Here is a 53832-nt window from a genome sequence, read left to right as displayed (position 1 = left end):
CGCCGTCGCCGGTCGCATAAAGGCCCGACAGACGGAACCGCATCCAGTCGTGATCATAGCTGAGTTCGACCGCGCCGAACCCCGCACGGATCTCGGCGGGTTTGCTGGTAAAAAAGCTGTTCCGATCCTCGCCCAGCGCGGCGTAGAAACTGGCGGTGACGTTGATCCGGCCGATCCGGCCGTCGGCGCTATACCCCAGATAGACGACGTCATATTCGCGCCCGCGCAAATCGCCGAGCAGCGCCGGCCGCACCGGGAAGCCGTTGTGGTCGATCTGCACGTCATTCTTTTCGCGGTTCATATTATAGGTCACGCTGACCTGGCTGGTCAGCCCGACGAACGGGAAATCCTGTCGATAGAGGTTGCCGGTGAAGACGAAGTCGTCGCGCGGAGTCTGGGTGATGTCGTTCAGACCCGAGTTGGTGTCCTTTTCGAGTCGCCAGAAAGCCGCGAGATTATATTGGAAGCGGTTGTTGTCGCGGTTGCCGAACAGGCGGATGCCGAGCTGGCTGTCGTTAAACAGGAAACCGCGAAAATCGCTCTGGAACGGCTGGATGCCGAGGCGGATCGAATAGAAGTCGAAGCGGTCGGACGTGTTGCCGAGATGCTTGTCGACGAACAGCTCCTGCACTCCGAGGAAACTGTCATAGCGATGGCTCGCCTTCGACGGCCGCACGTCGAGCACGCGCCGTTCGGGCACGTCGACATAATTGGCCTGATAGGCGAGCGTGACGCGATATTCGATGTCGGGCGGCTTGAACGCGGTCGAACCCTTGATCAGTGCGGCGCCGGCGATGAAGGTCTGCGCAAAGACAAAGCTGCGATCTTTGCCGAACACATCGAGGCTGCCCGGCCGCTCGGTCGTCTGGACACCGACAGGGATCGGGAAGGTGCGCGGTTCGAACACCGTGTCGGACACCGCGCTGCCGACGAAGAACCAGTCGTCGCCCTTGATCGGCAGCCATCTGACCTTGCTGCGGTCGATCGCCCGGTCCCCCTTGTACGTGTTCTGGTGATAGGGATCGAACCAGCGTTCCTTGACCACGCCCAGCGTCTCGATCAGGCGCCAGCGGTCGGGGACCGGCAATTGGTCCTCCATCCCCGGAAACGCCTGCGGCGGTGGCGGGCGGAGCGCGCCGACATTGTCCTGGGTCAGCTGGTCAGGCAGGTCGGGCGTGTAACCTGGACGACGGCGGCCCTCGATCATCTCGGTGACCAGATCGTCCTTGACCATCTGCTGCCAGTCGACCGGCGGCGGGGGCGGAACAAGCTCTTCGGCGGGCTGCTGCGCAGGCGCCGCGTCGCCCGCAATCGGCGGCCCCTCGGGCGCGGGAGGCGGCGGCGTGACATCGGCCCCCGGCGCGCCTTGCGCCGCGAGCGTCGCGATGATCGGCCAAAGGCTGCCCCCCGTCATCATCGGCTATAGCCCGTCACAGACATTCTGGTTCGCCGTGTCGAGGAACGGCGCAAAGGGGCAGCTGATGTAGCGCAGGCGAACCCCCGCGCCGACGTTCACGACAATATTGTCCGCGCGAATGGCCTTGGGTGCGTTGCCGATGCCGCCGATGCGCGCACCGCCATTATGGAGGCCGAGGAAGCTGATCATGTCATCCTGGTCGATGCCGTCACCCGACACGCCAATCGCTCCAACGAGCTGGTTACCGCGATAGATAGGGACCGACCCGGGGAAAATCTGGATGCCGTTCTGCAGCCGATTCTGTCCCGCCGCGACGTCGGGCAGCGTCGTGCAACGCGCGGGCGTATCGGGGTTCGCACTCTGCAAGAAGCCGATGTGCTGGCCGAGATTGCCGATGATCAGCGCCGATTGCAGCCCGGTCGAGAAGGGATTGAACTGCGCAATCGGGCGCGACAGCGGCCCTTGCGGCCGCCCGACTTCGCCATCAGGGAAATAGGGGCGCGACAGATTGCCGCCAGACCGGTCGGCAAAGGCGACCGTGCCAGTCAGCGCGGCGGGATCGTTCAGGAAGGTTCGCGTTGCCGTCACGAACTGCCGGACGTCGGCGCTGGTGTTGGCGCTGAGCTCGGTTCCCGCCTGCGCGCCCGAGAAGAAGGCCGCGGTGCGCGCCTTTTGCAGACTCACATCGGTGCCGAAGATCGGCGCGTCGGGCGAGCGCACGATGCCGAGCACCGATCCGTGCGTGTCGACGATGCTGATCGTCACCTGCGCGCGGCTGTCGAGCGGGCGGCGAATCTGTGCGCGGGCGCGGCTCATCACCGTAAAGGCTTCCTCGAGCACGGCGCGCGCCTCGGCCTGTGTCAGGGGTGCGCTGTTCGTTGCGCCGTCCGTCCCGGCGCGCAGCGGGTAGCGGTTGGTCCCGCTGCCATCGGTGAGCACAAAGGCGTCGCGGTTCGAGAATTCGGCGGCGGTGGAGGCACGGATGCCCGAGGCTTCGCTGCCATAGGCGATCCCGGCCGTCACCGCGGCATTGGCATAACCGATCACCGCGACGAGATTGCCCGCGGTGCCGTTGAGGCTCGCGAAGCTCGCGCCGCCGCTGCTCATCACCCCGGCAAAGGTCGCGTCGGAGAAGCGCAGCGATGTCCCGTCAACGGTAATCTTGTCGGCGGTGATCGTTGTCGGTGCTTCGAACCCGCGCGTGCCGGCGAGGGCGATGAACTCCTCGGGGTCGTTATCGATATCGAGGATGTTCGCGTCGCTGCCATAGACGCCGTCGCCCATCACCCCGATGCCGCCGACGAGCACGCCATTCTTGTAAAGCGGTAGCCCGCCCGGATCGGCGGCGAGGCCGAGCGGCGAGCGTTTGGGGCCGATCAGCGCCGCGCTGCCCGGGGCGCCGAAGCGCGCCGACAGATCGCTGCACGGCAATTGGCTGAACTGCACCCCGAACAAAGGCCCGCTTTCGAGACCGACGGTGGTCGGCGCGGGCGGAAAATGTTCCTGAACGATCTGGCTCGCGGTGCGGGTCGAGAAGGCGTTTCCGCCGCTCGACAGATACGCGCCGGTCACCGCCTTCGCGATCGCGCCGCCCTCCGCGGGGAAGGTGACGTTCTGCGCGTCGATATTGACGCCATTGGGAGCGGGCGCGGTCGTCGCGTTCGCACGCGCGCCGTTCATGCGGAACACGCCGAGCACATTGCCGACGCGATCGGTCACCGCGATCACCGACGGCAGGCCGCGCGCCTGCGCCTCGGCGATGGATTGTGCGAGCACGCGCTCGACGTCGGTGGTGGTCAGCGCCTCGGCGGCGGGCGGCGTGTAGACCGTCGTCGGCGTCGGAGTGGGCGTTGGGGTCGGCGTGGGCGTTGGGGTGCTGCCGCCTCCCCCGCCACCGCCGCATGATGTCAGCAGCAGCGCGCTCATTGCGGCAAAGGCGGCCGAACGGAAAAGATGCGTTTTGTTTTGCATGTTCTTACCGCAGCGCCCCGATTGCGCGCACTGCGCTGCCGAACGACGCCTGGAATTCGGAGGGTTTGTACGCGTTGGGGTCTTTCACCGCCGCATAGGCCCGGTCGATGTCGCCGCGGATGCCAGCGGCCGCACCCACGGTGACGCGGCCTGACGACACCATCGCGTTGAGCAGGGTGTCGACCCCCATCACCGCCTGCTGCGACCCCGAATAGTCGGTGTAGCGGTCGCTGATCGCCTTCGCCGAAATTGCATCGACCATCGCAAAGGCGTCAGCACCCGAGAAACTGCGCGACGCGAAGGCGCTTTTGAGCGCCGCGACCGTCTGCGACAGCTGCGCCGCCGCCGCGACCGCACTGGGCCGGTCAGTCGCCATCGCTTTGTGGAACGCCGCGGTACGCGCCGCGAGCTGGTCGGCGAGCGCGGGCGCGGCAAGCCGCGCGGCGGCGGCGAGCATGATCAGATTCTCGTCATTATAGGGCGGCATGCCCTCCGGAATATTTCGCCCCGCATTGTCGAGGCCCGTGCGCACCGGCTTCGCCTGATCGAAGATACGGCGATGACAGCTATGGCAGTCGAGGAAATAAAATTCGGGGAACATGCCCTCGGTCCCGCGCCGCGTCTGGAACAACGCGAGGCTGCGTTCGATCGCGGTCGCCTGTCCGACCGCCCACATCTGGACATGGTCGGTGCGCCGGCCTGCCGCGCCGAACTTGCGCCAGCCATAGTCGGCATCCTCCTGATGATGCGCCTGCAGCGAGGAGAAGAGGTCGAGTTCGAAGGCGATGCGTGGATGGCCTGCGGCCATGATGCGATGGGTGACAAACTGTCCGTCAGCCGCCGAGCCGAAGTGGCAATCGACGCATACGCCGGCGCGGACCACCGGATCCTCAAGCTTCTTGAGCCCCGCCGACAGGTTCGCGAGATGCTTGTCGCGCATTTCGCGGTCGGGATCGGCGTTGGTCCCGACCCCGGCATAATGGCTGGCGAGCCAGCCGCCTGCGGGGCCGTGGCATGATTCGCAGCCCACGCCATCCTCGGCCGGCACCGCGCGCGCTGTCCCCGCGGTGCTGTGGCAACCAAGGCACATCTGCGCCTTGGCGGGGTCGCCGATGCCGAGGTTGCGCGCGATGAACTGGCTGCGGTTGTTGCTGAGCACCGCCCACGCCCGGCTGTGTGCCCCGCCGGGCGTCGAAGGCTCCTGCCACTTCATCAACTCGTCCTGCCGGACGACGGTGCCGTCGGCCTCCATCCGGCCGTGGCAGGTCGACCCCGCGCATGATGCGACGCCGGTGTAGCGCGCACCGCTTTCGCCTTGCGAGCGGGCAGGGGGTGCGAAGACGAACGCCGCGATGGCGAGCGCGAGCAGCATCAGCGCCAGGACAGCAAATGCCGCACGCATGCGAACGAGGGCGGCAAATGCCGCCCATGGCCGATCGCCGCGCCCCTTTCCAGCGTGCGTTGTCATCCGCAGAACCCCTTTTCCCCAGCCCGGCGCTTTTACGCCTTGGGCCGATTTACACCACCCCGAATGCCAGCATCGCGTCAGCCACTTTCTTGAAGCCGCCGATGTTCGCACCCTTCACATAATCGATATAGCCGCCGCCTTGATCGCCATAGGTGATGCAGCTTTTGTGGATGCCGTCCATGATGTCCTTGAGCATCTGCTGCAGTTCGGGCTCGCTCCAGCTGCGGCGGCCGCTGTTCTGACTCATTTCGAGGCCCGACACCGCGACGCCGCCGGCATTCGCGGCCTTGCCCGGCGCGAACATGATCTTCGCATCCTTGAAGACATGCACGCCCTCAAGGTTGGTCGGCATATTGGCGCCCTCGCTCACCGCGATGCAACCGTTGGCGACAAGCGTCCTGGCGTCCTCGCCGAGCAATTCGTTCTGCGTCGCACACGGCAGCGCGACGTCGCATTTGACGCCCCACGGCGTCTTGCCCGCGGTGAAGCTCGCGGTCTTGAATTCGTCGCAATATTCCTCGATCCGGCCACGGCGGTGCGTCTTGTGTGCCTTCACCCAGTCGATCTTTTCCTGCGTGATGCCGTCGGGGTCGTGGATGAAGCCGCCCGAATCGGACAAGGTCAGCACCTTGCCGCCGAGCTGGACGATCTTTTCCGCCGCGTGGGTCGCGACATTGCCCGAGCCCGAGATGACCGCGGTCTTGCCCACCAGATCCTGCCCCTTGGCGGCCAGCATGTTGGCAAGGAAGTAAACCGCGCCATAGCCCGTCGCCTCGGTGCGGATCAGCGAGCCACCCCATTCGAGCCCCTTGCCGGTGAGCACCCCGGTGAACTCGTTGGTGATCCGCTTATATTGCCCGAACATGAAGCCGATTTCGCGGCCGCCGACGCCGATGTCGCCCGCGGGCACGTCGATGTCGGCGCCGATGTGGCGATAAAGTTCGGTCATGAAGCTTTGGCAGAAGCGCATGATCTCGCGCACGCTCTTGCCCTTGGGATTGAAGTTCGACCCGCCCTTGCCGCCGCCCATCGGCAGCCCGGTCAACGCGTTTTTGAACGTCTGTTCGAACGCGAGGAATTTGAGCACCGATTCGGTGACGCTCGGGTGGAAACGAATGCCGCCCTTGTACGGCCCGATGGCATTGTTGTTCTGGACACGCCAGCCCCGCTGGACGCGGATGTTGCCGTTATCGTCTTCCCAGCAGACGCGGAAAGACACCACCCGGTCGGGTTCGGCGATCCGCCGCAAGATCTGCTGCGCGTGATATTCTTCCTTGTCGGCGATGAAATCGAAGATGTCTTCCGACACCTCCTGCACCGCCTGGACGAACTCGGGTTGCCCCGGGTTGCGCTTTTTCACGCCTTCCATGAACGTCGAAAAATCGACGTGATCCGAAACTGCCATTGCACCCCTCCCCTGTATGACTGGGAAAGCCGGTGCGACCCCTGACGATTTTATCGTTGACCGACCTTGTGTGCCAAAGGCTACACCATCGCCAAGCAAAGGCAATATGACAGCGCGCACAGGCGACATTTTTTCGAGGCGCGCACAAAAGGGGCAAAAATGAGCGAGAGCAACAAGATGGCCAACGAAACAGGCCGCAGCATGACGGGCACCAACCGGGCGATACTGATCGCGGCCTTTGTTCTGCTGGCGGCGGCCGTGGGCTATGCAATCTGGCGCGATTCCGCTTCATCGGCGGCCGATCCGACCGCGCCAAGCGCCGCTGCGCCGTCCGATCAACTCGCCGAGCTGGAGGCGCGCACCAAGCGCGAGCCGAACAGCGCCGACGCGTGGACGGCACTGGGTGCGGCACGTTTCGACCTGAGCGATTTTTCGGGCGCCGCCGCCGCTTATGAAAAAGCGACCGCGATTTCGCCCGAATCGGCAGGTCTCTGGTCGGCGCTGGGTGAGGCGCGAGTAATGGGAAGCGACAGCGATCCGATGCCCGCCGCCGCGCTCGCGGCATTCGACAAGGCGATCGCACTCGATGCCAAGGATCCGCGCGCACGCTATTTCCTCGCGGTGAAGAAGGACATCGGCGGCGATCACAAGGGCGCGATCGACGACTGGTTCGCGCTGCTTTCCGACACACCGCAAGGCGCGCCGTGGGAGGCGGACCTGCGCCGCACAATCGAGCAGGTCGGACAGATCCACAAGATCGACGTCACCGCGCGACTTGCGAGTACGCAGGCGCGGCCGCTGACCGCTAACGAAATGCCCGTCGCCGCGCGCGCGATCCCGGGGCCGACCCGGTCGGACATGGAGGCCGCCTCGCAGCTGCCCAAAGGCCAGCAGGACCAGATGATCGAGGGCATGGTGAGCGGGCTGGAGGCCAAGCTGAAGGCCAAGCCCGCCGACGTCGACCGCTGGATCATGCTGATGCGCAGCCGCATGACGCTGGGCGAAACCGCGAAGGCGGCGCAGGCGCTGAAGGACGGGATTGCGGCCAATCCGTCGGCGGCAGGCCGATTGAAGGCGCAGGCGCAGCTGCTGGGTGTACCGGGAGCGTAAAATCTCCATTGGCGCGGCGCCAGTAAAGCGGTACGCCGTCAGGGCTGCGGGGGGCGCCAAAAAAATAAGGTCGCCGCGGCGCACTGCCGCGAGACGCTTTCGGACGTATTTGCCCGGGACAGTTGTCCACTCTGTATCGGGCCTCGTGGTTTCCCATCCGCTGAGCTGATGCGCGCTGCCGAAGCCGCCGCACAACAGCCAGCGCAGGATTTAACCCGCCATCAGTGCCGCGTTGCCGCCCGCCGCGGTGATGTCGGTCGAGATCGACTTTTCCTCGGCGAAGCGGTGCAGATAGTGCGGGCCGCCAGCCTTGGGGCCGGTGCCCGACAAACCGCGTCCGCCAAAGGGTTGCGAGCCGACGATCGCGCCGATCTGGTTGCGGTTCACATAGACGTTACCGACCTGCGCGCGGGCGGCGATATGCGCCGCAACGCCGTCGATGCGCGTGTGGACGCCGAGCGTCAGACCATAGCCCGAGGCGTTGATCGCATCGATCAGTGCGTCGAGCTCGCCGCCCTTCCACGTTGCAATGTGCAGCACCGGCCCGAAAATCTCGCGCTTCAGGTCGGTGACATGGTCGAGGCGGATCGCGACCGGCGGGACGAAATGCCCGTCCGCGGGCAGGTTCGTCCGCCCCGCTTCGGCGATCACGCGCCCCGCGGCGCGCGCTTCAGCGACATAGGCGGCGATGTTCGCGCGCGCATCCTCGTCGATAATCGGACCAACGTCGGTGGCGAGGATCGACGGGTCGCCGACGTTGAGTTCGGCCATCGCGCCCGCGACCATTTCGATCATCGTATCGGCGACATCTTCCTGCACGCAGAGCAGGCGTAGCGCCGAGCAGCGCTGGCCCGCCGACTGGAAAGCCGAGGCGACCGCGTCGCGCGCCACCTGTTCGGGGAGCGCGGTCGAATCGACGATCATCGCATTCGCGCCGCCCGTTTCGGCGATCAGCGTCGCGATCGGACCATCGCGTCCGGCGAGGCTGCGGTTGATCATCCATGCAACCTCGGTCGAGCCGGTAAAGGCAACGCCGATGATGTCGTCGTGGCTGGTGAGCGCGGCGCCGACGGTCTCGCCGCGGCCGGGCAGATAATGGAGCACGTCGCCCGGAATGCCGGCCTCCAGCAGCAGTTCGACCGCTGCGTGCGCAATTAGCGGCGTCTGCTCGGCGGGTTTCGCGAGCACGGCATTGCCCGCGGCCAGCGCCGCCGACACCTGACCCAGGAAGATCGCGAGCGGGAAGTTCCACGGGCTGATGCAGACGAACACGCCCTTGCCTTCGAGCATCAGTTCGTTGCGCTCGCCAGTCGGGCCGGGCAGCGCCACCGGATAAGTGAAGTCGGCGCGCGCCTGCGCGGCATAATAACGCAGAAAATCGACCGCTTCGCGCACTTCGGCGATTGCGTCGACGAGCGTCTTGCCGGCCTCGTCGATTGCAAGGCCGAGGAAAAGCGCGTCATGCTCTTCGAGCAGATCGGCAGCGCGTTCGAGCCGCTCGGCGCGGAAGGCGCCGCCGGCGAGGCTCCAGTCGTTGTACGCCTTCTGCGCCGCGACGACGGCTTCGGCGACCGTCGCCGCGTCGGCCTCGATCACCTGGCCGATGACTGCGCCCGTCGCGGGATTGCGCACCGCTTCGGCTTTGCCCTGTCGCGTGGCACCGCCGACGATCGGCGCCGCGACCAAGTCGGTCCGCCGCGCAGCGCCGATCGCCGAAACGAGCGCCTCTGGCACACCGGGCTCGCCAAGGTCATAGCCGCGCGAATTGCGGCGCGCCGGATCGAACAGACCGAGACCCGTCGCGATCTTCGACGATGCCGCGCTCGCGACGCTGCGCGGATCGACCGCGAGCTGTTCGGCAGTGACGCCGGGGTCCGAAAACTGGTGGACGAAGCTGGAGTTCGCGCCATTTTCGAGCAGGCGGCGGACGAGATAGGCAAGCAGATCACGGTGCGTACCGACCGGCGCATAGACGCGCACCGGACGCGGCGGCGGGAACAGCGCCACGAGCGCGTCATGCGCGCCCTCGCCCATGCCGTGCAGCCGCTGGAGCTCGTAATCGGCGCCCGCGAATAGTTCGGACACATAGGCCAGCGTCATCGCATTGTGGCTCGCGAAAGCCGGATAGATGCAATCCTGGCAATCGCGCAGCAGCTGGGCACAGCGCATATAGTTGAGGTCGGTGTGCAGCTTGGCCGTGAACACGGGGAAGTCGCCGAGGCCCATGGTCTGCGCGCGCTTGATCTCGGTATCCCAATAGGCGCCTTTGACGAGGCGCATCGACAGTTTGACGCCGCGTGCGCGAGCCCGGTGCGCGAGCCAGTCGATCACTGCCGGCGCGCGTTTCTGATAGGATTGGATGACGATGCCGAGCCCGGTCCAGCCGTCGCCGATCCCCGCGTCGATCAGTGCCGCGAACACATCCATATGGGGTTCGAGGCGGTCGCTTTCCTCGGCATCGATCATCAGCGGAATGTTGACCGCACGCGCGGCCTTGGCGAGTTCGACGACGCGCGGAACCAGTTCGTCGCGGACACGGGCCGGTTGCAAATATTCATAGCGCGGATGGAGCGCCGACAGCTTGATCGAAATGCCGTGGTTGGCGTGCGGGTCGCCGGGCTTTGCAGACTTGCCGATACGCGCAATGGCATTCGCGTAGCTGTCGTAATAGCGCGCGGCATCGTCGGCGGTGCGCGCGGCTTCGCCGAGCATGTCGAAGCTTGCGAGTTCGGATTTCTCCTTGTCGGCACGCTTGACCGCGGCGTCGATCGTCTCGCCCATCACGAACTGCTGGCCGAGCATTTTCATGGCCGCGAGCGCCGCCTGACGGATGACCGGTTCTCCCGACCGCCGGACCATCGATTTGATCAGGGTCAGCGGGTTCGCCTTGCTGCCCATTGCGTCGAGCATCAGCGTCGCCGAGCCAAGCGACAGGCCGCGCGACGAGAGCGCGACGATCAGCGGGCTGTCCTCACCCTCGCCGTCGTTCCAGTGGCGTCCGGCGATCTTGTCGCGGATCAGCGCATTGGCGGTCGCATTGTCGGGAACACGCAGCAGCGCCTCAGCGAGGCACATCAGCACGACGCCTTCCTCGGTCGACAGGCGATAGCGGTTCATCAGCTGCGCGACGAGCGTCTCGCGTTCGCCCTCGGCCTTCGCCTTGCGGATCAGGTCGAGCCCGCGCCGGGTTACGGCATCTACGCTGGCCGAAGAGGTGGCAAGAGCGGTACGCAGCTCGGCGACGATGTCGGACTCGCTGCGGCGGGCGAGGGCGCGGATGGGCGCGCGATCTGGGCTTTGGGTCATGCGATCTGATACCATAATGACGATAGTCAATCTGACTTGTTTCAGTGCTAATCATATATGATTTGACCAAGCTTTAGATCAATTCTAGTCGATTTATATGAAAAATACCCCATCCGCAGTCGAACTGGACGAATTCGACCGCAAGATCCTTGCGATTCTGGGCCGGGATGGCAGGATCACCTTCACCGAACTCGCATTGCAGGTCGGGCTGTCGAAAACGCCGTGCCAGCAGCGCGTCAAACGCCTTGTCGACAGCGGGCTCATCGTCGGCTTTCGCGCGATCGTCGATCCGGCCAAGGTCGGGCTGGACCATGTCGCCTTTACCGAGGTCAAGCTGTCCGATACGCGTGAAGACGCATTGAAGCAGTTCAACATGGCGGTGCGGCAGATTCCCGAGGTCGAGGAATGCCACATGATCGCGAGCAGCTTCGATTATCTGCTCAAGGTCCGCACCCCCGATATCCGCCGCTATCGCATCGTGCTGGGCGAAAAGATTTCAAGCCTGCCACATGTTGCGAGCACATCGACCTTCGTCGCGATGGAGACGATTTGCGAATCGGCGCGCTGAAGACGGTTTGGCACCAAAGCATTGACCCGCGCCGCCGATGGCGGCAAAGGCGGCCTGTCGGCAGAGCGTAGCCGCGTGCGGGTGTAGCTCAATGGTAGAGCTTTTGCTTCCCAAGCAAGTGACGAGGGTTCGATTCCCTTCACCCGCTCCAACTTTCGCAGAGATTTATGGGAGCTAAATCGCGATGAGCGAAAGTTCGGCCGGCCTCGCGAAGCGAGGAGCGACGGCGTGGCTTTGCCACGACGAAACTTTCAATCCTCTACGCGCTCCACCTTCACCGACTGGCTGACAAAGGCGATATCGCTATAGGCGGTGAGGAACGAGATGTCGGCGGCATCGCGGCCGACGCAGATACGCGCCATTTCGGATGCCCGCGCCATGCCCGTCGCATCGACGGGGTGCCAGTCGCCATCGAGGAACACCTCGGCCACCGCATGAAAGTCCTGCGGGGCGACGCGGAGCGCATAGGCGCTCGCCATTCGCGCTGGAATATGGGCGGCGCGTGCCAGTGCGATCATGACATGCGCATAATCGCGGCACACACCCCGCCGCTCGACGAAGCTGTCGAGCGCGCCGGTCTCCGACGTGCTGGACCCCGAAACATAGGTAAAGCGGCTTTCGATCCAGTCGCGCATCCGGCCGATCTTCGCTCCGCCTTCATGTTCGCCGAATCGGCGTTCGACGAAAGCGTGGAACTTGTTCGACGGGCAGTAACGCGATTCGTTGAGATATGGCACGGCCTCGGCCGGAAGGCGGTGGAGCGGCACCGCGGCAAGCGAGCGAACATCGATGTCGGGCCGATCGATCTCGACCACCGCACGATATTCGGCCCGCAAGCGGCCCTCGGCGCGCAGCCAGACGGGCTCGCAGACGCCGCCCGCCGCGGGGACGCGCGCCAGATGTTCGGGCACGCCAAGATCCAGCGACGCTCCGAGAACGCGCTGCCCATGGCCGTTCGCTGCCTCGATCTGGAGCATCAGGTCGACCGGTTCGGGCAGACGGTAATTTAGGGAGGCGGATATTTCGAGTTTCATCTATCGCCAACGCATGAGGGAGAGATCGGTGGCGCTAGGGATGACAGAAAGAAAGAGCAAGTGACCGCGGCGCGTACCATCCCGTTTATCGTCGCGACGATCTTCATGGACGCGGTCGGTTTCGGCATCATCATGCCTGTGCTGCCTCAGCTCGTGATGGAGGTCGGACGCATCGACCTGCCGCACGCGATCGAGGTCGGCGCCTGGATCGGCCTCGTCATGGCGGTGGCGACCTTCCTCGCTTCGCCCGTGCTCGGCAATCTGTCCGACCATTTCGGGCGGCGGCGCGTGCTGCTGCTGGCGCTCGGCGGGCTGGCGATCGATTATGCCCTGCTGACGATCGTCGAGACTTTGCCATGGCTGTTCGTCGCACGCGCGCTGTCGGGTATTTTCGGCGGCAGTTATGCCGCGGCGCAGGCGGCGATCGCCGACATCACCAAGCCCGAGGAACGCGCGCGAAACTTCGGCTTCGTTGGCGCGGCGTTCGGCATCGGTTTCGTCGCGGGCCCCGCACTTGGCGGCTTTCTGGGCGAGATCAGTCCGCGCGCGCCGTTCGTCGCCGCCGCGGTCCTCGCCGCCGCCAACATGCTTTACGGCTATTTCATCTTCCCCGAAACGCTGCCCCCCGCACGCCGCCGCGCCTTCGACTGGCGCCGGGCCAATCCGCTCGGCGCATGGAAGACGATGCGCGCGCTGCCGGGCATGGACGGGGTTGCGGGGGTGCTCGTGCTCTGGCAGATCGCCAGCCTCGTCTATCCGATGACCTGGAGCTTTTACTGCATCGCGCAGCTCGGCTGGACGCCGGGGATGATCGGCGCAAGCCTGGCCGCAGTCGGGGTGATGATCGCGCTTGGGCAGGTTTTCGTCGTCGGCCCTGCCGTCGCACGCTTTGGCGAGCGCGACGCCGCGACGCTGGGGATCCTCGTCGCGGTGCTGGTCTATGTCGGCTATGCGTTCACGACCTCGACAATCGGCGCTTTTTTGCTGCTGATCCCGGTCGCTCTGCAGGCCCCGGTGCAGCCGTCGCTGATGGCGATGATGTCACGCCGCGCCACCGCCGAAACGCAGGGCGAGGTGCAGGGGATTTCGGCGATGGCGATGGGGCTCGGTCAGCTGTTCGCGCCGCTGCTGCTCACCGGAACGATGGCCTATTTTACAGCGGACGGCGCGCCGGTTCATTTTCCGGGCGCGGCTTTTGTCGTCGCAGCAATCTTTGGCCTCTTCGCGATCCTCATGCTCCGCCGCCTGCCGCGCGCGACGCAGACGAGTGAGGATGGGGCAGCCGATCAGATGCCGCCGTCGGTCACCGCATAGCCGAGCGCTTCGAAACCTGCGGTGAGCGTTGCGACGCACGCCGCAACCTGTTCGCCGTCAGTCGAACGAATGACGAAATTGGCGCCGGTCTTCCCTTCGCGAAAGAAGGGATAGCTGCCGATCGCAACGCCCGGATGATCCTTCTCGCCCTGCCGCAGCAGGTCAGCGATCTCGCTTTCGGGGGCCCATGCGCCGATCGTATGCGCGACGAGCGGCGCACCGCCCTCAAGCTCGCCGGTCAGCGCGTCGAGCATGCCCGCCGTGATATGCGGCACCCCCGCCATCACGAAGAGATTGCCGATGCGGATGCCGGGCGCGCCCGACATGCGGTTGGGAATCAGATCGGCACCGTCCGGCACCCGCGCCATGCGCAGCCGCGCCTCGGTCAATTCGGTGCCGCGCGCGGTATAATAATTTTCGAGGATCGCGCGCGCCGCCGGATGGACGATAACGCCGACGCCGAGCGCCTTCGCCACCGCGTCGACGGTGATGTCGTCATGCGTCGGCCCGATGCCGCCGGTGGTGAAGACATAGTCGTAGCGCGCGCGGATCGCGTTCAGCGCGTCGACGATCTCGTCCTCGACATCGGGAACGATCCGCACCTCGCGCAGGCGAATGCCCTGCACCTCGAGCCACGTCGCGATCTGCGACACATTCTTGTCCTGTGTGCGGCCCGAGAGAATCTCGTCGCCGATCACCAGCACGGCGGCGGTCCAGATGCGTTCATCGCTCATCGCTTTGCCTTAGCCCGGAACGATGACAAAACAAGCCCGATGGAATATCAACGATGTTCCTGATATGTTCCATGCGAATCGCAAAATATGGAGAAGCGCCATGGCCGAAGACCTGATTTTCTATACCAATCCGATGTCGCGCGGGCAGATCGCGCGCTGGATGCTCGAGGAGGTTGGCGCCCCCTATGAGCCGCGCATCCTCGATTATGGCACAACGATGAAAGGCGACGCTTATCTGGCGGTCAATCCCATGGGCAAGGTTCCGGCGATCGTTCACGACGGCAAGATCGTCACTGAGTGCGCCGCGATCTGCGCCTATCTGGCCGATGCCTTCCCCGAAGCCGACCTCGCCCCCGATGTGACCGACCGCGCCGATTATTATCGCTGGCTGTTCTTTACTTCGGGGCCCGTCGAGCAGGCGATCACCGCGAAGCATTTCGGCGTCGAGCCCGATGCCGACCAGCAGCGGTCGGCGGGTTTCGGTTCGCTCCCGGCGGCACTCGATGCACTCGAAAGCGCGGTTGCGGGCAAAGCCTTTGTCGCGGGCGATCGTTTCAGTGCCGCAGACGTCTATGTCGGCAGCCAGATCGATTGGGGCCTGCAATTCGGGACCATCGCGTCGCGCCCCGCGTTCGAAGCCTATGTAGCCCCCCTGCGCGAGCGCGCGGCGTACAAACGCGCCAAGGACATCGACAACGCTCTGATTGCCGAGATACAGGCGGCTGGTTCCGCCCCGGCCTAGGGCAGCGCCTTAAGCAATCCGGCGGCGAGCGGCGCCAGCCGCCGGATTTGGGGATCCTGCGATTCGCTGGCGGCGACGTAGACGGCGTCGCCGAACGCACTGCTGTTGTGCACCGCCGCGAGTCCCGCCTCGCTGGCATAGGCTGCTTTCCAGCGCGCAGTGTCCTTGGGGTGCAGCGCCTGGAACCACGCCGCCCATGCAGCATCGTCGATGTCTGCCCGCTTCGCCAGAAAGAGCACCGGGCGCGCGAGGCGCCGTGCCTCGCCGTGCACATAAGCGTGCGAACCCTTGGGCGCGACCTGCGCCGCAACCGCGGCGAGCGAAAGGTCGGCATCGGCGCGTGTCAGTCGCGGGTTGAGCGCCAGCTGCATCAACAGGTCGGCACCGTGCGCGACGCCATGGCGCCATCCTTCTCCGGTCACGAAACCGCGATAGTCAGTTACTCCGCGCAGATAGGCGGCACCCGACACGGCAAGCACATGCAGTTCGGCCTCGCTCAGAAAGGGCTCGATCCGATCGGCACGCGCGACTTCGGACAAGGCGAGCGCGGCAAACGGGCGGCGGAAGCCCGTGACATCATCCTTTTCGGCGAGGATTGCCGCCAGTTGCTGCGCCGCATGGCGAAGCTCGTCGGGCTTCAGCTGTTTGCCACGCAGCGCTTCGGTCCAGAGCACGAAGGCGAAATCGTCGCGCACCGCAGGGTCGGGGTCGGCAAGGCAGGCGATCAGCGCGTCGATCTCCGTCGGTCCCGCCGCGGGGAAATACCGGCCGGCAAAGGCTTTCAGATCTCCGTCGGCCGGGCGTTCAACCGCGCAGTCGGCCGCGATGGCGGGCACCGATGCCAACAGCGCCGCGGCGCCGACGGCGCTCCGCAATATCTTCATTTCCCTCCCCTTCACGCTCAAAGAAAAAGCCCGGCGAATCGCTTCGCCGGGCTTTCCTTTTTCGTTCGTGTCCGATCCGCTTAGTCGCGGCTGCCCATCAGGTTGAGCAGGAAGGTGAACATGTTGACGAAGTCGAGATACAGCGTCAGCGCGCCCATAATCACCGACTTGCCGACAAAATCGGTCCCGCGGACATAGAAGTACATGCTCTTGATCTTCTGCGTGTCATAGGCGGTGAGGCCCGCAAAGAGCAGCACGCCGATGACGCTGATCGCGAGGCTGAGCGCGCTCGACTGCACGAACAGGTTAATCAGCATCGCGACGAGGATGCCGACGACACCCATGATCAGAAAGGTGCCGAAGCCCGAAAGGTCCTTCTTGGTCGTGTAGCCATAGAGGCTGAGACCGAGGAAAGCCGCGGCGGTCGCAAAGAAGGTCGTCGCGATCGAAGAGGCGGTAAATGCCAGGAAGATCGTCGACATCGACAGACCCATCACCGCCGCATAAACCCAGAACAGGGCCTGCGCGGCGCCTGTCGACAGCTTGTTGATGCCGAAGCTCAACACCAGCACGAAGGCCAGCGGCGCCAGCGCCACGACCCACATCAGCGGGCTGCCGATCAACGATGCAGTAAAGCCACTGTTGAACGCCAGCATCGCGACGATGCCGGTCAGCAGCACGCCCGAACCCATATAGTTATAAACCGACAGCATGTACGACCGCAGGCCGGCATCGACGGCCTGGTCCATTGCGTTCGCGCCGGCACCAAAACCGGAAGCCGCCACATTGGGGTCGTTCCAATTCGCCATTGTCATTCTCCATCACCGGCCAGCCCATACCGGCCGTACGTGCCAATATCGGGGGTTTCCCCTCTTGTTTCAAGCGAAACCGGACAAGGGCAATATTATTGCCCCTTCGACGATCAGGGGTCGCGATCGGAACCGCCGCCGCTTATGCTGCCCGCCATGTCCACGCACCGCCTGTTTGTCGCGCTGCGCCCGCCGCGACCGATCCGTGAAATATTGATTGCCGCGATGCACGGCATTTCGGGTGCGCGCTGGCAGAACGACGAACAGCTTCACCTGACCCTGCGCTTCATCGGCGAGGTCGATCGTCATAAGGCCGAGGATATCGCGGCGGCGCTCGGCGCGCTTTACGCGCCGTCGGTGCGCGCCCGAATCGCCGGGGTCGGGATGTTCGAACGGCAGGGCCGGCCGCACATGCTGTGGGCCGGGGTCGAGCCGCACGATGCCCTCACCGCGCTGCACCGCAAGATCGACCAGTTGCTCGCACGTGTCGGTGTGTCGCCCGAAACGCGCGCGTTTATGCCGCACGTCACGCTCGCGCGGCTGAATCGGGGATCGGGCTCCGTCATATCTTTCCTGGCGCAGGGAAGCGCCCTTGCCAGCCCGGCTTTCGACTTCGCGCATGTCACGCTGTACGAAAGCGAGCTTGGCCATGGCGGCTCGCGCTATCATCCCGTCGCGCGTTATCCGCTGGACGGCGCGAATTCGGCGACGAGCGCCGCCGCGATCGCATCGACATCGTCCCACGTCGCGGCAAAGCCGTCGTCCTCGCCATAATAGGGATCGCTGACGCCTTCGCCGCCGCGCCCGGGCACGAGGTCGAGCATCAGCCTGAGGTCAGCGGTCGCATCGGCCGGCCGGATCGCATGCGCATCGCGCAGATTCGCTTCGTCGGCGGCGAGGATCAGGTCGAAGCGCTTGAAATCGCCCGGCACCAGTTGCCGCGCGCGCAGGCCCGAAATGTCGGTGCCGCGGCGGCGTGCCTCGGCTTGCGCGCGAAGGTCGGGGGCGTGGCCGACGTGCCAGTCGCCCGTGCCCGCCGAATCGAACGTTGCGTCGATCCCCGCTTTCGCAAAGGCGGTACGCGCGGCCCCTTCGGCTAGCGGGGAACGGCAGATGTTGCCGAGGCAGAGAAAGAGGATCGCGGGTTTCGCAACTTTTCTATCTTCGCGCATATCGCTGATGTTTCCTCGTAAAGGTGAACCGACTTTCAACTTGCGCCTTCGTGCGGCTCTGCTAGCCATGGGCCATAACAGATAATGGGTCAGGGAGAGGGTTGCCAGATGGCCGAGACCGTCAGCGAAAATGAGGCCGTGTACGAGCGCGCGCCGCTGCCAGTGGCCAGCGGATACAGCTGGTACGTCCTGTTGGTGCTCGTCGTCGTTTATATCCTCAATTTCATCGACCGGCAGATCCTCAGCATCCTCGCCGTCGATATCAAGGCCGACCTCGGGCTGACCGACGGCGATATGGGTTTTCTCGGCGGCGCTGCCTTTGCGGTCTTTTATGCGCTGTTCGGGATTCCGCTCGGGCGCCTTGCCGACAATTGGAGCCGGGTCAAACTGCTGTCGATCGGGCTGACATTATGGTCGGCGATGACCGCGCTGTCGGGCTTTGCGCAAAATCAGGTCACGCTGACCTTGGCGCGCATGGGGGTCGGCGTCGGCGAGGCGACCGCCAGCCCGACCGCTTATTCGCTGATTTCCGACTATTTCCCCAAGAAACAGCGCGCGACCGCGCTCGCGATCTATTCGTCGGGGCTGTATTTGGGCGGCGGCGTATCGCTGTTCATCGGCGCGCTGATCGTCAAGGCGTGGAACGAGGCCTATCCCGCCGGCGGCCCGTTGGGGCTTGTCGGCTGGCAGGCGGCGTTCCTCGCCGTCGGCATCCCCGGACTGATCGTCGCCTTGTGGGTCGCGACGCTGCGCGAACCGGTGCGCGGCGCGATGGATGGCGTTCCCAGTCCAAGCGCGCCGAATCCGTTCGGCCAGTTTGTCAAAGACCTGTCGATGATCGTCCCGCCCTTCACGCTGATCGGCGCGTGGCAGCGCGGGCCGGCGGCGCTTGCGATCAACATCGGCTTTGCCGCCGCGATCGCCGCCTTCGCCTGGTGGATGATCACCCTGACCGGCAATTTCCCGCAATGGTCGGCGGTCGGCTTTGGCTATTATGCGGTCTTTTCGTGGGCGTGCACGCTGCGCGCGCACGACCCCGCGACCTTCCGGCTGATCTGGGGCACGCCGGCCTTTATCTGCACGACATTGGGTTATGGGCTGGTCGCGCTCGCCGCATATGGGCTCGCCTTTTGGTCGGCACCCTATGCCGAGATCATCCTTGGACTGTCCAAGCAGGAACTGGCGTTCATATTGGGCGCGAACGGTGCCGTCAGCGGCTTTATCGGGGTGATCATCGGCGGCCGGATGGCCGATGCGCTGCGCGCCAAAAATCCCGCGGGGCGTATCCTGATGATCATATTCGGGGTGGTCGCGCCGATCATCCCGATCTGGATCGGTTATACGACCGACAATGCGACGCTCTTCTATATCATGAACTTCCTCGCCGGGATGTTCGGCGCGACCGCGCTCGGCGCAGCCGCCGCCACCACGCAGGATCTGGTTCTGCCGCGGATGCGCGGCACGGCGACCGCGGCCTTCTTCCTTGGCACGACGCTGGTCGGACTGTCGTTCGGCCCTTATATGGTTGGCCAGATTTCGGATCTGGCCGGCACGATCGTCGACGGCAAACCGGTCGGCGATCTGCGCACCGGCATCCTGTCGCTGATCGGCGTCGCGCCGATCGCGCTTGGCCTGCTGCTGTACGCCTATCGCGCCGTGCCGCAGGCCGAAGCGACGATCGTGGAGCGCGCGGCGGGCGCTTAAACCCCGCCCGCCAGGATCACGCCGCAGGCGATGCGGTCGCCGCTGTTGCCGCTGGGATCGGTTTTCATGTCGTCGGGCCCGGCGTGAATGATGAAGGCCGCGCCATCGGCGTCGAGCACGGCGCCCTCGCCCATCAGCCGCGTGCCGACCAGTTGCAACGTCGCGCGCCCGATGGTGTCGGGTTCGACAACCAGATTGGGCAGGTCGCCATGATGCGCGCCCATTGGATTTTCACGGCCATGCTGTGCATTGGTCGGGTTCCAGTGCGGGCCGGCGGTCGTATATTTGGGCCCGTCGCATTGTCCGACCGTATGGACGTGCATGCCATAGGTTCCCGCGCCGAAACCGCGCGCGACAACCTCGAGCCGGAGCCCGCTGCCGTCCTTGAAGATATCGACGCGGCCACGGTCGGCGCCGCGCGCGTCGGTCAGGTTGGCATAGGCATCGGGGGCAGGAAGCTTTTTCGTCGGGGCCTTGCCGCCCATGTTGGCACAACCGGCGAGCGCGAGCGCCCCGATGACGATAAGCCCCTGAGCGATCGTCTGTTTGCGGCGCGAACCAATCGTCATCTTGCTGCTCCCTGTGTGTGATAGGTCTGAATCAGAACGTCGCGAGGGCGCGTTGCGATCCCTGTTCCGCCACGATGCCGCGTTTCGTCGTCAGTTCCAAGAAGATAGTCGGCTTGCGAGCCGAGACCGGTTCAGGCTTCGACGCTTCGAAGCAACGGCCAGACGACAAGCCAGGATTTGGCCTGCAATCGATGTTCGTAAACGCGATGCCTCTCGCCCATAAAATGCGGGGTCGGACGCAAGACCAGATTCAGCAGATCATCAAGGCCAAATGGCGCGGCGATTTCAGAGCGATCCAGGCCCGTCCGCCTGACGGCAACCGCCGTTGCGGTTTCAGGCCAGTAGCGCATCGCATCGAGCGACGAGGCATAAGGCGTGTCACCATTGCGAAGGTGCATCCGCGCCTGATTCTTCACCGACCACGCGACCGACGGCTCCGCCGCTCGCAGCATGGCTTCGTGTTTCCGGTCCTCGGCGGGGTCGATTCGGGTTGGGTCATGCCAGATCACGTCGATATCACCCGCGAGCGACGCCGGCCGGCGATGCAGGTGGTCCCACACCGCGTTTCGCACGAAACCCGCTCCAACCCAGCAGTCCGGCAAATTCAACGCCCGCACGACGTCCAGAAGATCCCAACGAAGCGGGTCGGCACGCAGGATGGAAGTTAGGCGGGACGCGGCATCCATAAATGGAGGGTAGCGGTTTCGGGGACGGCATGGAACGTCGGCGACGAGGTCCAGCCGATCAGGAAGACAAAAAAGGGGCCGCGAATTGCTTCGCGGCCCCATATTTTTGCCTGACGGCCCTGATCGAAGATCAGAAGACGCGGGCGTATTGCTCGTTGCCGACGAAGCCCAGCTTGCCGACATTGGATTTCTTGATCACCGCGAGCACCCGATCGACGACGATATAGCGGGCGTACGGATCAGGCTGGAACTGCAGTTCGGGTTCGACCGGCAGCGACTTGGTCTGTTCCAGATAGGTCGCCAGCTGCGCCAGATCGATCGGCGTTCCGTTCCAGGTGATCGTCCCCGCGGGGTCGATCATCACCTTGTTCTTTTCAGGATCGACATTGCTGGTGCTGTTGTCAGCAATCGGCAGGTCGATCTTTACCGCGTGAGTCTGGACCGGGATGGTGATGATGAACATGATGAGGAGCACGAGCATGACGTCGATCAACGGCGTCGTGTTCATATCCATCATCGGTTCATTTTCGTCCCGTTCTCCAACTGCCATGGACATCGGTCTATTCCTTTTTATTTATGCGGGAGGCGCCCTTACAGGCGGCTCACCGCGATCGAACCAGCGGCCGGTTCGGAAATGAACCCGATTTTCTGGAAGCCAGCGAACTGCATGGTGTAAATCACCCCGCCGATGCACTGATACGGCGTGTTAACGTCGCCGCGAATATGGACTTCGGGAAAATTATCTTCGGTGATATTTTCCGGACCACCGATATCGGCGATCAACTCTTCGAGTTTCTTCTGTCCGCGTTCCAGCAGCTGTTTCGAATCGATCGGGGTTTGCCCCCAATAGACTTCGCAAGAAGCGCTATCGGCGTTGGGCTCGCCATCGCCGTCGGTGTCCGCCGAACGGATCGACAGCAGCACATTCTCAGGCTTCGTCGTCGTCACCTCGAACGCCACGTCGGGCAGCTTGAGGTTCACCGTCTGCACCACCACGGGAACCGTGATGAGGAAGATGATGAGCAACACAAGCATGATATCCACGAGCGGGGTCGTGTTGATTTCGGACATTGGGCCTTCTTCGCCCTTGTCACCTACACTCATCGACATAGGATTAGCATCCTGTCACAAAATTACTGTCACGGACAACGGGTCGGCGCACCTTCGGTCCGCCCTCCCTGTCCAGCGGACCCCGCCCTTTGCCACGCGGCGAAGGGCGGGGGTCCAGGAGACCAATCAGGCCTTCTTCGGTGCCGCAGCCGGAGCAGCAGCCTTCGCGGCGACGGTCGCCGGCTTCACCTGGCCGTTCGACATGATCGAGCCGAGAACGTCGTTCGAGAAGGTCGACAGACGGCGGGCGATCGCCTTGTTGCGGCTCTGGAGCCAGTTGAAGGCGAGCACCGCGGGAACCGCGACGATCAGGCCGATAGCGGTCATGATGAGCGCTTCACCGACCGGGCCGGCGACGGTGTCGATCGAAGCCTGACCCGATGCACCGATCTTCACGAGCGCGCGAAGAATACCGATAACGGTACCGAACAGACCGACGAACGGTGCGGTCGAACCCACGGTCGCGAGGAAGGCGAGGCCGCCGTTGAGCTTCGAGTTGATGTGGTTCTGCGAACGCTCGAGCGTGCCGTGCATCCAGTCATGGGCTTCGACGGGATCGGTGAGCTTGTTGTGCTCTTCGTTGGCGCGCAGGCCGTCTTCGACGACCTGACGATAGGCGCTGTTCTTTTCAAGCTTCGCCGCACCGTCGGCGAGCGTCGGCGCGCGCCAGAAATTGGTGTCGACAGCTTTGCCCTGGTTGATGACCTTGTTCTGTTCGAACAGCTTGGTGAACAGGATGTAGAGCGTGCCGATGAACATGATCAGCAGGACGAGGAAGGTAACCTGCGAGACGACGCCGCCTTCGCACAGCGCGGGAACGAGGCCGTAGGGGCTCGCGCCTTCTTCTTTGACGCACATCGATGCGGGCATCAGGCTGAACCCCGCGTCGTGGGCCGGTGCTGCCGCGGCGGCGGCATTTGCGATCAGATTAAACATACTGGAAAATCCCTCTCAAAATATTCGATAAGTTCGAAACACAGATCCGGTCGCGCGATCAGCGCGGAATCTGCCAACGGATACGATTGCTGTAGGTGCCGCCCTGCGGGTTGCCCGCGCGGTCCTTGCCCGGATTGAACCGGCCACGGCGCTGGATGAGCTTGCAGGTTTCGGCATCAAGGTCGGCGTGACCGCTCGACGCCGTCACGTCGCACGACGTGATACGACCATCGGCACCATAGGTGACGCGGAACCCGGTGGTGCCTTCACGCTCTTCGCGCATGGCACGGGCCGGATAATCGTCGTTCGTCGCCCAGCGACCCGGGTTGCCACGCGGCGTACCGGCGGCACTGAGATCGGGCGTCGGCGGCGGCGCAGGCGGTGCCGGCGGCGTATAGACCGGCGGCGGCGGCGTCGGCGGAGCTTCGCGCACGGCCTGGACCACATTGGGGCTCGGCAGTGCAACAGGAGGCCGCGGAATCACGACCGGCGGCGGCGGCGGCAACACATTGTCCGGCGGCGGCGGCGGCGGCGGTTCTTCCGGTGGCGGCGGCTCTTCGACGTCCACCACGTCCAATTTTTCGGCGATCGATTTGACGATACTGATATTCAGGCCGTTGACCAGGCCGTAGCCCAGAACTGCCGTAAACAGACCAACCAAGACAATCGCCACTACCCTATTTTTAGGGTCGACATTATCACCATAAGCCATTCAGGGACGACGCTCCTTGCTAGATCATCCTGACACCAATTCCCTGCCGACGGGTTCGGTTGCCAAATGCCCGGATGATTTCCGATGCGTTGTGCGAGACCCGGCGGCGCTACGTTCGGCTTATTATGTTTTTGCCGAACGCTTCGGGGCCCGTCCTATCGCGGTGGCGGCAAGTTCGCAAACCCTTTATCAGCGGTTAATGTGGCTTGTCCCATGATGGGGTTTTGTTAGCCGCCACCGGTGTCATAAACGATGGAAAGATTATTGATCATGCGCCTCCCCCACCCGGCCGCCATCGCCGGCATTTTGACCTTGAGCCTTGGAATCCCTAGCGTTTCTGCGATGCAGGCCCCCGTCTCGGCGCCCGCAGCCAGCCCTTATAGCTATGCCGATATCGCCGATCTGGCGACCGCGGCGCCGATCGCGCTGCACGCGCGCATATATAAGGCCGCGGCGCTCAAACCGGCGCAGGCCCCCGGTGTCGCGGCGGGCTACGCCCGATTCTATGTCGAGGCCGATGTGGTCAGCCTGATTCGCGGAAGCGGGCCGCTGGCGGCGCGTATCTCCTATCTCGTAGACCTGCCGCTCGACGCAAAAGGCAAACCGGCAAAGCTGAAAAAGAAGCAGCCGATCCTGCTGTTCGCCCGTCCCGTCGCGGGCGCCGCTGCGGGAAGCAGCAACACCGGCAGCGTCCGGTTGATCGCGCCCGACGCCCAGTTGCCGTGGGATCCGGCGACCGAGGCGCAACTTCGCGCTATCCTGACCGAACTCGTCAAGCCCGGCGCCGCGCCCGCGATCACCGGCATCGCCAATGGTTTCCATGTTCCGGGCACGCTTCCCGGCGAAGGCGAGACGCAGCTGTTCCTCGACACGCGCACGGGCGAGCCGGTGTCGCTGACGGTCCTGACCACCGCCGACGGGTCGCGACGCTGGGCGGCCGCGTTCGGCGAGATCGTCGACGGGTCGGCCGCCGTGCCCGCGCGGAACACGCTGGCCTGGTATCGACTCGCGTGCGGCCTGCCGCGCCAGCTGCCGCTGAACAAGCTCGCGGGCACCGCGCCAGAGGATCGCCGGAAAGCCGCCTCGGACTATGCTGTCATCCTCGGCGCGCTGGGCGAATGCACGCGCACGCGCAAGCCGCCGGTCGCGGGATAAAGCCCGGCTTTGGCGCGCCCCAGGCGCGCCGGGCTTGTTTCCGTCCAAAAAGCCGATAGGGCGCTCGCAACGGCGGGGCGCAGCTCCGCGCCTTATTGGAGTTCCCCGCATGTCGCCTCATCCCGCCCCGACTGCCCCCCGCCCGCCGCTGCGTGTCGCACTGGCGGGGATTGGCGTCGTCGGCGGCGGCGTCGTCCGGCTGCTCGAGACGAACCGCGACCTGATCGCCCGGCGCGCCGGGCGCGCGATCGAGATCGTCGCGGTGTCGGCACGCGACCGGCACAAGGACCGCGGCATCGACCTTTCGCCCTATCGCTGGGAAGACGATATGGACGCGCTGGTTGCGGCGGACGATGTCGATGTCGTCGTCGAAATGATCGGCGGCGCCGACGGGTCGGCGCTGACGCTCGCGCGCCATACGCTCGGCGCGGGCAAGGCGCTGGTGACCGCGAACAAGGCGATGATCGCGCACCACGGACTCGCGCTTGCGCGGCTGGCCGAGGAGAAGGACACGCCGCTGAAATATGAAGCCGCGGTCGCGGGCGGGATTCCCGTCATCAAGGCGATCCGCGAGGGTGCGTCGGCGAACGAAATCGCGCGCGTCTATGGCATCCTTAACGGCACCTGCAATTATATCCTGACGCAGATGGAGCGGAACGGCGCAAGCTTTGCCGATGCCTTGGCGGCGGCGCAGGCCGAGGGATATGCCGAGGCCGACCCGACGTTCGACGTCGACGGCATCGATGCCGCGCACAAATTGTCGATCCTCGCCGCGCTCTGCTTCGGAACGAAGCTCGATATCGGCGCGGTGACGGCTAACGGTATCCGGAACCTGATCGCCGCCGACATTCGCGAGGCCGAAGCGCTCGGCCACCGCGTCCGCCTGATCGGCATGGCCGAGCGCGACGAAAACGGGCTCTATCAGCATGTCCAGCCGTGCCTCGTCCCGGCCGACCATCCGCTCGCCTATGTCCCCGGCGCGCTCAACGCCGTCGTGGCCGAGGGCAATTTCGTCGGCCGCCTGTTCTTCGAAGGCGCGGGCGCGGGCGCGGGGCCGACCGCGTCGGCGATCGTCGCCGACATCATCGATATCGCGCGCGACGAATATGGCCCGGCGTTCGCGATGCCCGTCGACTCGCTCGATGCCGCCCCCGTCGCCGATGCCGGCGCGCGGATCGGCAAACATTATGTCCGCCTGATCGTCGAAGACCGGATCGGCGTGCTCGCCGAAATCGCCACGGCGATGCGCGACGCCGGCGTGTCGATCGAAAGCCTGATCCAGCGCGGCAGCGAGGATGGAAGCGGTGTCGTGATCGTGCTCGTCACCCACGAAGGTCCGGCGAGCACGATCCATTCGGCGCTGGCGATCCTCGCCGCGTCGGACCATGTCGTCGGCGCGCCGATGCACATGCCGATCCTCGCGCTCTAGCCGCTTGTAATCGTCCGCGCCTTTGTTACCCCTGCAACAGGGAATTGCGGGGGCAATCATGGACATCGAAATCCGGCGCGGGCTGGCCGAAGCAGGGGCGCTGGCCGCCGGACATTGGCGACCGCTGCTCGCCTATACCGCCCTTGGCGTCCTGCTGCCTTTCCTGCTCCTGTCGAGCGAGCCGATCTTCAGTCTGCGCACGGTCATGGCGATCGTCGCCGATCCGTTCACCTATCGCGTCAGCGGATCGATCACCGGCCCGCTCTATCTGCTCGGTATCGTATCGGTGATCGTCGCGGGCGCGTTGCTCGCGGCGTGGAATGCGATCGGAGCCGAGATACGCGAAGGCTATATTTCGGAGATCATGTACGGAATGGTTGCGGGCGCCGCCTATCTGTCGGCCAATCTGTTGCTGGCCATCGGCGTCGGCCTGCTGAGCATTCTGCCCGTCGTGCTGCTGGTCGGGCTGGATGGATTCGGCGAGACGAATGGCAGCCCGTTATTTGAAGCCTATCGCTTCCTGATATCGCTGGCCGGATCGTGGGTCGGGGCGCGATTGTGCCTGGCGGGCGCGATCATGGGCACGCGCGGCAAGCTGGAACCGCTGTCCGCCTTTGCCGAATCGTGGCGGCTGACGCGGTCGGCACAAGGACGCCTGTTCGCCTTTTACTTCGCTTATGGCGTCGCCCTCGCGATCCCGGTCGTCGCGCTGGCGCTGCTGCACGGCGCGATCATCGTGAGCAGCCAGCCCGGCAGCGCCGCAGAGACGGCGATGAGCTTTGGCTGGTTGCTGCTGTTCGCCGCCTATTTCCTGGGGCAGATTCTGATCCCCGCCGGATTTCTTCGCGCCGCACGGCCCGCGGCGGCGGCGGCCGACGTCTTCGCCTAGGGCTCCTCTTCGGGGGGGGCCGGGGTGCCGGTTTCGGGATCGGTCGCGCGCTTTGTCGCTTCATAAAGCGCATTATATTCAGGGCCGCGCTTCATCCGGCCACCCATCGACATCCAATTATAGGGCAGCTTGTCGAGCGTCATCATCTGCGCCTCGGCGCGCGGCAGCTTCGGCGGCGCCTCGCGGCCTTCATTCGCGATCGCGCGCAATTCGGGTGTCAGCCGGTGCAGATCGGTGTCGGAGCCGCACACGTTGATCGAGCCGTCGTCGGCGGGTTTACAGCGCTTGATCGGGTCGACCATTTCCTTCGCCTTGCGGACCGCGTCGTCGGCTTGCGACCGGGGCGGCGGCGGCGCGGGGGGACCGACCATCTGCGCGCTGGCGGGCGGCACTGTCATGGCGATGACGCCGGCCACGGCAAAAGCAGCGCCGAATCGGGCGAAGCATCCTCGACAAGCGCTGCGGCGGGCCATATGGCGCGCACCATGCCCGACCGGGGCGGCAAGGCAAGACCAAAGACGGAGATCAGCTGAGATGACGGATACCGGCAGCAACCTCGACCGGGTGCTCGTGCTCGAAATGGTGCGCGTCACCGAAGCCGCCGCGATTGCCGCCGCGAAGCTCATCGGCCGCGGCGATGAAAAAGCCGCCGACGCCGCCGCCGTCGAAGCAATGCGCGCCGCGTTCAACACGCTGTATATGGACGGCACCATCGTCATCGGCGAAGGCGAGCGCGACGAGGCACCGATGCTGTATATCGGCGAAAAGGTTGGCAGCGCGCCGGGCAAGGGCCCCAAGATCGACATCGCGGTCGACCCGCTGGAAGGCACGACGATCACCGCGAAGGCCGGCCCCAACGCGCTTGCGGTTCTGGCGATTGCGGAAGAGGGATGCCTGCTCAACGCCCCCGATGTCTATATGGACAAGCTGGCGGTCGGCGCCGGCTATTCGCCGAACATCGTCAATTTCGACAACAGCGTGCGTGAAAATGTCGAAGCCGTCGCGCGCGAAAAGGGCTGCCCGCCCGAACAGATCATTGTCTGCGTGCTCGACCGCCCGCGCCACGAGGCGATCATCGCCGAACTGCGTGCCATCGGCTGCGGCGTCGCGCTGATCCCCGATGGCGACGTCGCCGGCGTGATCGCGACGACGAACCCCGACACCAATGTCGACATCTATATGGGCAGCGGCGGCGCGCCCGAGGGTGTGCTGGCCGCGGCGGCGCTGCGCTGCGTCGGCGGCCAGTTCAAGGGCCGGTTGCTGTTCCGCAACGACGACGAGCGGCTGCGCGCGAAGAAATGGGGCATCGAGGATCTCGACCGCGTCTATGACCTCGAAGACCTTGCCAGCGGCGATGTGATCTTCGCCGCAACCGGCGTCACCGACGGATCGCTGCTGCGCGGCGTCAAGCGCCGCCGCGACGGCGTGATGACCACCGAGACCGTCGTGATGCGCGCCTCGTCGGGCACGGTGCGCTGGGTGAAGGGCGAGCATCGCTCGCACTGAGGCAAGGCGCGCGTGCCTGGAGCTTTGGATATAGCACCGACCATAGCGCCGTGCATCGGTGGCCGATGGCTTGCGTCAGCGGCAGCATCCGGCTAAGCGCCGCGCACTCGCATGGACCCGGTGAAAATCCGGGTGGCTATTCCGGCCGCCGATCCGCCGGACGACATCACACATGAATATATCTCGCGCCCGCGCTGGCGCCATGTGGCTTGTTGTGGAAATCCTATGTTCAAAAGCTTTTCATCCTATCGTCGGCAATGGTTCGCCGACGGCGCCTCGGCGCGCCGCGAAATCCTGGCGGGGATCGTCGTCGCGCTGGCGCTGATCCCCGAGGCAATCGGCTTTTCCATCATTGCAGGGGTCGATCCGCGCGTCGGGTTGTACGCCTCGGTCGCGATCGCGATGGTCATTGCGTTCACGGGAGGGCGCACCGGCATGATTTCCGCCGCGACAGCGGCGGTCGCGGTTCTGGTTATTCCGCTCGTGCGCGACCATGGCGTCGAATATCTGTTCGCGGCGACGATCCTGATGGGGCTGATCCAGATCGTCGCCGGGCTACTCCGGCTCGACCTGCTGATGCAATTCGTCTCGCGGTCGGTGATCACCGGTTTCGTCAACGCACTGGCGATCCTGATCTTCATGGCGCAGCTGCCGCAACTTACCAACGTCGGGTGGGAAACCTATGCGATGGTCGCGGGCGGGCTGGCGATCATCTATCTGTTGCCGCGCCTGACCAAGGCCGTGCCGTCGCCGCTGGTCGCAATCCTGATCCTGTCGGCGATCAGCATCGGGTTCGGCCTGCCGGTCAATACGGTGGGCGACATGGGCAAATTGCCCGAAGGCCTGCCGGGTCTGGCGCTGCCGAATGTGCCGCTGACATGGGAAACGCTTCAGATCATCCTGCCTTATTCGCTCACCATGGCGGCGGTCGGGCTGCTCGAAAGCCTGCTCACGGCGCAGATCGTCGACGACATGACCGATACCGACAGCGACAAGCAGCGCGAATGTGCGGGGCAGGGCGGCGCGAATATCGTTGCGGCGATGTTCGGCGGCATGGGCGGCTGCGCGATGATCGGCCAGTCGGTGATCAATGTGACGTCGGGCGGGCGCGGGCGGCTGTCGACCTTCACCGCGGGAGCATTTCTGCTGTTCCTGCTGGCGGTGCTTGGTCCGTTCGTCGGGCAGGTGCCGATGCCCGCGCTGGTCGCGGTGATGATCATGGTGTCGATCGGGACATTCAGCTGGAATTCGATTCGCAACCTGCGCCGTCACCCGCCGACCTCGTCGGTCGTCATGCTGACGACGGTGATCGTCGTCGTGGCGACGCACGATCTCTCGCTGGGCGTGCTCGCCGGCGTACTGCTGTCAGGGGTATTCTTTGCCGGAAAAGTGCGGCGGATGTTCGCGGTAGATCGCGAGGTATCGGTGGATGGCATCACCGCGACGTACCGCGTCACCGGGCAGATTTTCTTTGCATCGGTCGATCGGTTCACGCGCGCCTTCCAATCGGAAGACGAAGCAACCGACGTCTTGATCGACGTTTCGGCGGCGCATTTCTGGGATATTTCGGGCGTGGGGGCGCTCGACAAGATCATCGCCAGACTTCGGCGCGAAGGCCGCAACGTCGAGGTGGTCGGGTATAATCGCGCGAGCGCGGATATTATCGACAGGTTCGCGCTGCACGACAAGACCGGGGTGGAAATCGGCCTGGCGCCGCATTGACGCCCGTTCCCTCTTCGCTTTTGGCCGCCATGGGGCGGCAGGATTGACCCATTCGCCTTGCTGTATTATTGAAATAATACAGCAAGGCGAAAAAATGCTTTCCTCAAAAAATCCCCGCCGTCAGCCCCTCGGCGAGCGCCGCGCCGAGATCTCGGGCTTCGGCAAGGCGATGGGGCGCGATGGTCTTGGGCGCCATAATCGCGTCGGGGGTCTGCGCGGCGGTGTTGACGATCAGCGGATCGGCGACGCGCTTCAGCCGCCAGCCGGTCGCGATACGGTCGAGCTGGCGCTGGGCATTTTCGCCGTCGGAGCCCGCGCAGATGATCGTCGCATAGGGACGCCCCTCCAGCCGGCCGAGACAGGGGTAATAACAACGGTCGAACATCTCTTTCATCGCGCCCGAGAGCGCGGCGAGATTTTCGGGCCCCGCGAAAAGATAGCCGCCCGCCGCCAGCATTGCCTCCGGCGTGACGTCGTTTGCCGCCACGAGTTTTGCACTCCCCGCCCCTTCGGCCGCGGCGCGGGCGAGCGCTTCGCTGCCGCCGGTGCGGCTGTGCCAGGCGATCAGCAGATGCGGTGCGTCGGTCATCCGCCGATGCTTGCCAAGCATGAACGCGCGGCGCAAGCTGCCCCAAAATATGGGGGAGACATATGATGCGCCGATTGACCGCCTTGCTTCTCGCGAGCAGCCTGCCCTTCGCCGCCGCCGCGCAGGACGCCGCGAGCGAGGCAACACGAACCGCGCAGGCGGAGATTGCCGAGCGCCTGCCGCTGGACGATCCGCGCGACGAGGCCAATGTGATGCGCGGCAAGATTGGCGAAATCCCCGGCGGGGTGATCCAGAGTGCCGATGGCAAGATCGTGTGGGACCGGCGGCCCTATGCCTTTCTGGCGGCGAAGGACGCGCCCGACACGGTGAACCCGTCGCTGTGGCGGCAGGCGCGGCTGAACGCCGTGCACGGATTGTTCGAGGTGGTGCCGGGCAAGATCTGGCAGGTGCGCGGTTACGATATTTCGGTGATGACGATCATTCGCGGCAAGAGCGGGTGGATCATCGTCGATCCCCTGCTGTCCGAGGAAGCGGCGGCGGCGAGCTGGAAATTATTCGCCGACACGGTCGAGGCGAAGGCGGGCAAGTTGCCGATCAGGGCAGTGATCTTTTCGCACAGCCACAGCGACCATTTCGGCGGCGTCGGCGGGATCGTGACCCCCGAACAGGTCAAGGCGCAGAAGATCCGCATCATCGCGCCGCACGGTTTTTCGGAGGAAGCGACGTCGGAGAATGTCCTCGCGGGCAGCGCGATGGGGCGGCGCGCGCTGTATATGTTCGGTGCGATCCTGCCGCCGGGCGAGAAGGGACAGGTCGATACCGGGCTGGGACCGAAGCTGTCGTCGGGAACCGTCGGCTATATGGAGCCGACCGAGAGTGTCGGCGAAACGGGCGGGACGCTGACGATCGACGGGCTGGCCTTCGACTTCCTCGACGCGGGCAGCACCGAGGCGCCGTCGGAGTTTGTTTTCTACATCCCCGCGTACAAGGCTTTGCACACGACCGAGGTCGTCACCCATAATTTGCACAATGTGCTGACACTGCGCGGGGCGCAGGTGCGCGATGCGCTGCACTGGTCGAAAGTGATCGACGCGATGCTGCGGAAATGGGGCGGCACGGCCGAGGTCGCGATGGCATCGCACCACTGGCCGACATGGGGCAATGGCGACGTTGGCAGCCTGCTCGAGAATCAACGCGACGCGTATCGCTATGTTCACGACCGCACGCTGTTCCTCGCGAACCGCGGCGCAACGCTGCACGAACTCGCCGACCAGACGCCCGAGGCCCCGGTGCAGGGGCATGATTTTTCGACGCGCGGCTATTATGGCACGCTCAATCACGACATGAAGGCGGTCTATCAGCGCTATTTCGGCTGGTGGGATGGCAACCCCGCCAACTTCAACCCGTTGCCGCCCCAGCAAAGCGCGCCCAAATATGTCGCGCTTGCGGGCGGCGCCGACAAGCTGCTCGCCGCGGGCAAGGCGGCGGTCGCGGCGGGCGATTATCGCTGGGCCGCCGAGCTTCTGAACAAGCTGGTGTTCGCCGAGCCCGACAACAAAGCGGCGCGCGCGGCGCTGGCGTCGGCGTACGACCAGATGGGTTATCAGGCCGAATCGGGGGCGTGGCGAAATTATTATCTCGCCGGCGCCGCGAGCCTGCGCGGCAACGCGGTCGCCGCGGGGTCGAGCAACGGCCAAAGCCGGTCGTTCGTCAGCGCGATCCCGACCGCGGTCTTTTTCGACGCACTCGCGACGCGCTTCGACGCCGCAAAGGGCGCAGCACTCGAAGGAAGCTTCCAGTTCGTTCTGCCCGACAGCAAGGAAGCGGTGTCGGTCGTCGTCAGCGGCGGGGTGGAGTTCCCGCGCTATGGCGTGATCGACGCGGCGCCTACCGCGACAATCACGATCGACCGCAAGACGCTTGATGATGTGATGCTGGGACAGGCGCAATTTCCGGCGCTGATCCAGTCGGGGGCGATCAAGATCGATGGCGACCGGGTGGCGTTCCTGTCGTGGTTCGCGCTGCACCCGCCCGCCGATCCGCGCTTCAATGTGGTTGTGCCCTGATGGCCCGAACGACTAACGGAGGAATATGACCGACACCCCCGCCGCGCACCCGACCGATCCCCTCGACCCCGACGCACTCAATTCGGCCGAGGGGCTCGACCCGGTCGATCCCGCTTATGCACAGGTGCTGCGCATCGCGACCGCGCTCAACCTGATCCCGCTCGCGATCGGGGCGAGCGTGTTCGACGCGCTGCTGATCCGGCATCTTGAGGGGCCTTATGGGTTGATCACCGCGGCGGCGTGGCTGATCGCGATCGTCGTGATCGTCACCTTCCCGTCGCGGCGCGTGTCGCGCTGGGGGTACAAGATCGGCGAGGGGCAGCTCCGCGTCGCGCGCGGCTGGCTGTTTCGTACCGACACGATCGTCCCGTTCGTGCGCGTCCAGCATATCGATGTCGGGCAAGGGCCGGTCGAACGCTGGTTCGGGCTGTCGCACCTGATCGTCCACACATCGGGCACGCATAACAGCACGGTGACGCTGCCCGGCCTCCACGCCGACCTCGCCGCCGCGATGCGCGAGACGATCCGCCGGCATATCCAGACCGATTTCGCATGAACGACGCCGCCGCCGTGATTCCCGCCATAGAAGGCGAGCCCGATTGGCAGCGGCTGCACCCCGCGACGCTGGCGCTCGCTATCGTCAAATTAGGGCCCCGCAGCCTCAACTTCCTGCCAGCGGTCGCCGCGCTCGGCTTCACCGGCAACTGGGTCTATATCGTCCCGGCGATCCTCGCCTTCCTGCTGTTCTCGCTGCTTGCCGCCTGGTTCCAGTGGCTGCGCTTCCGCTTTGCCGTCGGCGACGACGAAGTCGTGATCGAAAGCGGCGTGTTCGCCCGCCAGCACCGCACGATCCCCTTCGACCGCATCCAGGACGTCAGCATCGAACAGGGGCTGGTGTCGCGCGCGCTCGGCATCGCCAAGGTCGGCTTCGAAACCGGCGCGGGCGGCAAGGAGAATGACGCGCATCTCGACGCGATCGCGCTCGATTCTGCGCAGGCGCTGCGCACGACGATCCGCGCGCATCGGAGCGGTGAAGCGGCGGCGGGCCCCGTCGCATCCGATACGCCTGCGGAGGAGCCAGTCGCAGAGGACCGGCTGCTGTTTGCGATGACGCCGCGGCAATTGCTGATCGCGGGATTGTTCAACTTCTCGCTCGCCGCGCTCGCCGTCGTCGGTGCAGGCATGCAGTTTTTCGACGGGCTGCTGCCGTTCGATTTCAACGTCTTCAACCCGATGGACTGGATCGATATCGCGGAGGATTATGGGCTCGACCAGTGGCTGCTGGCGCATCGCTGGATCGCGGGGGTCGGCGCAGCGCTGTCGCTGTTGTTCATCGGTTTCGCGAGCGGGATCGCGACGATGTTTTTCGCCAATTGGGATTTCCGCCTGACCCGCGAACCGCGCGCGCTGCGCCGCACCCGCGGACTGACGACGCGCACCGACGTTGCGGTGCCGGTGAAGCGCGTTCAGGCGGCGATCCTCGTCACCGGATGGTTCCGCCAGCGCTTTGGCTGGCACGAGCTGCGACTGCAGAGCCTTGCGAGCGACGGCGGGAAGGAACGCGACCATCAGGTCGTTCCTTTTGCAAAGCTGCCCGCGATCGACCCGGTGCTGGCCGAGGTTGCGATCCGGCGCCCCGATGCCGGTCAAGCGTGGCAGCACAGCCACCGTATCGTCGCGCTGGGGCCGATCATCGGCGCAGTTTGCGCGACGATTGCTGGCGGCATCGCGCTGTATCTCGGCAATGCAGTCGGCTGGCTCGCGCTCGTCGCGGCGCCACTGATCGCGTTGATCGCCTTCTGGGCGGCGCGATATCATCGCTGGGCCGACCTGGGCGAGCAGGTCGCGATCCGCCGCGGATGGTGGAAGCCCAAGATGACATTGCTGCCGCACGCGTCGGTGCAAAGCGTCGACCTGAAGAGCGACTTCATCCTCCGCCCGCTGGGCCTTGCGACGCTGGTGTTCGGGGTGCCGGGCGGCAGTTCGCTCGCCAGCCACGAGATTCCGGCGATTCCGGCGGCGACCGCGCACGATCTGCGCAACCGCATCCTTGCCGCGAGGGCAAGGCGATGACCGACGCCGCGCTGGGCATCACGCGCTCGATCATGGGCCAGCCGTGGCATTGGCGCAGGGCGAGCGCCGATATGGGCAGCGAGAATCTCGCGCCCGACGACCTTGTCACGCAATTGCTGCTGGCGCGCGGGGTGACGCGCGACGACCTCGACCGCCAGCGGTCGCCGACCTTGCGCGGTTTCATGCCCGACCCGTCGCTGTTCCGCGACATGGATGCCGCCGCCGCGCGGCTCGCCGACGCGGTCGAGCGCAAGGAAGCGGTGACGATCTTTGGCGACTATGACGTCGACGGCGCAACCTCGGCCGCCCTGCTCGTGCGGCTGCTGCGCGGGCTGGGGCTGCCCGCGGGCGCCTATATCCCCGACCGGTTGATGGAAGGCTATGGCCCCTCGGGCGCGGCGCTGGTCAAGATCGGCGAGGCGGGGTCGAAGCTGGTCGTGACCGTCGATTGCGGCGCGCAGGCGTTTGAAGCCATAGCGGAAGCCAATGCCGCGGGGGTCGAGGTGATCGTCGTCGACCACCATCAATGCGCGACGACGCTGCCCGCCGCCCTTGCCCTGGTGAACCCCAACCGGCTCGACGAAGAACCCGATGCCGCGATCCACGGCAATCTCGCCGCCGTCGGCGTCGCCTTCCTGCTCGGCGCGGCGTTGCTCCGCACATTGCGCACGCGCGGCTTTTTCGCGACGCGCGACGAGCCCGCGCTGATCGACCTGCTCGACCTTGTCGCGCTGGGCACCGTCGCCGATGTCGCGCGGCTGACGGGTTTCAACCGCGCGCTGGTCACGCAGGGGCTGAAGGTGATGGCGCGGCGCGGCAACACCGGCATGGCGGCGCTGATGGACGCGGCGCGCCTCACCAAGCCGCCGACGGCGAGCGACATGGGTTTTGCGCTCGGCCCCAGGATCAACGCCGGGGGACGTGTGGGTAAATCCGATCTTGGCGTGCGGCTGCTCACGACATCGGACCCACAGGAGGCGGCCGACATCGCGGTCGAACTCAACCGGCTGAACGAAGAGCGGCGCGCGATCGAGGCGGGCGTGCTCGAACAGGCGATCGAAGCGAGCGCCGCGTGCGGCAACGCGCCGGTGGCGATCGTCGCCGGACAGGGCTGGCATCCGGGCGTGATCGGCATCGTCGCCGGGCGCCTCAAGGAGCGTTTACATCGCCCCGCGATCGTCATCGCGGTGGGCGAAGATGGCGTCGGCAAAGGGTCGGGCCGCTCGATCAGCGGCGTCGACCTGGGCGCCGCGATCCTTGCGGCGAAAGAAAACGGTCTGCTCGTCGCGGGCGGCGGGCATGCGATGGCGGCGGGGCTGACCGTCGCGGCCGACAAGGTCGATGCGCTCGGGGCTTATCTCAACGACCGGCTCGCCGCCGATGTCGAGCGGGCGAGCGGCGACAAGTCGCTGCTGATCGACGCGGTGCTCGCGCCGCGCGGGATCTCGCCGCTGTGGTGCGACGCGATCGAAAGTGCCGGACCGTACGGCGCGGGCTGGCCCGCGCCGCGCGTCGCGACCGGGCCGGTGCGGATCGTCGAATCGGGGATCGTCGGCACCGACCATGTCCGCCTGATCGTATCGGGCGACGACGGAGCGCGGTTCAAGGCGGTCGCGTTTCGCAGCGCCGAGACCGAGCTGGGCCAGACGCTGCTCCACGCGCGCGGCGGGCGCAAGCTGTGGCTCGCGGGCCGCGCGAAGCGCGACGACTGGGGCAGTCGTCCCGCCGCCGAACTGCATCTGGAAGACGCCGCATGGGCCGATTGACGGCCGGCGGCGATCAGCCTTTGGGGCGGATTGAGGGCCGGCCGCGGCGGGACTTAGAGGCAGATTGATTCGCGCCCGCGCAACATTTTTACGCGCAACCCCGCCACTTCGCTTGACCGCATGATTTTGCGAGTCTAATGCGCCGCTTCACCGAATGACGGCCCCTTCGTCTAGCGGTCTAGGACGTCGCCCTTTCACGGCGAAAACACGGGTTCGAGTCCCGTAGGGGTCACCAACGGCGGAAGACTGCGGTTCTTCCCCGAGCGGGGGAAAACCGATTGCGTCGGTTCCCCCAGCGGTTCCCCCACACGTTCCCCCAGCCAGTCTCAACGGCCCATTTTCGACATCGGAATTGCCGTCACGCGATCGGCCACGTCTTGGGCGATTCGGTAGGCGCTGACGCGCTTGGTGTAGTGCCTCACCGTCTCGGCCGTCATGCCGAGCAAGCGGCCGACAGCGTCGTCGCCTTCGAGCACCTCGACGAGGTAGCAGGCCGCATTCTTGCGCAGCCCGTGGAAGGTGTAGAGCAGCTGGTCGTCGTCATCGACGTAGCCGAGCGTGTGCATGAGAGTGCGCAGCCTGGACTGGATCGCTTCCTCGGTGCCGAACGGCTTGCCGGTGCGATCATAGAGCACGGTGATCGACCGCTTCTCGATCGCATCGATCTCCGCGCGCCACAGCGGGTGCACCGGGATAGCGATGTCGACGTCCGTCTTGATCTGAGCGAGCTCGAGGATGCCGTTCTTCAGCCAGCCATGCTGGATCTTGATGCAATCACTGATCCGCTGGCCGCTGCAAAGACCGGTGACGATCGCCAGGCGTAGCATCGGGCTCGCCTCGGCCAAGACGCGCGTCAGCACGTCGGCCGGCCACGGTTCGTGCTCACCGAGCGGCAAGGGAGAGATGTCGCCGGCAGGGCTTGCCGAGATCCAGTCGCGCTGCGTCGCGTAGAGCAGCATCAGCTTCACGACATTGAGCCAGTTGTTCGCCTTGCCCGGCATATCCGCCATCGCATCGCGCAGCGTGTAGAGGTGGCTGGCGCGGGTGCCCTTGACATCGAGGTCGCGCATCGGCGTGCGCGTCTTGGTGCGAGGGTTCACATAAATGATCGCACCGTCCTCGATCATCGCGATGTAGCGGCCGTAATTGTCGAGGGTGCTTCGAGCGAGCGGCTTCGCGCCCTTCTTCCGCTTCTTCTTCGTCCAGCCGTTGCCGAGCGCGATTCGGAACTCGATCGCGAGCGCACCCCAGCTGCCCACGGCCGGGCCCTCGCGGGTCGCGGCCGGGTTGCCATATTCAGCGTTCACTTTGGCGAGCGCATCCGCAAAGGCCGGATCGGTGGGTTCGGGCAGCCCGCCCTTTGGGACATAGAGGTCCTTCCGCTTTCCCTGCTCGTCGCGGTAGCGAAAGCGGCGGTATAGGATGCCCTTCTTGCGCTGGCAGCCGGGGATGTTCACCTGTCCCATGGGGACACGGTGTCCCCCAATCCGCTCTTCTGGTCAACATGCCGGTCGAGGACGTGAATATCCCAGAGCTTTACGTTGCCGTTTACGTCGCTGTGCGCGGGCAGGAGGCCCTGCTCGACCTGCTCGCGAAAGTTCGTGCGACCGCGCCCGACATAGGCCGCAGCCGTCTCCTCGTCGACCAGGCGGGGCGTTATTGCTGCTAGGGTGGAGTGCTTACCCATTATCGGCGCGCCCCCTTTCGTCGGCGAACGCCCTTTGGGATGCTGAACGCCTGCACCCGGCCGCTGTCGACGGTCTTTATATAGAGGACGTGCGGGACGCGGCCGTCGGGAAATGGGCTCTCGCGGGGCGGCTTCGGCTTCTCAATTCTCGATCCCGATCTGTCGCGGCGGCAACAAACCGAACATAGATAGGACCAACCCTCGGCGACGTTGAAGCCGCAATGGGGACATGGCTTCATACTCAGCGCCTTGCGCTGGCCGAACCATCCGCAAGCGCAGCAGTGATAGGTGACCTTCGCCACCTCTAGTCCCACCCCATCACGCGATTGACCTCGGCCATGTCGAGGACGTCGATATCGCCTGCGAGCGCAGCCTTGATCCCGCGCACGGCGCGCGCCCACAGCTGCTCGTGTCGCTTTTGAAGGATCAGCTTCCAGCCGTGCTTTTTCGCGAGGCGCTCGATGTTTTTGATGCCCCGGCGCACCGCGATCGGCGCCAGGCGGAAATGCTTCCCGCACACGAACTCGATCCGATAGTTGCCGTCGTTGGCGAAGGTGCGCCCGCAGCCTTCGACCAGGCAGGGATTGCGGTCCTCGTGCTTCTCGCACCGATAGGCGTCGGGCACCTCGCCGATTCGGCCGACGTGAATGCCAGTGACGCCGCGATCGGTGCCGCAACAGCCGCAGGTCGGAACGCTGTCGATCGAATATAGGCTGGCGTCGCGCGGGTGATCCTTCTGCTCTTTGCGCAGTTTGATCCATTCACGGACCTGATCGAGCGTGCCGATCGGGCCGGGAAACGGCATGTCCGGATGCGCGACTTGCCAAAGGGAGCGAGCCTTCGTCATGCCCCGCACCTCTCCGGATGATGCCGACGCAGCGCCGCGACCAGGCCGTCGCTCGCCGCCCGCGCGGGGCTCTGCCAGTCGACGAGGTTCGGCAGGTACAGGGAGTCGACGACATATTTGACGTAGCTTTGCTTCACGTCGAGCGTCGCCGCGATGTCGGCCGGCGCAACCCGCGCCTCATGCAGGTCGAGGATCTGCTGCTCGCGGACGGTGGGGCCGTGACCATAGATGCTCATAGCTCGCGCTCGCTCTCGGTTTCGCGGACGTGCACAAGTCGGCCGTTCTTCGCCATGAGCTCAAGGCCGCGATGGGTGCGGGTCGGGCGGCGCAGCGGCGCCGGTAGGGCGATAACTGCGAAAATGAGGAACAGCGCGACTGCGCTGCCGATCATGGCGTACTCGGTCGTCATGCCGCTTCCTCGCTCTCGGCAAGCGCCGCAATGAATGTATCAATCGAATCGGCCAGCGGGCGGACCTTCTTCGCCAGGTCAGCTAGACCGCCATAGGTTTGCGCCACGCCGAGCCTATGGACCATGCCGACGGCACGCGCGAAGTTGTCGCCGCCGAACATGCGCCTGACCTCCTCCGGCGCCAGGCCGACAGCATCATAGATCGCCGTCAGCTTTTCCTCGGCGTCCTTCGCATTTTGCTCGGCACGGCGGACGCGGAACTCGACTTCATTCTCGATGCGCGTCTTCGTCTGCGCCTCGTCGCGGGCGACGGCCTTCTCGATCGCCTCGCGCTCGATCTTTCGGTCGAGCTCGGTCGCGCGGCGTAGCAGGGCAGCAAGAAAGTGCGGCGTCACAGGCACCGCCTCGGTGATCGGCGCGGGCTTGATCACACGCAGCCCGTTCGAGTGAAGTTCGAAATGACCCCAAAGCTCGGGCAGTTCGCCTTCCCGAATGATGCCGGGCGCCGTAACCATCCACCATTGCGTGCAATATTGGGCGATAGCCTCGGCTTTCGCCGGCTGCTTCATTTCCTTGACCCAGTCGTTGCGGGCGACCTTGATCTCGTAGCCGGACAGCGAAAGTCCGCGGGAAGGCCACAGGCTCATAGATACGGCATCGGCCCAGCGCCGCGCGCGGCCGCCCGTGGCGTCGCCGACCTCGAAGAACAGGGCATATTCCGGCGCGGCGAATTTCTTGCGGAGCGCCTCGCAGATATCGGCCGACCTCATGCGATATCGCCGGGATGAAATTGCGGCGATAGCTTGAGCCATGCATCGGAGCCGGGCTCGGGCCCTCTGTCAGGATCGGGGTACCAAGCAACATCGTGACTGGGATTTACGCACGAGCAGCCTTCGACGCGGCCGCCACCTTCCGCGCAGCAATAGGCGAAAAGCCGAGCGACATGGGGGGCGTTGTTGATCATCCTCCGCTCACCGGGGGTGACAGCTTTTGTCATGCTGGATCTCCACTGTGCAAAGCGGCGCTGACCGCTGCGAACGCGAGGTCCGTCAGCCAGGCGCGGCGCATATTTTCGTCCATGTCGTTGTTGACGTGCGGCGTCATCGCCGCGATCGCGCGCTCCAGCGCCTCGGGAGAGAGGGCATAGGTCCGCGCGCACGCGGCCTGGACCCGGGCGCGGCGGCGCGCGCTTTCCCATTCGTTCCATTTCTCATCGACGACGGCCGGATCTTCTGTCGCGTGGAAGCCCGCGCTGAATATCGCACGCGGCAGACCTCCGCCCGCTGGCGCTACGGCAGGCGGCCACGGCCCGCGGTCCCACACCTTGCCGTAATCTACGACAACGCTCCTGACGACGCTCTCCGACCCCACGAAGGCGGGATAGAAGCTGTAGCCGCTCATCACCGTCTGCCAGACGCAGCCGGTGCGGATAACCTCGTCGAGCTCGTCGGGGCGAAGCTGCCAGCAACTGACGTTGCAGGGGCCGCCGTGCTGCCGGAAAGTGTGCAGGTCGCTGATGTCATCCCGCTCGGGCGGTGCCGAGAAGGTGAAGTTGCTGCCGGGGAAGTCGATCGCGTCAGCCATTTGCCGCCTCCCGTGCTTCGTACCAGCTGGGCGGCGGGGTCCGGCCGTCACGGCAGAAGCCGCAGCGCCCTTTTACCAGGCGCGGCATATCCTCGCCGCATTGATCGCACTCGCCCGGCGCACCGGCCGGGACAGGCGCGCGCGCGGCGATGATCGACTTCTCAAGGTGAGCGTCGGCGAGCACGGTCGCGTCATCGACATAGTCAGCCATGGGCGGCGCTCCCGCAGCGGACACGCAGGCCGTGCAGCGGGCACGTCACGATGCCGTCGGCATCCGGTTCCAACGAAGAGAGGTCGACCTTGCGGTGCGGGCAGAGCAGGCGGTCGCCCTTCACTCGGATCGGTTCGGCCACCTTGCCATAGCGCGCGTCAAACTTGTCCATCCACGGCGCGCGACGCGGGACCGAATATTGCCAACCCGACACGCGGCATTTCCGCTTCGTGAGATACGCCTTCCGAGGAACTTCGACGGTGCGGCTGTTTAATGGAAAGACCGCGACGGTGGTTTCGGCGGGATGCCCCCAATAATGGCCGTCGAGTTGCGCTGCTTGTCGCGCCGTAAGAAACCGGAAATCGACGTGAAAATGCACCGGCTCAAAGCCCACATCGCCCTTATCGTGATGTAGCGGGCCAAGCGTCGGCCACTGACCCTTGCGACCGCAATATTCATAGTCGATTACCGGCACCATGTAGAAGCGACCGGGGACGGGCGGCGCGCGGAGCGCGGACAGGAGAGGAACGCTCATGCCGCCACCTCAACGCTCAGCGCATGGCGGCGCGGTATCGGATAGCGGGCCTCACGCTGGAGCGCGGCCTGCGCGCGAGCCGGACGGCGCTGCTTGTCGATCAGATACCAGTGGCGCAGCACATTCTCGGCGAACGGCCGCCAGAGCTCATTCCAGAAGCGGCGGAGGCCCGGATCTTCCTTCGTGCATGTCGGGTCGCTGTAATCGAGAAATTGGCACCAGTCGCTGTCCTCGAACAGCGAGCGCACCATCGTTTCGGTGTGATCCCATTGCAACCGCTCGAGATCGTTCCACATGCTGCGGGCCCGCTCTTTCGTCATCCAATCGCGAGACCAGCCACCCGCCTGACGACGGCGTTCAAGCAGATCCTTGCGCAATTGCAGCACGGTCGCGTCGTAATCGGGGATGCGGTGAGGCTTCGTCGAAGCCTTATCCATGAAATAGTCAAAGCCGCAGGTGTAGAGGAAGCCGTGCAGCGTCTCGCCACCGCGGCCGGATGCGCCCCAGATGTTCGAGAAGTTGCCGTAACCAGATTCGACCGAGAAGTGCCCTTTGGCATCGTCGATCATGATCAGCGCGCGCTCATTCCACGAGCGGACACCGTCCTCGTGCTGGAAACGCTGGGTGTAGATCACCTCATAATATTTCGGGGCGGGCAACTCCCGGATCTGGAGCCCGCTTTGGAGAGCTTCGCTCAATTCTCTTCTCCTCGGTTGACCTGAATGTCGACGTCCATGCCGACGATGCCGCGCACGGCCTCGGCGACGGCGGTCGTGTCGATGACGATCTGTTGCGTGGGGCTGTCGACCTCGATGCGGGCCGACAGGGTGGGCGTCTTGAACAGTGCGGCCGGCAGCGTGATCTTGAGGTTCATCGACCTCTCGCCCCGCGCGAGCTTCGGCTCGCCTGCGGTGACGCGCACGCTCGGACGCTGGTTGTATTGCCCGATCTGGCCCGGATCGATGATCAGGAAGAAATCGAGATAGACGTTGTCGCGGTCGCCGTGACCGAAGCTGCGGACGGTCATTGTGCCCTCGCCTGGTAGGGAAAGATCACGCCGTCGAGCAGCGGGCCGAGCGGTGTCTCGGGGTCGTACTGGCGCAGATACTTGGCGCGCTCGATCAGCCAAGCCTGATAGGGCCAGAACCGGCGCTCGCCGAAGGGGTAGCCGCGCTTCAGCGCGCTCACGCGCATGCTGTAGGTCGCGTCGGCCGGAAGCGCGGCGTGGATCTCCGCGATCTTCGCCCGCGACCGAGCCGGATAGTCCATGTCGGCCGTGCCGCCGTCGGGCTTGCCTTCCTTCAGGGCCTGATTGTCGGCATGGAGCAGCGCATTTACCTGGCGGCTGGCGCGATAGGTCGCGGCGAGGCTGCGGACGATCTCCGCATCGCGGTGCCGGCCCTCGCTGATGAGGCGCGCGCGCAGGTCTTCGGCCTCGCGCAGCTTCAGGGCTGTGCGGTCGGTCATGCCGCCTCGCGGGCCTTCGCACCCCACATGAAGGTGGGCGGCTCGCGCAGAAGCCATAGGTGCCGAATATTGGCGACGTTGATGACGCTCGCCTCAGGCGGGAAAAGCTCGACGGCGCAAAGGTCTTCGTAACCGCACTGGTTTTTGATGCGCTGGAGTTCATCCCAAGGGATGCCGTCGACCCAGCGCTCGAGCGAGGCTTTGGCGGCGACGATGTTCACGGAGAGCCGAATCGTACCGCCATCGAGGTATTGCTGCACCAGATAGCGCCGATCGCGCCAGACGCGCTGCAAGCCGGGAGGCGCCGTGACGTCGGCGGGCCAGTCCTCGCGCGCGATCTCGACCAACTGCCCGACCGGGTATTGCGCACATTGCGCGTTCATGTCCGCGATCGCGGCGCGCCGCTCCGCACGGTTGTTGAACCGGCGCATCAGTTGACCTGTCCCTCGAGGACGGCGATCTGTTGCTCGGCGTGGATCTTTCCCAGCTGCAGGCCCTGCGGGAAGTTGGTCATCAACATCTGCGCGAACAGACGCTGCTGCTCCGGCGTTTCGGGATAGCAGCCGAGCACGGTCAGATGACCGGCGAGCATGCCCGAGAAGGTCGCGGCCGCCGCCATGCCGACGCCGAACGCGTCGCTCGGGTGCGGGAAATCCGACATCCGTCGTTCGATCACCTGGCGGAATTCGTCACAGAGCGAGAGGACCTGCTCCATGTGCGCTTCGTCGAACTGCTTCACGGCTGTGGATGCGGGCGTGGTGGCCACGGTCTTCCTCCTGAAAGGCCGCCGCCGCCTGCGTGGACGGTTGCAGGGGCGGCGGCAGGTTGTCCCGGTCGCGAGGTCAAGGAGCCGGGGGGGTCGGGATTGGGGCGATGGCAGCCAGCGGCGATGCGCGATGCGACGATCGCCTGCGTGCCGGACGTGGCGTTGCCGACAGGCTTCTCGATCGTTTCGACGATGTCGGCCTCGATCAGCGGCAGGATCGATGCGATCACGCTGATGTCGCGGGCGTCATATGCCGTGCCGGCGCGGTGGAGCAGGTCGAGCGCGTAGAGGCGGTTGGCAGGATCGATCATGGCTCGATCACCGGATTGCCGGCGACGTCGAAGGTGTGCCCCCGTTCCACGTGGATCACCGCGCCGCTGCCGAAGCAAAGCCGATAGCCGTCCCGATGGGGGATGACGGCGGTCACAGTCTCGTGCGCCAGGTTGGCAACGTTGACGGGCCGCTCGGTGAGCCCTTCGCTCGCGCTGCGCATGCAAGCGTCCAGTGTGTGCAGGCTGCCCATTACCGCAGCACCGACACGATCAGCGGCAACGCGATGGTCAGGAAGGTGAATGCGATCGCGATCTTCGCGAAGATGACGTCGGCGACGACTTCCGCGGTATCGGGATGCTCATGAGCAGGCAGCATAGTGACCTCCGGCGTGGGCACCTGATGCGCCCTACGGCCGGAATAATGTGCCCTGTTTGGGCATGTGTCAATCTAGAAAATGCCCTATGCGGGCATATATGCCCTAAGCGCCCCAGTCGTCAGGATATTCCGGGTCTGGGTGCCAATCTTCGGCCGGCGTCTGGTCGGCCGGTTCGGGCGGCAGCACCGGCTCCTCGCCGTCGAATGCGATTCGGATGAAACCCCCGCGCTCGGTACGTCCTTGGAAGATCGCGCTGACCGCCTCTTCCATCTCGCTGCGCCGGATCTGCATGCCGACGTAAACCGCCCGATTCGCGGGGACATATCCCATCATCATGCCAGCTGCGTTGTCGATCGCGATGGCATGCTCGTCGTAAGGATTGTCAGGCTCTAGCCGCAGCGTGACCTTGTCGCCCGGCGCGCAAAGTCCGATCGCGAAGAGGCGCGTCGGCGCCTTCGGGCTCTTGTTCGGATGTTCGGAGCCGACGATTGGCAGGGTGATCTGGGCAGGCACGCCCTATAAATATGCCCTAGCCACCAGTAGGGCAACCAGGCCCGCGATCCACAGGCCCATGATCTTGTAAAAGCGGCGCTCGCGCGCGTCATAGGATGCGACGTTGCTTGAGCCCGGCAGTCCCTGCGGCCGCTGCGCGGTGCCATTCCCCATGCCCCAGATCGGAAACGATGCGAGGACGTAGGCGATGAAGATAGCTCCCCAGACGGTGTCTGACATCAATGCCTCCTTGCCGACCATATGATGCGGCCGATGATCTTGATCGCGCTGCGCGGAAAGGTGCGGACGCGGTTCGCGTGGTTCGGATTGTCGGAAATCACCTCGACCATGCCGTCACCGGCGGGCGACAGCCGCTTGATCGCGCCGGCGCCGTCGATCGTCAGGGCATAGATGCCGTCGAACCGCTTCAATTCCTGTTCGTCGCGGTTGATCATCACATCATCATGGCTGCCGATCGTCGGCTCCATACTGTCGCCAATGCCTTTGCCCAGGAGCAGCCGCTCGGGCGGCGTTGACGTGATCGACCGCAATTCGCCCCTGTCGAAATCGTAGGGCTCTTCCTCGATCCAGTCTTCGAGGTTGGTGCCATCGCCCATCGCGAGCTCGAGGTTCACGCGGCGCAGCTGCACCGCACCCGCGTCGGCATAGGCGCTGCGCGTCGGCATCTGGTCGGGCGCGCGCTTCAGGTCGAGCGGCGCGCCGATGCGCCGCGGCTCGATGTCGATGATGTAGGTTTTGCGGATGACGGCCTCGGGCTCGACCTTGAGCGCGGTGGCGATCTTCTCGATCCACGCTTGATTGAGCGTGCGCTGCCCGCGTTCGAGCTTGCCGAAATGATTGACCGTCGTGCCGATCGCGTTGGCGACCTCGGCCTGGCTCAATCCCCGCTCTTCGCGAAGCGCCGCTATGTTGTTGTTCGCCATGCGCTTCTTGTGCCCTCCTTGGGCAGGTTTCGTATAGAGGACAGGTTGGGCACTTTTACCCTTGCATGAGGTGCCCACATTGGGCATGTTATGGGCATGAACCTGCTCGACCACATCAAGGACCTCGGCCTGACCATGCCAGAAGCTGCGGCGCAGCTCGATGAGGCCGAGAGCACGATTCGCAAGATTGCCTATCGGCAGCGCCAGCCCAGCCTTCCGCTGGCTGTCAAGATCGCTGCCTGGTCGAACGGCGCCGTAGCCGAGGCCGACCTGCTCCTCCCCGACGCCGTCGAGGTGCAGGCCTGATGTTCGCTCTTCAACCCCATTCCCGGAGTGCAATGCCCCCCCGTCACTCCGGGCGCGCGCGGCGGGTCCAGTCGCCCCCACTCCCTCGGACCCGCCGCGCCTTCGATCTTCATCCCGTTCCATGGTCGATGAGATGCCGCTCGGCGGCGACCTATCCAATGGAAATGACGCCCGGTTTTTCCAACGAGGCTGTAAAAGCCCTTGTCCGCGACATCCTTCGCCTCTTCGTCGGCCACGGCCGGACGATGAGCTGGGCCGCGCTCGCCGAATCCACTTTCGACGGTGACGGCACGGTCGAGACATGGGAGCGCCGGCTGCGGTCCTATGTCGAGGCCGACGGCCCGCTGATGCCGCTCGACGTGAGCATGCGCGTCTTCTCGGTTCTGCCGCCTGCGGCGTACCAGCGCCTCGCAAACCGCATGGGCTTTGTCACCGCGCCGCTCCAGTTCGAGGCCACTGCCACGGTGCGCCATGCGGTCGCGGCCTGCGCGCGCTTCGCCGCGAACGGCGCCGAGGCGCTCGAAGACGGGCACCTGTCGCACGTCAAGCTCGCCAGCCTTTCGAACGACGCCTTCGCGCTCGGCCCGATCATCAATTCCATCGCGGGGAGCGGTTCGGCCCTGCGCTGACAGGTCCATTTCCCCGCGATGGTCCACCAACTGCTCCCGTCGAGGGGGGCGATACAGGAGCGAAAGCCATGAGCGAAGCCACGGTTTCGGACGAACAACTGCGCCTTTTCATCGAGCGCGTGGAGCGGCTCGAAGAGGAAAAGAAGGGCGTCGGCGACGATATTCGCGACACCTTTAGCGAGATGAAGTCGCAGGGGTATGACACCCGGCTCGTCAAGAAGGTCATCAAACTCCGCAAAATGTCCGCGCACGATCGCGCGGAGATGGATGCGCTGCTCGAGGTCTACTGCAACGCGGTCGGTTTGCAGCTGAGCCTGCCGCTCGCTGCGGCGGCATGATCCATGACCGCAGAGAACTATCAGAGCTTCCTTGAAGCAAAGATGCCGGTCGCCCCGCTCGCGGGCCTGCCCTGCTCGCTTGATGACGTCCCGACGCACCTGCGCGACGGCCGGCCGCTCAAGGATCATCAGCGCCATATCGTGCGCTGGGCGGTCGAGGGCGGCCGCCGCGCGCTGTTCGAAGCCTTCGGCCTCGGCAAGTCGATCCAGCAGCTGCTGATCGCCAACATCATCCTGAGCAAGCTCGAGGCCGACCCCGACCGGGCGCCCGGCCTTCCCAATATGGGCCTGATCGTCTGCCCACTGGGCGTGCGCCGTGAATTCATGGCTGACGCAAAGAAGCTCGGTATCGTCGTTCACTTCGTCCAGAGCGATGCCGAGATCGACGCGAAGGGCGATTACTGCGCCATTCACCTGACAAATTACGAGAGCGTCCGCGAGGGCAAGATCGATGTCAGCCGGTTCAATGTCGCCTGCCTGGACGAAGCCTCGGTCCTGCGCAGCTATGGCAGCAAGACGTTTCAGGAGTTCCTGCCCCTCTTCGAATCGGTCCCGTACCGCTTCGTCGCAACCGCCACGCCGTCGCCGAACCGCTACAAGGAATTGATCCACTATGCCGGCTTCCTTGGCATTATGGACACCGGGCAGGCCCTGACCCGCTTTTTCCAGCGCAACAGCGAGCAGGCGAACGACCTCAACCTCTATCCCCACAAGGAAGACGAGTTCTTCCTCTGGCTCAACAGCTGGGGCGTGTTCGTCCAGACGCCGTCGGACCTTGGCTTCAGCGATGAGGGCTATGACCTGCCGCCGATCGAGGTGCGCTGGCATTGCGTCGAGGCCGATATCAGCGACGCCGGCGCCGACAGCAACGGACAGGGTCGCCTGATCCGCGACAATGCCGTCGGCATCGTCGAGGCCAGCCGGGAAAAGCGCCGCACGATGGATGCGCGCATCGCCAAGGTTGCCGATATTATGGCGGCGGATCCTGCCGACCATTTCATCATCTGGCACGACCTCGAGGATGAGCGGCGCGCCATCGAAGCGCTCGATGTTCCCGGCCGGGAACGCATCGCCGCAGTATATGGATCGCAGGATCTGGACGATCGCGAGGCGATCGTTGGCGATTTCAGTGACGGCCGGATCAAGGATCTCGCCGCCAAGCCCGTGATGCTCGGTTCCGGTACCAACCTGCAGCGACACTGCCACCGCGAGATTTTCGCGGGCATCGGGCACAAGTTCAACGACTTCATCCAGGCGATCTTCCGCGTCCAGCGCTTCGGGCAGACCGAGCCGGTGATCGTCGACGCGATCTATGCCGAAACAGAAGAGGAAGTGCGCCGCATCCTCCTCGAGAAGTGGGCCCTGCACGAAGAGCTCACCGCCAAGATGAGCGCGATCATCCGGAAATATGGCCTCACTCATGACGCCGCGGCTGACGTTGCGAGCCGTAGTATGGGCGTCGAGCGCGCCGAGCAGAGCGGCGAGGGCTGGACGCTCGCGCATAACGACTGCGTCGAAGAGGCGAAGCTGCTTGCCGACGACAGTCTCGACATGATCGTGACGTCGATCCCCTTCAGCAACCACTACGAATATACGCCGAGCTATAACGACTTCGGCCACACCGACGACGATGCGCATTTCTTCGCCCAGATGGATTACCTGACGCCGGAGCTCTATCGCGCGCTGCGGCCGGGCAGGCTCGCCTGCATCCATGTGAAGGACCGGATCCTGTTCGGGGCCGTCACCGGCGAGGGCGTGCCGACGGTCAATCCTTTCCACGCCAAGACGCTGTTCCACTATCAGCAGCACGGCTTCCAGTTCATGGGGATGATCACCGTCGTCACCGACGTCGTGCGCGAGAACAACCAGACCTATCGCCTCAGCTATTCGGAGATGCTGAAGGACGGCACCAAGATGGGCGCCGGCAGCCCAGAATATATCCTGCTGATGCGCAAGCCCCAGAGCGACCGCAGCCGCGGCTATGCCGATACGCCTGTCGCGAAGAGCGCTGACGATTATAGCCTGGCGCAATGGCAGATCGACGCGCACGCCTTCTGGCGATCGTCGGGGGACCGGATGCTCGATCCGGCCGAGCTCGCTGACAATTGGGAGCGATTCGGGGAAATGGGCGTGGGCCCGCTGGTCAAGACGTTCATGACCGAGAGCCGCGACCTGATCTATGACGCTGCGGCGCATATTGCGATCGGCGAGACGATCGAAGCGCGCGACAAGAATGACGGCCGGGGCCATCTGCCCCGCACCTTCATGTCGCTCGCGCCTGGCAGCCATCATCCCGATGTGTGGGACGATGTCGTGCGGATGCGGACGCTCAACGCCGAGCAGGTGCAGAAGGGCCGCGAAAAGCACGTCTGCCCTCTGCAATTCGATATCGTCGACCGGCTGATCGAACGGTTCAGCATGAAGGGCGACCTGATTTACGATCCCTTCTGCGGACTTGGCACCGTGCCGATGCGGGCGATCATGAAGGGGCGGCGCGGCCGGGGCAGCGAGCTCAACCCGGACTATTTCCGCCACAGCTGCATCTACCTTGGCGAGGCTGAGCGCGAGATCGCTGTGCCGTCGCTGTTCGACCTGCTCGATATGGAAAAGGCGGCCTGATGCGCGCCGCCTCGATGTTTTCTGGTATCGGCGGTGCCGAGCTCGGTCTCCCCGAGGCCGAATGGGTGTGGTGCGCCGAGATTGAGCCATTCCCGTCGGCAGTACTCAAACAGCGGTTCGGGCACGTCAACCTCGGCAACGTCCTCGCCGACGACTTCATCGAACGCGCGCAGGATCTGGGCCCGCTCGACCTGATCTGCGGCGGGCCGCCGTGCCAAGCCTTTAGCGTCGCCGGGGCCCGCCTCTCCATGGCCGACCCGCGCGGCAACCTTTCCCTCCGGTTCGTACAGGTGCTTCATGCAATTCGACCTCGCAATGCCGCCGTCGAGAACGTCCGCGGCTGGCTCAACACGCCCGACAATGCCTTCGGCTGTTTCTTGGGTGCAGTTATCGGCGGAGATGGTCCCCTCGTACCGTGCGCCATGCCGCCCCGTGGCAAGTCCAACGCCGGCTGGCGCTGGCGCGCGGCCGGGAAAGCGTGGCAATTGCGCGAACCCGACGACGCCGGCCTCCCCGTCTTCATCGACGGGCCCGACGGATACGACCCTAGCGAAATCGAGTTGGTCGAGTTGGACGCCCGACACATTCCCGTCTGGCCAAGTGCAGGTATGGCTTCCGGGCCAAGGGCACGGCTTGCTTGGCGGGTTCTCGATGCTCAATACGCAGACCTGGCGCAACGACGCGAGCGTGTGTTCGTTGTCATCGATTTTGGAGACGGGGCTGATCCCGCGGCAGTATTATTTGAGCGCAAAGGCCTGCTTGGGAATCATCCGCCGAGCCGCGAAGCGGGGGAAGGAACTACCGGCACTGTTAGCGCGCGCGCTCAAGGCGGTGGCGGCCTCGGCACGGATTTCGAAATCGACGGCGGTCTCCAGCCGGTCGGATTCGGGGGGGGCAACTGCTCCGGCCCCATAGAGGCGGCGGCCTGCTTGACGGCCAAGGGCCAGCGGATTGATTTCGAGATCGAGACCTTCATCGCCGAAGTGGCCGGTACGCTCCCGGCCGGTGGAAATGAGACGGGCGGTGATCGCCAGCCTGGAACGACGGCCGACACGGCGGGCTCGATGCTGATCGCCCACACGCTGCGCGCCGAGGGCTTTGATGCGAGTGAGGATGGCACCGGCCGGGGCATTCCGCTCGTGCCCGTGCATTTTCAGGGCGCGGGTTCGAATGTTGACATCGGGCAGGACGTCTCGGCAACGCTGACAGCGCAATGCGACCGCGCGGCCGGTAGCGCGCCTTGCATTGCCTTTTCGCACAAGGATTGCGGCAAAGACATCGGCGACGACGTTGCACCCACGCTCCGCAGCATGAACAGCCGCGACAGCAACCAGAATGGGGGTGGGCAGGTTGCGATCGCTTTCGACGCGCGGCAGTCGGATGCCTGTGTCTACGGCGACCTCAGCGGTACGATGGACAGCAAATCTCCGGGGCCCGCCGTCGCCGTCTCAGTTAGTGAGAACAGTAATGGCTTCGCCTGGGAGAGCGATGTCAACCCGACCTTGCAGGCGCGAGCCCAGCGAGGCTCCTCCAATTCGTTCGATGGCATCATCGATGGATGGCACGTTCGCCGGCTGACCGTCACAGAATGCGAGCGCCTTCAGGGTTATCCCGACGGCCACACGCTGATCGATTTCGGCAGTCGCCGCACCGTCGAACCCGACATGGCCGATTATCTGCGCGCGAAGGGCGTGATCGTCGAGGCTGACAACCTGACCGGCAAGCTACGCACCAATGCGGCGGCCGACGGGCCCCGATACAAGGGGCTGGGTAACGCTTGGGCCGTGAAGTGCGTCCGGCCGATCCTCGCCAACATCCATCAGCTTCAGCCAATGAGAGAGGCGGCATGAACCTGCTCGCACGGTTCCGTCGCCGCGACCCCGACGCTGCCGCACCTGAAAGCATCTGGCCGATGATGGAACTGGGCAAGCTCGCGCCTCTCTTCACCGCAGCGGCGCCCGCTGGTGACGATCGCGACGAAGACGGCCGGTTCGTGTCCAATCATCGCCGCAAGGTCCGGGAAAAATGCCGTGAACAGTGCGCGAAGATCGGCCGGGAAGTGCCGGAGGCGCTGCGCTGACGTGTCGACGATCGCCACAGCCCTGAAACACATGCTCGCGGCCGGGATGCCGCACGAGGCGATCGTCGCGGCCGTTGCTGAAATGGAAGCGGCGATGCCGGCTGCCGTCGATCCGGTGGCCGAGCGGCGCCGCGCTTATGACCGGGAACGCAAAAGGAACATCAAGCGGAATTCCACCGGAATTCCACCGGCTCCGGTGGAAACGGCGGAAAGTGCGGAATTGGACCCCCTTCCCCTTCCCCCCAATGATAATAATTCTAACCCCCCTACCCCTGCCCCCGAGAATACTACTCCGCGCGTGAAGGCCGAGGCCCATGTCGCGCTGTGGTGGGGCTGGCGGGTCAAGCATCCGTTCCCTCGACCGTATTGGGCCGAACCCGAAGTCTGGGCCGATTACCTGACCAACCGGAAGCGCAAGGACCTGCCGAACACGGCTTCGGCCCACAACAAGCTTCTCCGCGACATGGCGGCCGCCGTCGCGCGCACCCGCTGGCCGCCCGGCAAGGTCTTCGTTGCCTGCGTGGAGCAGGGCTGGGGCGCGATTTACGACACCGAGGAAATGAAGGCGGCGGTCAATGCGAATGGGAACGGTGACGATCAGCGAAGCGCTCGGAGCGGAAGCCGCGGCGGGGTTGATCGCCGAGACGGGTTCGAGCGAGCTTGCGACGACGCCCTCGCCGCGCTCACCGATGGCGAGGCTCGACGATCGGCAACTGGCGCATCTGGTGACGGTCGCGAACTCGCCGTTGCCGGTGCTTCCCGCTTGTGATCCCGAGGAGTTCATCAAGCTGATGCGCTCGCTCACGGTTCTGCCAAGTCGCGGCGATGATGAGAGGAAGGGGAAGCTGCGGCTCTCGATCTATCATCGGCTGATTGGTCACCACCCTCGGGAAGCCATCGCATTCATGGTCGAGCGGGTGCTGACAACGCTGGAATGGTTCCCGAACCCAAAGCAGTGCCTTGATATTCTTGCGCAATGGTCGCGGCGCGACGCGGCGGTGCACGAACGCGACTGGGCGGTGACCCATGTTCGACACGAGAAGCAGGCACGGTTCACGGAATTGATGCTCGCGCTCGAAAGGCGCGAGCTCGAACAGGCTGCAATCGACGCGCTCTCGCTGCCGCTCCGCGACATTGCTGCGGAGCGTGGTTTCCTACGGCGGCACGACGACGGTGTCTATCGGGTGCGGCCCTTGCCGGCTGCGGTTGATGCGTGATGCCCGCCTTTCCCCGATCGTCACCCTTCACGCCATCCGGCGATATCGCCAGCGCGTCGAGAAGGTGCCGGCGCGGATCGTCATCGAGCGCCTCACGGGCCGCGCCTTCGATGCGTGCGACATCCTCGGCGGCGGTGCCGTCATCCTGCCGAGCGGGCACCGCGCCATCTGCGGTGACGGCGCGGTCATCACCGTCCTGCCGCACGGGCGCAAGTTCATGGGTTTTGTTGGGAATTTTCGTCGAT

63 protein-coding genes, 2 tRNA genes and 1 other annotated feature (3 of these 66 cut by a window edge) are annotated in these 53832 nt (G+C 65.0%); of the genes, 27 read left to right on the top strand and 38 right to left on the bottom strand.

What is annotated here, in order from left to right:
• The 4 genes in view from AC3A43_RS09555 to gdhA are tightly spaced (at most 49 nt apart) and all read right to left on the bottom strand, a layout consistent with a single transcriptional unit that may run on beyond the window.
• Positions 1 to 1417: the 5' portion of a hypothetical protein gene (locus AC3A43_RS09555; protein ID WP_487792311.1), read on the bottom strand. Its footprint begins 515 nt before the window's first position; 1417 of the gene's 1932 nt are visible here — the first part of the coding sequence; it begins with the start codon at positions 1415 to 1417; its stop codon lies off the left edge, out of view.
• A gap of 3 nt (positions 1418 to 1420) precedes the next feature.
• Positions 1421 to 3388: a heme-binding protein gene (locus AC3A43_RS09550; RefSeq protein ID WP_487792310.1), complete on the bottom strand. Its 1968-nt coding sequence runs from the start codon at positions 3386 to 3388 to the stop codon at positions 1421 to 1423.
• Between the two features lie 4 nt (positions 3389 to 3392).
• The gene (locus tag AC3A43_RS09545; RefSeq protein WP_487792309.1) at positions 3393 to 4856 is read right to left on the bottom strand and encodes a multiheme c-type cytochrome; all 1464 of its coding nucleotides are present in this window, start codon (positions 4854 to 4856) and stop codon (positions 3393 to 3395) included.
• Between the two features lie 49 nt (positions 4857 to 4905).
• The gene (gdhA, locus tag AC3A43_RS09540) at positions 4906 to 6261 is read right to left on the bottom strand and encodes an NADP-specific glutamate dehydrogenase (RefSeq protein WP_487792308.1); all 1356 of its coding nucleotides are present in this window, start codon (positions 6259 to 6261) and stop codon (positions 4906 to 4908) included.
• A 159-nt stretch (positions 6262 to 6420) separates the two neighbouring features.
• Here gdhA and AC3A43_RS09535 point away from each other — a divergent pair, with 159 nt between their 5' ends.
• Positions 6421 to 7371 (top strand): tetratricopeptide repeat protein, encoded by a 951-nt coding sequence (locus tag AC3A43_RS09535; protein WP_487792307.1) that lies wholly within the window; start codon positions 6421 to 6423, stop codon positions 7369 to 7371.
• Between the two features lie 210 nt (positions 7372 to 7581).
• Here the strand turns inward: AC3A43_RS09535 and putA are convergent, their stop codons facing one another.
• The gene (gene putA, locus AC3A43_RS09530) at positions 7582 to 10677 is read right to left on the bottom strand and encodes a bifunctional proline dehydrogenase/L-glutamate gamma-semialdehyde dehydrogenase PutA (protein WP_487792306.1); all 3096 of its coding nucleotides are present in this window, start codon (positions 10675 to 10677) and stop codon (positions 7582 to 7584) included.
• A gap of 97 nt (positions 10678 to 10774) precedes the next feature.
• On the opposite strand from putA, the gene AC3A43_RS09525 reads away from it, so the two are divergent.
• The gene (locus tag AC3A43_RS09525) at positions 10775 to 11245 is read left to right on the top strand and encodes an Lrp/AsnC family transcriptional regulator (protein WP_487792305.1); all 471 of its coding nucleotides are present in this window, start codon (positions 10775 to 10777) and stop codon (positions 11243 to 11245) included.
• 77 nt (positions 11246 to 11322) lie between these two features.
• A tRNA-Gly gene (locus tag AC3A43_RS09520) sits at positions 11323 to 11396 on the top strand.
• Positions 11397 to 11496: 100 nt separating this feature from the next.
• On the opposite strand, the gene AC3A43_RS09515 is transcribed toward AC3A43_RS09520, so the two are convergent.
• Positions 11497 to 12279 carry a transglutaminase-like domain-containing protein gene (locus AC3A43_RS09515; protein ID WP_487792304.1) on the bottom strand — a complete coding sequence of 261 codons (783 nt, stop codon included), beginning with the start codon at positions 12277 to 12279 and terminating at the stop codon, positions 11497 to 11499.
• Between the two features lie 60 nt (positions 12280 to 12339).
• On the opposite strand from AC3A43_RS09515, the gene AC3A43_RS09510 reads away from it, so the two are divergent.
• Positions 12340 to 13593 carry an MFS transporter gene (locus AC3A43_RS09510; protein ID WP_487792303.1) on the top strand — a complete coding sequence of 418 codons (1254 nt, stop codon included), beginning with the start codon at positions 12340 to 12342 and terminating at the stop codon, positions 13591 to 13593.
• Here the strand turns inward: AC3A43_RS09510 and AC3A43_RS09505 are convergent.
• Complete coding sequence (locus AC3A43_RS09505; RefSeq protein WP_487792302.1) at positions 13566 to 14327, bottom strand: competence/damage-inducible protein A; 762 nt, start codon at positions 14325 to 14327, stop codon at positions 13566 to 13568. The two genes, AC3A43_RS09510 and AC3A43_RS09505, sit on opposite strands and share 28 nt — an antisense overlap.
• 100 nt (positions 14328 to 14427) lie before the next feature.
• Between AC3A43_RS09505 and AC3A43_RS09500 the strand changes: the two genes are divergently transcribed.
• Positions 14428 to 15069, top strand: coding sequence for a glutathione S-transferase family protein (locus tag AC3A43_RS09500; RefSeq protein WP_487792301.1), 642 nt, complete (start codon positions 14428 to 14430; stop codon positions 15067 to 15069).
• Here the strand turns inward: AC3A43_RS09500 and AC3A43_RS09495 are convergent.
• Complete coding sequence (locus AC3A43_RS09495; RefSeq protein WP_487792300.1) at positions 15066 to 15953, bottom strand: DUF2785 domain-containing protein; 888 nt, start codon at positions 15951 to 15953, stop codon at positions 15066 to 15068. The two genes, AC3A43_RS09500 and AC3A43_RS09495, sit on opposite strands and share 4 nt — an antisense overlap.
• Before the next feature lie 80 nt (positions 15954 to 16033).
• Entirely contained in the window at positions 16034 to 16762 is a 729-nt protein-coding gene (locus tag AC3A43_RS09490; RefSeq protein ID WP_487792299.1) for a Bax inhibitor-1/YccA family protein, read from the bottom strand.
• 156 nt (positions 16763 to 16918) lie between these two features.
• Between AC3A43_RS09490 and thpR the strand changes: the two genes are divergently transcribed.
• The gene (gene thpR / locus AC3A43_RS09485) at positions 16919 to 17536 is read left to right on the top strand and encodes an RNA 2',3'-cyclic phosphodiesterase (RefSeq protein WP_487792298.1); all 618 of its coding nucleotides are present in this window, start codon (positions 16919 to 16921) and stop codon (positions 17534 to 17536) included.
• Here the strand turns inward: thpR and AC3A43_RS09480 are convergent.
• Positions 17443 to 17934: a low molecular weight protein-tyrosine-phosphatase gene (locus tag AC3A43_RS09480; protein ID WP_487792297.1), complete on the bottom strand. Its 492-nt coding sequence runs from the start codon at positions 17932 to 17934 to the stop codon at positions 17443 to 17445. The genes thpR and AC3A43_RS09480 overlap by 94 nt on opposite strands.
• 108 nt (positions 17935 to 18042) lie before the next feature.
• Between AC3A43_RS09480 and AC3A43_RS09475 the strand changes: the two genes are divergently transcribed.
• Positions 18043 to 19638 carry a spinster family MFS transporter gene (locus AC3A43_RS09475; protein ID WP_487792296.1) on the top strand — a complete coding sequence of 532 codons (1596 nt, stop codon included), beginning with the start codon at positions 18043 to 18045 and terminating at the stop codon, positions 19636 to 19638.
• Here AC3A43_RS09475 and AC3A43_RS09470 read toward each other — a convergent pair.
• From AC3A43_RS09470 to AC3A43_RS09445, 6 genes are all read right to left on the bottom strand, one after another.
• Complete coding sequence (locus AC3A43_RS09470; RefSeq protein WP_487792295.1) at positions 19635 to 20207, bottom strand: superoxide dismutase family protein; 573 nt, start codon at positions 20205 to 20207, stop codon at positions 19635 to 19637. The genes AC3A43_RS09475 and AC3A43_RS09470 overlap by 4 nt on opposite strands.
• Before the next feature lie 131 nt (positions 20208 to 20338).
• Entirely contained in the window at positions 20339 to 20893 is a 555-nt protein-coding gene (locus tag AC3A43_RS09465; protein WP_487792294.1) for a nucleotidyltransferase family protein, read from the bottom strand.
• Between the two features lie 130 nt (positions 20894 to 21023).
• The gene (locus tag AC3A43_RS09460; RefSeq protein WP_487792293.1) at positions 21024 to 21449 is read right to left on the bottom strand and encodes an ExbD/TolR family protein; all 426 of its coding nucleotides are present in this window, start codon (positions 21447 to 21449) and stop codon (positions 21024 to 21026) included.
• Between the two features lie 35 nt (positions 21450 to 21484).
• Positions 21485 to 22003 carry an ExbD/TolR family protein gene (locus AC3A43_RS09455; RefSeq protein ID WP_487792292.1) on the bottom strand — a complete coding sequence of 173 codons (519 nt, stop codon included), beginning with the start codon at positions 22001 to 22003 and terminating at the stop codon, positions 21485 to 21487.
• A gap of 126 nt (positions 22004 to 22129) precedes the next feature.
• Entirely contained in the window at positions 22130 to 22939 is an 810-nt protein-coding gene (locus AC3A43_RS09450; RefSeq protein ID WP_487792291.1) for a MotA/TolQ/ExbB proton channel family protein, read from the bottom strand.
• 58 nt (positions 22940 to 22997) lie between these two features.
• A complete protein-coding gene (locus tag AC3A43_RS09445; protein ID WP_487792290.1) occupies positions 22998 to 23651 on the bottom strand; it encodes an energy transducer TonB in 654 nt (217 codons plus the stop codon).
• A 342-nt stretch (positions 23652 to 23993) separates the two neighbouring features.
• Here AC3A43_RS09445 and AC3A43_RS09440 point away from each other — a divergent pair, with 342 nt between their 5' ends.
• The 3 genes from AC3A43_RS09440 to AC3A43_RS09430 all read left to right on the top strand — a co-directional run bounded on the left by AC3A43_RS09440 (position 23994) and on the right by AC3A43_RS09430 (position 27124).
• On the top strand, positions 23994 to 24806 hold the full coding sequence (locus tag AC3A43_RS09440) for a hypothetical protein (RefSeq protein WP_487792289.1): 813 nt from the start codon (positions 23994 to 23996) through the stop codon (positions 24804 to 24806).
• A 109-nt stretch (positions 24807 to 24915) separates the two neighbouring features.
• A complete protein-coding gene (locus tag AC3A43_RS09435) occupies positions 24916 to 26235 on the top strand; it encodes a homoserine dehydrogenase (RefSeq protein ID WP_487792288.1) in 1320 nt (439 codons plus the stop codon).
• Positions 26236 to 26293: 58 nt separating this feature from the next.
• Entirely contained in the window at positions 26294 to 27124 is an 831-nt protein-coding gene (locus AC3A43_RS09430) for a hypothetical protein (RefSeq protein WP_487792287.1), read from the top strand.
• On the opposite strand, the gene AC3A43_RS09425 is transcribed toward AC3A43_RS09430, so the two are convergent.
• Positions 27121 to 27522: a hypothetical protein gene (locus AC3A43_RS09425; protein WP_487792286.1), complete on the bottom strand. Its 402-nt coding sequence runs from the start codon at positions 27520 to 27522 to the stop codon at positions 27121 to 27123. The two genes, AC3A43_RS09430 and AC3A43_RS09425, sit on opposite strands and share 4 nt — an antisense overlap.
• Before the next feature lie 136 nt (positions 27523 to 27658).
• Between AC3A43_RS09425 and glpX the strand changes: the two genes are divergently transcribed.
• On the top strand, positions 27659 to 28630 hold the full coding sequence (gene glpX / locus AC3A43_RS09420) for a class II fructose-bisphosphatase (RefSeq protein ID WP_487792285.1): 972 nt from the start codon (positions 27659 to 27661) through the stop codon (positions 28628 to 28630).
• Positions 28631 to 28740: 110 nt separating this feature from the next.
• Positions 28741 to 28796: a sequence feature (sul1 is cis-regulatory element that is thought to sense ions involved in sulfur or methionine metabolism; They are found in Alphaproteobacteria), on the top strand.
• 59 nt (positions 28797 to 28855) lie between these two features.
• Positions 28856 to 30352: a SulP family inorganic anion transporter gene (locus tag AC3A43_RS09415; RefSeq protein ID WP_487792284.1), complete on the top strand. Its 1497-nt coding sequence runs from the start codon at positions 28856 to 28858 to the stop codon at positions 30350 to 30352.
• 103 nt (positions 30353 to 30455) lie between these two features.
• Here AC3A43_RS09415 and AC3A43_RS09410 read toward each other — a convergent pair whose 3' ends face one another.
• The gene (locus AC3A43_RS09410) at positions 30456 to 30941 is read right to left on the bottom strand and encodes a flavodoxin family protein (protein ID WP_487792283.1); all 486 of its coding nucleotides are present in this window, start codon (positions 30939 to 30941) and stop codon (positions 30456 to 30458) included.
• Between the two features lie 62 nt (positions 30942 to 31003).
• On the opposite strand from AC3A43_RS09410, the gene AC3A43_RS09405 reads away from it, so the two are divergent.
• From AC3A43_RS09405 to AC3A43_RS09385, 5 genes are all read left to right on the top strand, one after another.
• Positions 31004 to 32968, top strand: coding sequence for an alkyl/aryl-sulfatase (locus tag AC3A43_RS09405; RefSeq protein ID WP_487792282.1), 1965 nt, complete (start codon positions 31004 to 31006; stop codon positions 32966 to 32968).
• A 25-nt stretch (positions 32969 to 32993) separates the two neighbouring features.
• Positions 32994 to 33524 (top strand): PH domain-containing protein, encoded by a 531-nt coding sequence (locus AC3A43_RS09400; protein ID WP_487792281.1) that lies wholly within the window; start codon positions 32994 to 32996, stop codon positions 33522 to 33524.
• Positions 33521 to 35041 (top strand): PH domain-containing protein, encoded by a 1521-nt coding sequence (locus AC3A43_RS09395; protein WP_487792280.1) that lies wholly within the window; start codon positions 33521 to 33523, stop codon positions 35039 to 35041. Before AC3A43_RS09400 ends, AC3A43_RS09395 begins: the two co-directional genes overlap by 4 nt.
• Complete coding sequence (gene recJ / locus AC3A43_RS09390) at positions 35038 to 36807, top strand: single-stranded-DNA-specific exonuclease RecJ (protein ID WP_487792279.1); 1770 nt, start codon at positions 35038 to 35040, stop codon at positions 36805 to 36807. Before AC3A43_RS09395 ends, recJ begins: the two co-directional genes overlap by 4 nt.
• A 159-nt stretch (positions 36808 to 36966) precedes the next feature.
• Positions 36967 to 37042, top strand: a tRNA-Glu gene (locus AC3A43_RS09385).
• A 91-nt stretch (positions 37043 to 37133) separates the two neighbouring features.
• Here AC3A43_RS09385 and AC3A43_RS09380 read toward each other — a convergent pair.
• From AC3A43_RS09380 to AC3A43_RS09285, 20 genes are all read right to left on the bottom strand, one after another.
• Entirely contained in the window at positions 37134 to 38273 is a 1140-nt protein-coding gene (locus tag AC3A43_RS09380) for a tyrosine-type recombinase/integrase (protein WP_487792278.1), read from the bottom strand.
• Complete coding sequence (locus tag AC3A43_RS09375) at positions 38261 to 38494, bottom strand: hypothetical protein (protein ID WP_487792277.1); 234 nt, start codon at positions 38492 to 38494, stop codon at positions 38261 to 38263. Before AC3A43_RS09375 ends, AC3A43_RS09380 begins: the two co-directional genes overlap by 13 nt.
• 304 nt (positions 38495 to 38798) lie before the next feature.
• Complete coding sequence (locus AC3A43_RS09370) at positions 38799 to 39341, bottom strand: hypothetical protein (protein ID WP_487792276.1); 543 nt, start codon at positions 39339 to 39341, stop codon at positions 38799 to 38801.
• Positions 39338 to 39577: a hypothetical protein gene (locus AC3A43_RS09365; RefSeq protein WP_487792275.1), complete on the bottom strand. Its 240-nt coding sequence runs from the start codon at positions 39575 to 39577 to the stop codon at positions 39338 to 39340. Before AC3A43_RS09365 ends, AC3A43_RS09370 begins: the two co-directional genes overlap by 4 nt.
• Positions 39574 to 39750, bottom strand: coding sequence for a hypothetical protein (locus tag AC3A43_RS09360; RefSeq protein WP_487792274.1), 177 nt, complete (start codon positions 39748 to 39750; stop codon positions 39574 to 39576). The genes AC3A43_RS09365 and AC3A43_RS09360 overlap by 4 nt, the downstream gene beginning before the upstream one ends.
• Complete coding sequence (locus tag AC3A43_RS09355) at positions 39747 to 40520, bottom strand: hypothetical protein (RefSeq protein WP_487792273.1); 774 nt, start codon at positions 40518 to 40520, stop codon at positions 39747 to 39749. Before AC3A43_RS09355 ends, AC3A43_RS09360 begins: the two co-directional genes overlap by 4 nt.
• 223 nt (positions 40521 to 40743) lie before the next feature.
• Positions 40744 to 41334: a hypothetical protein gene (locus tag AC3A43_RS09350; RefSeq protein ID WP_487792272.1), complete on the bottom strand. Its 591-nt coding sequence runs from the start codon at positions 41332 to 41334 to the stop codon at positions 40744 to 40746.
• Complete coding sequence (locus AC3A43_RS09345) at positions 41327 to 41545, bottom strand: TraR/DksA C4-type zinc finger protein (RefSeq protein WP_487792271.1); 219 nt, start codon at positions 41543 to 41545, stop codon at positions 41327 to 41329. The genes AC3A43_RS09350 and AC3A43_RS09345 overlap by 8 nt, the downstream gene beginning before the upstream one ends.
• Positions 41538 to 42080 carry a hypothetical protein gene (locus AC3A43_RS09340; protein WP_487792270.1) on the bottom strand — a complete coding sequence of 181 codons (543 nt, stop codon included), beginning with the start codon at positions 42078 to 42080 and terminating at the stop codon, positions 41538 to 41540. Before AC3A43_RS09340 ends, AC3A43_RS09345 begins: the two co-directional genes overlap by 8 nt.
• A complete protein-coding gene (locus AC3A43_RS09335; protein ID WP_487792269.1) occupies positions 42077 to 42778 on the bottom strand; it encodes a phiTE_072 family protein in 702 nt (233 codons plus the stop codon). Before AC3A43_RS09335 ends, AC3A43_RS09340 begins: the two co-directional genes overlap by 4 nt.
• Positions 42775 to 43107: a hypothetical protein gene (locus AC3A43_RS09330; RefSeq protein ID WP_487792268.1), complete on the bottom strand. Its 333-nt coding sequence runs from the start codon at positions 43105 to 43107 to the stop codon at positions 42775 to 42777. Before AC3A43_RS09330 ends, AC3A43_RS09335 begins: the two co-directional genes overlap by 4 nt.
• Positions 43104 to 43547, bottom strand: coding sequence for a hypothetical protein (locus tag AC3A43_RS09325; RefSeq protein WP_487792267.1), 444 nt, complete (start codon positions 43545 to 43547; stop codon positions 43104 to 43106). Before AC3A43_RS09325 ends, AC3A43_RS09330 begins: the two co-directional genes overlap by 4 nt.
• On the bottom strand, positions 43544 to 43978 hold the full coding sequence (locus tag AC3A43_RS09320; protein ID WP_487792266.1) for a DUF7694 domain-containing protein: 435 nt from the start codon (positions 43976 to 43978) through the stop codon (positions 43544 to 43546). The genes AC3A43_RS09325 and AC3A43_RS09320 overlap by 4 nt, the downstream gene beginning before the upstream one ends.
• Positions 43978 to 44313 (bottom strand): hypothetical protein, encoded by a 336-nt coding sequence (locus AC3A43_RS09315; RefSeq protein WP_487792265.1) that lies wholly within the window; start codon positions 44311 to 44313, stop codon positions 43978 to 43980. Before AC3A43_RS09315 ends, AC3A43_RS09320 begins: the two co-directional genes overlap by 1 nt.
• Positions 44283 to 44624, bottom strand: coding sequence for a hypothetical protein (locus AC3A43_RS09310; protein WP_487792264.1), 342 nt, complete (start codon positions 44622 to 44624; stop codon positions 44283 to 44285). The genes AC3A43_RS09315 and AC3A43_RS09310 overlap by 31 nt, the downstream gene beginning before the upstream one ends.
• Positions 44621 to 44806: a hypothetical protein gene (locus AC3A43_RS09305; RefSeq protein ID WP_487792263.1), complete on the bottom strand. Its 186-nt coding sequence runs from the start codon at positions 44804 to 44806 to the stop codon at positions 44621 to 44623. The genes AC3A43_RS09310 and AC3A43_RS09305 overlap by 4 nt, the downstream gene beginning before the upstream one ends.
• Positions 44807 to 44835: 29 nt before the next feature.
• Positions 44836 to 44961 (bottom strand): hypothetical protein, encoded by a 126-nt coding sequence (locus tag AC3A43_RS09300; RefSeq protein WP_487792262.1) that lies wholly within the window; start codon positions 44959 to 44961, stop codon positions 44836 to 44838.
• Between the two features lie 103 nt (positions 44962 to 45064).
• Positions 45065 to 45475: an HIRAN domain-containing protein gene (locus tag AC3A43_RS09295; protein WP_487792261.1), complete on the bottom strand. Its 411-nt coding sequence runs from the start codon at positions 45473 to 45475 to the stop codon at positions 45065 to 45067.
• 3 nt (positions 45476 to 45478) lie between these two features.
• Positions 45479 to 45694, bottom strand: coding sequence for a hypothetical protein (locus tag AC3A43_RS09290; RefSeq protein WP_487792260.1), 216 nt, complete (start codon positions 45692 to 45694; stop codon positions 45479 to 45481).
• A complete protein-coding gene (locus AC3A43_RS09285; protein ID WP_487792259.1) occupies positions 45694 to 46398 on the bottom strand; it encodes an XRE family transcriptional regulator in 705 nt (234 codons plus the stop codon). Before AC3A43_RS09285 ends, AC3A43_RS09290 begins: the two co-directional genes overlap by 1 nt.
• Positions 46399 to 46494: 96 nt before the next feature.
• Here AC3A43_RS09285 and AC3A43_RS09280 point away from each other — a divergent pair, with 96 nt between their 5' ends.
• Positions 46495 to 46704, top strand: a complete 210-nt coding sequence (locus AC3A43_RS09280; RefSeq protein ID WP_487792258.1) for a helix-turn-helix domain-containing protein — start codon at positions 46495 to 46497, stop codon at positions 46702 to 46704.
• 158 nt (positions 46705 to 46862) lie between these two features.
• The gene (locus tag AC3A43_RS09275) at positions 46863 to 47333 is read left to right on the top strand and encodes a hypothetical protein (protein WP_487792257.1); all 471 of its coding nucleotides are present in this window, start codon (positions 46863 to 46865) and stop codon (positions 47331 to 47333) included.
• A 68-nt stretch (positions 47334 to 47401) separates the two neighbouring features.
• Positions 47402 to 47671 carry a DUF2312 domain-containing protein gene (locus tag AC3A43_RS09270; RefSeq protein ID WP_487792256.1) on the top strand — a complete coding sequence of 90 codons (270 nt, stop codon included), beginning with the start codon at positions 47402 to 47404 and terminating at the stop codon, positions 47669 to 47671.
• A gap of 3 nt (positions 47672 to 47674) precedes the next feature.
• Complete coding sequence (locus tag AC3A43_RS09265) at positions 47675 to 50290, top strand: DNA methyltransferase (protein ID WP_487792255.1); 2616 nt, start codon at positions 47675 to 47677, stop codon at positions 50288 to 50290.
• Positions 50290 to 52140 (top strand): DNA cytosine methyltransferase, encoded by a 1851-nt coding sequence (locus AC3A43_RS09260; RefSeq protein ID WP_487792254.1) that lies wholly within the window; start codon positions 50290 to 50292, stop codon positions 52138 to 52140. The genes AC3A43_RS09265 and AC3A43_RS09260 overlap by 1 nt, the downstream gene beginning before the upstream one ends.
• Positions 52137 to 52370, top strand: coding sequence for a hypothetical protein (locus tag AC3A43_RS09255; RefSeq protein WP_487792253.1), 234 nt, complete (start codon positions 52137 to 52139; stop codon positions 52368 to 52370). Before AC3A43_RS09260 ends, AC3A43_RS09255 begins: the two co-directional genes overlap by 4 nt.
• Position 52371: 1 nt before the next feature.
• The gene (locus AC3A43_RS09250; RefSeq protein WP_487792252.1) at positions 52372 to 53139 is read left to right on the top strand and encodes a hypothetical protein; all 768 of its coding nucleotides are present in this window, start codon (positions 52372 to 52374) and stop codon (positions 53137 to 53139) included.
• Positions 53096 to 53587 (top strand): hypothetical protein, encoded by a 492-nt coding sequence (locus tag AC3A43_RS09245; protein WP_487792251.1) that lies wholly within the window; start codon positions 53096 to 53098, stop codon positions 53585 to 53587. Before AC3A43_RS09250 ends, AC3A43_RS09245 begins: the two co-directional genes overlap by 44 nt.
• Positions 53580 to 53832 carry the 5' portion of a hypothetical protein gene (locus AC3A43_RS09240; RefSeq protein WP_487792250.1) on the top strand. It continues 2 nt past the right edge of the window, so the window shows 253 of its 255 coding nt (coding positions 1–253); it begins with the start codon at positions 53580 to 53582; the stop codon is cut by the window's right edge — 1 of its three bases falls inside, at position 53832. The genes AC3A43_RS09245 and AC3A43_RS09240 overlap by 8 nt, the downstream gene beginning before the upstream one ends.
• A protein-coding gene (locus AC3A43_RS09235) for a hypothetical protein (RefSeq protein ID WP_487792249.1) crosses the window boundary here: on the top strand, positions 53831 to 53832 show a 2-nt sliver of it. Its footprint extends 454 nt past the window's final position; a 2-nt sliver of its 456-nt coding sequence is all that appears in the window; its start codon straddles the right edge of the window (only 2 of its three bases are visible, at positions 53831 to 53832); its stop codon lies off the right edge, out of view. Before AC3A43_RS09240 ends, AC3A43_RS09235 begins: the two co-directional genes overlap by 4 nt.

This window comes from Sphingopyxis sp. Soil_C_28 (genome assembly GCF_057657055.1).
This window is presented reverse-complemented; position numbering and strand designations above follow the sequence as displayed.

Bases quoted from the DNA above. Each gene is read 5' to 3' on its own strand.
- AC3A43_RS09550 (WP_487792310.1), bottom strand. From the start codon at position 3,388: ATGCAAAACAAAACGCATCTTTTCCGTTCGGCCGCCTTTGCCGCAATG.
- AC3A43_RS09545 (WP_487792309.1), bottom strand. From the start codon at position 4,856: ATGACAACGCACGCTGGAAAGGGGCGCGGCGATCGGCCATGGGCGGCA.
- gdhA (WP_487792308.1), bottom strand. From the start codon at position 6,261: ATGGCAGTTTCGGATCACGTCGATTTTTCGACGTTCATGGAAGGCGTG.
- AC3A43_RS09535 (WP_487792307.1), top strand. From the start codon at position 6,421: ATGAGCGAGAGCAACAAGATGGCCAACGAAACAGGCCGCAGCATGACG.
- putA (WP_487792306.1), bottom strand. From the start codon at position 10,677: ATGACCCAAAGCCCAGATCGCGCGCCCATCCGCGCCCTCGCCCGCCGC.
- AC3A43_RS09525 (WP_487792305.1), top strand. From the start codon at position 10,775: ATGAAAAATACCCCATCCGCAGTCGAACTGGACGAATTCGACCGCAAG.
- AC3A43_RS09515 (WP_487792304.1), bottom strand. From the start codon at position 12,279: ATGAAACTCGAAATATCCGCCTCCCTAAATTACCGTCTGCCCGAACCG.
- AC3A43_RS09505 (WP_487792302.1), bottom strand. From the start codon at position 14,327: ATGAGCGATGAACGCATCTGGACCGCCGCCGTGCTGGTGATCGGCGAC.
- AC3A43_RS09500 (WP_487792301.1), top strand. From the start codon at position 14,428: ATGGCCGAAGACCTGATTTTCTATACCAATCCGATGTCGCGCGGGCAG.
- AC3A43_RS09495 (WP_487792300.1), bottom strand. From the start codon at position 15,953: ATGAAGATATTGCGGAGCGCCGTCGGCGCCGCGGCGCTGTTGGCATCG.
- AC3A43_RS09490 (WP_487792299.1), bottom strand. From the start codon at position 16,762: ATGGCGAATTGGAACGACCCCAATGTGGCGGCTTCCGGTTTTGGTGCC.
- thpR (WP_487792298.1), top strand. From the start codon at position 16,919: ATGTCCACGCACCGCCTGTTTGTCGCGCTGCGCCCGCCGCGACCGATC.
- AC3A43_RS09480 (WP_487792297.1), bottom strand. From the start codon at position 17,934: ATGCGCGAAGATAGAAAAGTTGCGAAACCCGCGATCCTCTTTCTCTGC.
- AC3A43_RS09475 (WP_487792296.1), top strand. From the start codon at position 18,043: ATGGCCGAGACCGTCAGCGAAAATGAGGCCGTGTACGAGCGCGCGCCG.
- AC3A43_RS09470 (WP_487792295.1), bottom strand. From the start codon at position 20,207: ATGACGATTGGTTCGCGCCGCAAACAGACGATCGCTCAGGGGCTTATC.
- AC3A43_RS09465 (WP_487792294.1), bottom strand. From the start codon at position 20,893: ATGGATGCCGCGTCCCGCCTAACTTCCATCCTGCGTGCCGACCCGCTT.
- AC3A43_RS09460 (WP_487792293.1), bottom strand. From the start codon at position 21,449: ATGTCCATGGCAGTTGGAGAACGGGACGAAAATGAACCGATGATGGAT.
- AC3A43_RS09455 (WP_487792292.1), bottom strand. From the start codon at position 22,003: ATGTCGATGAGTGTAGGTGACAAGGGCGAAGAAGGCCCAATGTCCGAA.
- AC3A43_RS09450 (WP_487792291.1), bottom strand. From the start codon at position 22,939: ATGTTTAATCTGATCGCAAATGCCGCCGCCGCGGCAGCACCGGCCCAC.
- AC3A43_RS09445 (WP_487792290.1), bottom strand. From the start codon at position 23,651: ATGGCTTATGGTGATAATGTCGACCCTAAAAATAGGGTAGTGGCGATT.
- AC3A43_RS09440 (WP_487792289.1), top strand. From the start codon at position 23,994: ATGCAGGCCCCCGTCTCGGCGCCCGCAGCCAGCCCTTATAGCTATGCC.
- AC3A43_RS09435 (WP_487792288.1), top strand. From the start codon at position 24,916: ATGTCGCCTCATCCCGCCCCGACTGCCCCCCGCCCGCCGCTGCGTGTC.
- AC3A43_RS09430 (WP_487792287.1), top strand. From the start codon at position 26,294: ATGGACATCGAAATCCGGCGCGGGCTGGCCGAAGCAGGGGCGCTGGCC.
- AC3A43_RS09425 (WP_487792286.1), bottom strand. From the start codon at position 27,522: ATGACAGTGCCGCCCGCCAGCGCGCAGATGGTCGGTCCCCCCGCGCCG.
- glpX (WP_487792285.1), top strand. From the start codon at position 27,659: ATGACGGATACCGGCAGCAACCTCGACCGGGTGCTCGTGCTCGAAATG.
- AC3A43_RS09415 (WP_487792284.1), top strand. From the start codon at position 28,856: ATGTTCAAAAGCTTTTCATCCTATCGTCGGCAATGGTTCGCCGACGGC.
- AC3A43_RS09410 (WP_487792283.1), bottom strand. From the start codon at position 30,941: ATGACCGACGCACCGCATCTGCTGATCGCCTGGCACAGCCGCACCGGC.
- AC3A43_RS09405 (WP_487792282.1), top strand. From the start codon at position 31,004: ATGATGCGCCGATTGACCGCCTTGCTTCTCGCGAGCAGCCTGCCCTTC.
- AC3A43_RS09400 (WP_487792281.1), top strand. From the start codon at position 32,994: ATGACCGACACCCCCGCCGCGCACCCGACCGATCCCCTCGACCCCGAC.
- AC3A43_RS09395 (WP_487792280.1), top strand. From the start codon at position 33,521: ATGAACGACGCCGCCGCCGTGATTCCCGCCATAGAAGGCGAGCCCGAT.
- recJ (WP_487792279.1), top strand. From the start codon at position 35,038: ATGACCGACGCCGCGCTGGGCATCACGCGCTCGATCATGGGCCAGCCG.
- AC3A43_RS09380 (WP_487792278.1), bottom strand. From the start codon at position 38,273: ATGGGACAGGTGAACATCCCCGGCTGCCAGCGCAAGAAGGGCATCCTA.
- AC3A43_RS09375 (WP_487792277.1), bottom strand. From the start codon at position 38,494: ATGGGTAAGCACTCCACCCTAGCAGCAATAACGCCCCGCCTGGTCGAC.
- AC3A43_RS09370 (WP_487792276.1), bottom strand. From the start codon at position 39,341: ATGACGAAGGCTCGCTCCCTTTGGCAAGTCGCGCATCCGGACATGCCG.
- AC3A43_RS09365 (WP_487792275.1), bottom strand. From the start codon at position 39,577: ATGAGCATCTATGGTCACGGCCCCACCGTCCGCGAGCAGCAGATCCTC.
- AC3A43_RS09360 (WP_487792274.1), bottom strand. From the start codon at position 39,750: ATGACGACCGAGTACGCCATGATCGGCAGCGCAGTCGCGCTGTTCCTC.
- AC3A43_RS09355 (WP_487792273.1), bottom strand. From the start codon at position 40,520: ATGAGGTCGGCCGATATCTGCGAGGCGCTCCGCAAGAAATTCGCCGCG.
- AC3A43_RS09350 (WP_487792272.1), bottom strand. From the start codon at position 41,334: ATGGCTGACGCGATCGACTTCCCCGGCAGCAACTTCACCTTCTCGGCA.
- AC3A43_RS09345 (WP_487792271.1), bottom strand. From the start codon at position 41,545: ATGGCTGACTATGTCGATGACGCGACCGTGCTCGCCGACGCTCACCTT.
- AC3A43_RS09340 (WP_487792270.1), bottom strand. From the start codon at position 42,080: ATGAGCGTTCCTCTCCTGTCCGCGCTCCGCGCGCCGCCCGTCCCCGGT.
- AC3A43_RS09330 (WP_487792268.1), bottom strand. From the start codon at position 43,107: ATGACCGTCCGCAGCTTCGGTCACGGCGACCGCGACAACGTCTATCTC.
- AC3A43_RS09325 (WP_487792267.1), bottom strand. From the start codon at position 43,547: ATGACCGACCGCACAGCCCTGAAGCTGCGCGAGGCCGAAGACCTGCGC.
- AC3A43_RS09320 (WP_487792266.1), bottom strand. From the start codon at position 43,978: ATGCGCCGGTTCAACAACCGTGCGGAGCGGCGCGCCGCGATCGCGGAC.
- AC3A43_RS09310 (WP_487792264.1), bottom strand. From the start codon at position 44,624: ATGATCGATCCTGCCAACCGCCTCTACGCGCTCGACCTGCTCCACCGC.
- AC3A43_RS09305 (WP_487792263.1), bottom strand. From the start codon at position 44,806: ATGCGCAGCGCGAGCGAAGGGCTCACCGAGCGGCCCGTCAACGTTGCC.
- AC3A43_RS09300 (WP_487792262.1), bottom strand. From the start codon at position 44,961: ATGCTGCCTGCTCATGAGCATCCCGATACCGCGGAAGTCGTCGCCGAC.
- AC3A43_RS09290 (WP_487792260.1), bottom strand. From the start codon at position 45,694: ATGTCAGACACCGTCTGGGGAGCTATCTTCATCGCCTACGTCCTCGCA.
- AC3A43_RS09285 (WP_487792259.1), bottom strand. From the start codon at position 46,398: ATGGCGAACAACAACATAGCGGCGCTTCGCGAAGAGCGGGGATTGAGC.
- AC3A43_RS09280 (WP_487792258.1), top strand. From the start codon at position 46,495: ATGAACCTGCTCGACCACATCAAGGACCTCGGCCTGACCATGCCAGAA.
- AC3A43_RS09275 (WP_487792257.1), top strand. From the start codon at position 46,863: ATGGAAATGACGCCCGGTTTTTCCAACGAGGCTGTAAAAGCCCTTGTC.
- AC3A43_RS09270 (WP_487792256.1), top strand. From the start codon at position 47,402: ATGAGCGAAGCCACGGTTTCGGACGAACAACTGCGCCTTTTCATCGAG.
- AC3A43_RS09265 (WP_487792255.1), top strand. From the start codon at position 47,675: ATGACCGCAGAGAACTATCAGAGCTTCCTTGAAGCAAAGATGCCGGTC.
- AC3A43_RS09260 (WP_487792254.1), top strand. From the start codon at position 50,290: ATGCGCGCCGCCTCGATGTTTTCTGGTATCGGCGGTGCCGAGCTCGGT.
- AC3A43_RS09255 (WP_487792253.1), top strand. From the start codon at position 52,137: ATGAACCTGCTCGCACGGTTCCGTCGCCGCGACCCCGACGCTGCCGCA.